The following is a 57019-nucleotide window of genomic DNA, read 5'->3' as shown; positions in this document are numbered from 1 at the left end:
TGGCAACCATAAATGCGCAGACAAGATGGAATGGTAGTATGTTTGCATGGGCATCGGTGCGAAGAGACCTAGTAGATTATTTTGACAACAGATTTTTAACCGATGACACACTTAATTGAACACTCCCGAAATATTGTAGATATATAATCCTTAATGCCCCACTCATCCATTTTAAAGTATACTGATGTTAAATCAATTTTTTCCTTTCCTCTAAAATCTTTTACTCCGTTAACTGGATAAGCTTGAGATTTTCCTTCAAATAAAAATGAAAATCCAGAATATTCATTGATTGTTTTATCCAATAAATCGCTTAATTGCTTATTCTCATTCATTGTAAAAGAATCAATTCGCGTGTTCTTAATTGCATTATAAGCCTTGACATCCGAGTTATCAATTTTGTAATAATCATAGGCAAAGAACAAAGGAAAGAAGGCAATAAAACTTGACAGCAATAAAGTTGATAAGCTTGTTTTGAGATTTTCAATTTTGAATTTACTTATTGAAGGTATGTTTGGAATTCTATGATGAAATTCAAGAAGTGCTTTTGTGTCAATATTTTCAACTTTGGAATTAATTTCTAGGATTCCTTCATACTCAATATATTCCTTATTCTTAAATAGATCGAAATTTATATTAGCTTTATTCTTAAAAACACTCTCCTTAATTTGCATGCCTTTGCTATTTGAAACTATCTTTAAATCCAACCATTTAGAATTATTAGGAATATATATTTCTACATAATTGTTATCATCAGAAATATCTTTATCACCCTGACAAACCAGAAATCCACTTACAAAAAAAACATTCTCCTGTATTTCAATTCCTTTATATTTAATAGAGAGTTGATTAAAATTTTTAAGCAAATCATCATTTAAATTTATGATGTGTTTTTCTAAATAAACAATTCTTGTTCGTCTTAAACGAAAAATCGTAATTATACTTGGAATTCCAAGAATTAATGTAAGTAAAATCGTAACTATTCCTTCTGTAGACATATATTTATAATTCATTTAATCATAAATGGAAAATAATATTCCAATTCTGTCACTCCACCCCCTCAATCAAAATCCCCAACATCTCAATAGCAGCATCGCTAATCCGAGTTCCGGGACCATAAACGGCAACTGCGCCTGCATCAAAAAGGTATTGGTAATCTTGGTGTGGTATTACGCCGCCCACGATAACCATAATATCTTCGCGGCCGTATTTTTTTAGGGCTTCAATAACCTGTGGCACGAGGGTTTTGTGGCCTGCGGCAAGGGAGGAAACGCCGAGGATATGTACGTCATTTTCTACTGCTTGTTTTGCGGCTTCTGCTGGCGTTTGAAAAAGGGGACCAATGTCCACATCAAAACCTACATCGGCATAGCCTGTTGCAACAACTTTGGCACCGCGGTCGTGACCGTCCTGCCCCATTTTGGCAATCATAATACGTGGACGACGGCCCTCAAGCTCAGCAAACTTGTCTGCCATTTCTCGAGCCTTTATAAAACTTTCGTCTTTCTTAATTTCTTTACTGTACACGCCGCTAAAAGATCTAATTTGTGCTTTATACCTGCCGAATTCTTTTTCCATTGCGGTAGAGATTTCGCCGAGGGTTGCCCTGTGGCGGGCAGCTTCTACGGCTAAAGCTAGTAAATTTCCTTGACCTGTCTTTGCACATTGGGTAATATCTGCAAGGGCTTTATCTACCTTTTTGGTATCGCGCGTGGCTTTTATATGGTTGAGACGTTCAATCTGTGAAGTACGGACTTTTTGATTGTCCACGTCCAGGATTTGTAGTGGGTCTTCTTTGTCAAGGCGGTATTTGTTTACTCCTACAATTATATCTTGTCCACTATCTATACGCGCTTGCTTTCTGGCTGAAGCTTCCTCTATGCGAAGTTTGGGAATGCCGGCCTCAATGGCTTTGGTCATTCCGCCAAGTTCTTCTACTTCTTCTATTAGCGCCCAGGCTTTGTTGGCGATTTCGTTGGTAAGATTTTCCACATAATAACTTCCTGCCCAAGGGTCAACGGTCTTGGTGATTTGGGTTTCGGTTTGAAGAAAAATCTGAGTATTTCTGGCAATACGTGCAGAGAAATCTGTTGGTAAAGCAATAGCTTCATCTAAAGCATTTGTGTGCAAGGATTGTGTACCACCAAAAACTGCTGCTGTGGCTTCAATAACCGTGCGAGCAACGTTGTTGAACGGATCTTGCTCGGTAAGGCTCCAACCGCTGGTTTGGCAGTGGGTTCTTAATGCTAAGGATTTTTCGCTTTTGGGGTTGAACTGTTTTACAATTTTCGCCCAAAGCATTCTGGCGGCGCGCATTTTTGCGATTTCCATAAAATGGTTCATCCCGATTCCCCAGAAAAAGGATAAGCGTGGCGCGAAAGTGTCTATGTCCATTCCCGCTTTTATACCTGTGCGAATATATTCTAGACCGTCTGCAAGGGTATAAGCAAGTTCAATATCTGACGTGGCTCCTGCTTCCTGCATATGGTAGCCAGAGATAGAGATGCTGTTGAACTTGGGCATATTTTTAGAAGCATATTCAAAAATATCGCTTACTATCTTCATCGATTCCTTGGGCGGATAGATGTAAGTGTTGCGCACCATGAATTCTTTAAGAATATCGTTTTGGATGGTTCCTTCCAAATCTTTTGGCAAAACGCCCTGCTCTTCAGCTGCAACAATATAGAACGCCATAATGGGAAGCACAGCGCCGTTCATCGTCATGGAAACGCTCATCTTGTCTAACGGAATCTGGTCGAATAGGATTTTCATATCCTCCACGCTGTCTATTGCTACGCCTGCTTTCCCTACATCGCCTTCTACCCTTTCGTGATCGCTGTCGTAACCGCGATGTGTGGCAAGATCGAAGGCTACCGAAAGCCCTTTTTGGCCTGCGGCTAGGTTTCTTCTATAAAATGCGTTGCTATCTTCTGCTGTTGAAAAACCTGCGTATTGGCGGATGGTCCACGGACGGCGGACGTACATTGTGGAGTATGGTCCGCGAAGGTTTGGTGCTATTCCGGCTACGAAGTTTAGGTGTTTTAAATTGGCTATATCTTCTTTGCTATATTCTTTTTTTAAATCAATATTTTCAGCAGTCGAATATGCTTCATCTTTCAATTCTGAATTCTGAATTCTGAATTCAGAATTTTTATCAGCTTCCGTATTCTGTCTTCCGTCATCCGTCCTTTTCAGGCTAATATTCTGTAAATCTTTTCTACTCATTGCTTATTCTTTCCTGTTCAACTTTTTCTGCCAAGCGTTTTTCAATGATGGGGACGATTAGGGTTTTGACTGGGTTACGTTTTACGAAAGGAAAAAGCTCCAAATTGTCTTTCATTCGGTCGCTTTTGTTGGGGTGATAATTGGTGCCCAAGAGTTTCATTTCGCCGCTGTCAAAAAGTTGTTGCTCCTTTTCGGCGCTATCATTAATTTTCTTCTGGATTGTTCCTTCTTTTAATTGCTGAAGAAAGCCTCCACCTTTTTCAATTTCTTTGAAAAGTTGAAGCGCTTTTTCGGCAAGTTCAACCGTTAAGCTTTCAATATAATAGGTGCCATCGGCAGGGTTGCTCACCGCATCAAAGTAGCTTTCGTGTTTTAATATCAACAATTGGTTGCGCGAAATGCGTTCTCCGAATTCGTTGCTTTTGTGATATAATTCATCATACGGCAAATTACAAACCGTATCGGCTCCGCCCAGCACGGCACTCATACATTCGGTGGTGCTACGCAGCATGTTTACATTGTAATCGTATAAGGTTTTGTTGCGTTTTGAAGGTGTGGCGATGATGTGGCAGGTTTCATTTACACCATATTCCTTTGCTAAAGTTGCATAAAGTTTACGTAGCGCGCGGATTTTTGCTATTTCGAAGAAGTAGTTTGGGCCAGTGGCTAAAGAAAATGTAAGACTTACAGATTGCTTCGCTTCGCTCGCAATGTGGTTTAAGTATTCATTGGCGTGTGCCAAAGCATACGCCAATTGCTGAACCATATTTGCGCCTGCGTTTTGATATAAAGTAGCATCAACCGATAGTAATTTTTCTGAATCGTGTTTCTGTAAAATACTATCTAGAATTTCGTGGTCTTTTTTCAAATTATGAAACCAGTTGCCCGTGCGGGCGAGGTTTCCTATTAAATCTATATTGTAATAAACGGTTGCATTTTTCTGTGAAAAGAATTTAACGAGCTTGCCGTAAAATGCTTCGGAGAGAAATGTAAGTTCAAAATAAATGGAAGTTGTTTCAAACGGAAAATCTTTAAATACGGTTCTTGGTTCAAAATCTTCTGCGGCGGTAAAAATTATAGCTTCTGCCCCTCGGTTTGCAGCATCTAAAGCTATGTTGTTTGCTATCTTTTCGTCATCAACAAAAATTTCTTGGGCAATTTTCCACGACTGTGGTTGCCCCGGAATGGGTTGAAATTCTTCTTTAAAATCGTCTTCGTGGTAAAAAGGTTTTACGCTGATGCCCTCGGGACTTTGCCAAACCAAGGTTTGGTTATAGTCTGCACCTTTTAGATCGTACTGTATTTGCTGCTTCCACTGTTTTGCGGAAACTTCATCAAAATCTTCAAATAAAAATTTGCTCATCGTTTCTCTTCTTTTTTGATGCTGTCTTCGTGTTCAATTATATAAATGTCTTCGTTTTCCTTTTTCAAATAATACTTTTCACGAGCAAATTTCTCCATCTCATTGCTATCTTCCATTTTCTTGATGAAGGTTTTATCGTTGTCTATTTCCTTTTGATAAAACTCTGCATTGTCTTCCAAAGCATTTATATCGCCATCTAATTCGTGGTGAATAAGGTATGAGTTTGCATCGAAAAAAAACATCCATGCAACGAATAGAATAAGGATAAGCACATACTTATTGCTTATAAAACGAACCCATTTTCTATTTTTAAATTCTTTGAAACTCACGCTTGGGTATAGTTTAGTTTTTGATGAATTATGCTGCGTATTACGTTAACGGCCACAGTATTGTATCTGTTTGTTGGAATTATAATATCTGCAAATTCCTTTGTAGGTTCAATGAATTGTTGGTGCATTGGTTTTAGCGTGGTTTGGTAACGGTTTAAAACTTCGTCTAAATCGCGGCCACGGGTGGCTATATCACGCTTTAATCTGCGTATTAATCGTTCGTCGCTGTCTGCGTGTACAAATATTTTTATGTCGAACATTTCACGAATATCTGGATGCGCCAAGATTAAAATTCCTTCAACAATAATAACCTTTTTTGGAAAGGTGGTTACTGTTTCACCGGTTCTATTATGCGCTACAAAAGAATAAACGGGTTGCTCGAAGGAATTTCCTTTGCGAAGTTCCCTTAAATGGGTAACCAACAAATCAAAATCGATTGCTTTTGGGTGGTCGAAATTTATTTTTTTGCGCTCTTCAAAAGATAAATCGCTGGTGTCGTGATAATAGGAATCCTGCGAAATAACGCAAACCTCATCCACAGGAAGTTCTTCCACAATTTGAGCTACCACAGTTGTTTTTCCACTTCCGGTACCGCCGGCAATGCCAATAATGAGCATATTTTTTTTATTTACACAAATGTAGGGAAAAGGAATCAAGTTAAACCCTTCGACTGCGCTCAGGGTGACAATTTCGATTTCGATTCCAATTTCGTTTTCGATTTCAATTTCTTTTCTATTTTTGAAGGCTTTAAAATTCGAAATGAAAACAATCCTTCTCCATCCCTCCTATTTTCCGTCCATTGAACAAATGGCTGCGGTTGCGCAGGCTGAAAAGGTTTTTTTTGAAGTTGAAGATAATTATCAAAAACAAACCTACCGAACCCGTATGTTTATTGCACACAGCAACGGGAAATTGCTTTTGAATATTCCCATAAAACACAACAAAACCGGAAAGCGACAAAAAACGAAGGAAGTAATGGTTGAAAATGATTTTCCATGGCAGGAACATCACTGGAAAAGCTTGCAGAGTGCTTACCGTACTTCGCCTTTTTTTGAATTTTACGAAGATGATTTGGAATATTTATTTACAGAACCGGTTGAAAATTTAATGGAACACAATCTAAAACTATTTGAAGTTTTGTGTGAATTAATAGGAATAGACGTTGAAATTTCAAAAACTACTTCTTTTGAAACCACGCCTGAAATTACAGACCTTCGGTTTCTAATTAACGCAAAAATAAAATCAGATTTTCAAGCGGAAGCCTACACCCAAGTACATGAGGCAAACCATCCATTTTTACCGAATCTTTCGGTTTTGGATTTACTTTTTAATGAAGGGCCGAATGCGTTGAGTTATTTGGAAAGACAATCTTTACAATTCTTAATTTAGAATTCAGAATTCAGAATTAATTTACCAACCCACGGTAGCCCGCACGGCAAAATGATCGCTAAAAGTTTTCTCCATAGTATCAAACGAAAGAAGATCTAAGCCTGGTGAAGCGAAAATGTAATCGATACGCATCGGGAATTTTTCAAATTTAAAGGTAGTTCCCAAACCATTACCGCGTTCGCGGAAGGCATCCTGCATATCATCCTTTAGCTTTCTATAGGTGTATGAAAATGGTGTATTGTTCAAATCGCCACAAATCATTACTGGGTGCGCAATTTTACTTTTGTGCTGTAGAATTGCCACAATTTGGCTTTGTTGCTTTTCAAACGCGCCTGAGATGCGCTTTCTAAGTTTTTCGTTATCGCTTTCCTGCAAAAACCGAACCCGCGGAATAATACCGAGAGACTGCAAATGAACGCTGTAGATGCGAATGGTATCCGTTCCTTTTAACACATCTGCATAGAGCGTATTGTTTGAAGTATCTTCAAAATCGAAACCGCCAGTATTAATTAGTGGATATTTTGAAAAGATTGCGTGCCCCAGTTTTGCCTTTATGGATTTAAAGTGAATATATTGATAGGGATAGGTTGAAAAATCTATTTTATTAGGTTTGTAATATTCTTGAACACAGACCACATCAGGATTCTGCTCTGTAAGTATTTCAGAAATTATTTGTGACGCGTCATTCTTCGGGTTTTTTTCATAAGCATTAAAGAGCCGTACGTTATAGGACAGCACGTTAAGTGTATTTTTGTACTGAGCGGCATCTACTTCTGAAGAAACTTCATAAAAAACATTGAAATAAAAATAGGAAATGAAAAGAACTGTAAAAGAAATAAAAAACCTGCGCCGAAGCTGTATTGCCCAGTAAATTGCAAAGAGAATATTCACAATTATCAGCAATGAAACTATCAAACTCAGCAGTGATAGCGTGGGAAATGTTTTTGGCGGTAAATAAGGCAGAATAAATGAAATCAACAAAAGAAATGCCGCGAGCAGATTGCCCCAATAAATAAGTTTGTTGAAAATTTTTCGCATCGGTTAATCTTCTTTTCCGGCTTTAAAAAGAAAGTCCTTTTCTTCCTTAGTAAGACTTTCATAGCCGCTTTTACCTATTTTGTCCAAAATACCATCCACCTTTTTTTGGTGAGCAGATTTTGCCTCTTTGGGTTTAGAACGTTGTGGCGTTTTTTGTGTTGTGCGATGCACTGTTTTGAAAGGCTTTTTTGTTCGTGGCTTGAAGAGGTTTGTGATCCAATCCATAAAGTTTTCAAACCATTTGCCTATATCGTTTCCTTTGGCAAGTTGAACCGCATAAATATAGCCGAAGACTGCTCCACCCACGTGCGCCATTAGGCCGCCAGCATTGCCGGAAGTTGGAATTCGCACCAAATCTAAAAGAAAAAGAAAAAGCGCAATATGCCAGAGTTTTATAATGAAAGTGAAAATACGCACCTCCGTATTGGGGGTGTATGTAGCTATAAAAATCATAATTGCAGTCACAGCTCCCGAAGCGCCGATTAAAAACCCGCGATTCTCTTCAAAAACTGGGAAAAGGTTATAAGCCAAAACAAATAACAGCCCTCCAAATAATGCGCCCAGTAAGTAAACTGTTAACAATCTTTTGCCGTCAAAGAGTGATAAAACAAATTGCCCAAACCAATACAACCAAATCATATTAAACAGAATATGAAAGAAGCCAAAATGCAGAAATCCGTAACTAATTAACGTCCACGGACGGAATAAAAGCGTGTCAAAATCATCGCTCAAAACAAACCAACGAGAGATGTACTGCGGGCTTACGCTCAAAATGAAGGATCCCAAATAGACCACTAAAAACACGGCTGCATTGATAACAATGAGCTTCACCAAAATATTGGCAGTTTTATATTTATATGAAAGGTTTGTAGCTGCCATAATTAATTCCAGCGATGGTTATCAAAACTATTTTTCTTCCAGTACCACGCCATAATAAAACCAAAGAGCGCCCCCCCAATGTGTGCCCAATGCGCAATACCTGTGGCTGTTCCGGTAATTCCAAAAATTAAATCTATTAGGATAATTCCGGGAATAAAATATTTCGCCTTTATTGGGATTGGGAGAAAAATAAGCATTAACTCAATATTCGGGAACATAATTCCAAAGGCGACCAAAATTCCATAAACTGCACCCGAAGCACCTAAGGCCATACCATTGTAAGATTGCGCCATAGATTGTATGCTATCCATAGAAACAGTGTCTAAAACCGCTTTGCTTCCGCCATTTCCGCCAGACAAATAACTCATAACTTCCCCCTCGCTCCATCCACCGGCTATCAAAGAGTCCATTACACTATGAATATGAAAGTAATTTACCAATGTATGTATTATGGCTGCACCCAAACCTGCGGAAAAGTAAAAGAAAAGAAACTTTTTCTGTCCCCAGCGCATTTCTAAAGGTGAACCAAAAGCCCATAGTGCATACATATTAAAAAGTATATGGAATATAGAGGAAGGATCATGCATAAACATATGCGTGACAGGCTGCCAATATTGAAAATTAGGATTTTCAAAATAATATAGGGCAAACAATTTGATTGATAAATCGCCGATTATAAATGATCCTATATAGAAGATCACATTCAGTATTAAAAGAAATTTTATAGTATCGGTTATTCTTCCCATTTACATAAATTTTTTATCCAGATCATTCACATCCAGCGTTGTAAAAACTGGTTTGTTGGTCGGGCTCACTGTTGGCTCTTTGCAGGCAAAGAGTTGATTTATTAGATGTTCGCGTTCTTCTCTATTTAATGAAACGCCAGTTTTTATCGCCATAGTCGCAGCCATAGATTTTGCAAGCATATCATTTTGGCTAAAATCGTTTTCGGGCACTTCTTCTTTAATGTCGTGCACTAATTGGCTAAGCAAATTTACAACATGACTTTCTACTATTAGCACAGGAATTCCGCTAATCTCAATCGTTTCATCTTTCAATTCTGAAAAAATAAAACCTGTGTGTTCAAGTTGTTCACGTATCATTTCAATTATTTCAACATCAGGTTTTGAAAAATGCAGTTGAAGCGGAAATAACAATTGCTGGCTAACTGCTTCTTTTACAGTGATATTTTTTAGCAATTCTTCATAAAGAATCCGCTGGTGCGCCAAGTTTTGATGAATTATCATCATCCCGCTTTTCAACGGACTTACAATGTATTTATTTTGAAGTTGAAACGTTATCTGTCCGGTTTCGGCTTCATTAGTTTCAAAAAGACTTCCGGTTACTTCTTCGCTTTCAAATTCCATTTCCATATCGGCTCCGCTCGATGACCGACCCGGTGGCCGAGCGGAGCCGAAGCCATCTTTTAAACCCACATACAATGATTCCCAAGACTGAGCTTGCTCCCTTTTAAAAGGAAAACTAATATTTCCCTGTTTCGGTTTCTCTCTAAATGGATTGAAATCCCTATCTACATCTATTGACGGTGCCGTGGGTGATTTTTTGCTATAATCATAAGGCATATCAAAACCTTTATCCCTTTCAAAATCGAGCACTGGAGCAATATTGAATTGTCCCAAACTATGCTTTACCGTTGCGCGAAGCATGGCATAAATAGAATGTTCATCGTCAAACTTTATTTCGGTTTTTGTGGGATGGATATTAATATCGATGGAATGAGTATCTACTTCCAAAAAAAGGAAATAGCCCGGATGCACATCATTCTTCATTAAACCTTCAAAAGCCGACGAAACTGCATGGTGCAAATACGGACTTTTTATAAAACGGTCATTCACAAAAAAGAACTGCTCTCCCCTACTTTTTTTTCCGAATTCAGGTTTTAAGACGAAGCCTTCAATTTTTAAAATTTCGGTTTCCTCGCTTACGGGAACTAGTTTTTCATTGGTTTTGCTTCCAAAGATATTTACGATGCGTTGTCGCGAATTTGAAGATGGAAGGTTAAAAACATCACTTCCATTATGGAGCATTTGAAAAGCTACACTGGGATGCGCCAAAGCCACACGGTGGAATTCATCAATAATGTGACGCGATTCAACGGGATTGCTTTTTAAAAAGTTTCTTCGTGCGGGAATATTATAAAAAAGGTTTTTTACTGAAATGGTCGTTCCCTTCGGGACAACAGCTGGATCCTGTGATATTACTTTGCTGCCCTCAATTGTGAGATGTGTTCCAATTTCTGAATCAGCTGTTTTGGTTTTCAACTCTACGTGCGCAATTGCTGCAATAGAGGCCAAAGCCTCACCTCGGAAACCTTTTGTGTGAAGGTTAAAAAGATCTTCAGCCGACTTTATTTTTGAAGTTGCGTGCCGCTCAAAACTGAGCCGAGCATCGGTAACGCTCATTCCTGATCCGTTGTCGGTGACCTGCACTAGGGTTTTTCCAGCATCTTTAATTACAAGTGTTATTGTTGTGGCATTAGCATCAATGGCATTCTCCAGCAACTCCTTTACTACCGATGCTGGTCGCTGTACAACTTCACCAGCTGCAATCTGGTTAGCAACGTGATCTGGTAATAACTGAATAATGTCTGCCATTAAAATTTATGCGTAGAAAATAGATAAATCGAATTCAATAATAAATAGAAAAAGAAGAACAAGTACTGCAATTATTACAATCAATCTACGGTTTGCATTTCTATCTGAAGACTGTCGTAAATCTGCCCAAGCGGTTTGAAATTTTCCCTTTAATCCTTTGTTATCGCCAACAGTGGTTCTGTACTGGTCAAATTTATGACCCATTGAAAAAGGGCTGCTTTCACCATCAGAATCAAAATGACGTGGTTTATAACTGTACTTTTTATTTTTTCGCTTACTTATTAGTCCCATAATTGTCGTGCTTCAAAGTTACTGAAAATAGTATGTTTTCTAAAGTAATTACGAAGCCATTTTAAACAATTACTGTACCGTTCTCAGTTGTCGGTTAACAGTTATCCGTTATCTGGATTGAAGACTTGAGATTTGGGATTCGGCACTTGGACTGCGCTCAGGGTGACAACGAAATATTTAAGATAAATCTACAATCGTAAATCTAAAATCGTGCGTCTTTCCGAAGTTGTGCCATTTTTATTGCAGCTATTGCTGCTTCTGTGCCTTTATTACCGTGTTTGCCGCCGCTGCGGTCAATGGCTTGCTGCATATTGTTATCGGTAAGAACGCAGAAAATAACGGGAATATTTCCGTGTACGTTTAAGTCTTTTATGCCTTGTGCAACAGCTTCGCAAACGTAGTCGAAGTGTTTTGTCTCGCCTTGAATAACACTTCCAATTGCAATTACGGCATCGAGCATATCATAACTTTGAGTTATCTGCTTACAGCCAAAAATAAGTTCAAAACTGCCTGGAACATTCCAACGAACTATGTTTTCATTAATGGCTCCACAGTCTTTCAAAGCATCAAACGCGCCTTGAAACATGCCTTCTGTTATATCGTGGTTCCATTCTGAAACAACAATCCCAAACCGAAAGTTCTTCGCGTTTGGGATTGTGTTTTTATCGTAAGCCGATAAATTTGTATTTGCTGTAGCCATTATTTATTCATTGCTTCCGCGCGGCCGGTATAGATTTCAGCTTTCGCAGCTTCGGTTGCATTTGGATATTCGTCAGCTATTTTTTTGAAATGTGCTAAAGCTTTATCATTTTGGTTTAAAGCCATTGCAGCGATACCAGCTTTCAAAAGAAAACGTGGTGTTGTAAAATCGTTGGTTCTCAATTTTGCAGCTTCCTCGTAATATTTTAGAGCATCTTCATTTTGTCCTAATTGCACAAAAGCGTCGCCAATAGCGCCTTTTGCCAAAGGTCCTAACATATCATCATCACTGCTGAATTTATCCAACTGTGCGATTGCTTCTTGATATTTATTGGTATTTAGGTAAGCCATTCCAGCGTAATAATGTGCTAGATTAGCAGCATTTGTTCCACCGTAGTTATCGATAATATCAATAAAGCCGTACTTTCCTTCACCACCTTGTAGTGAAAGATTGTAAAGTGAATCTTTTGCAGGAGCGGTCAAAGCTTGTTCCCAATAGTTCTGAGCTTGGAACATTTCGTTCATGGCTTCAGTTTCTTTAGGGCCTTTTATATACTGATCGTATGCAAAGTATCCCAATACACAAACTGCCACAACTATAATAAAGCCTAAGATAGGTTTTTGGTTTTTTTCTACCCAAGCTTCCGTTTTTGATGCGCCTTCGTCAAGCGTATTAAATACTTCTGCCGTAGTACTGTTTTCTTCTAGCTGTGCTTCTTTATCAGCCTTTGTAGTTGGTTTGCCTCCGCGTTTTTTGTACGTTGCCATAGTTATAGGTTATTGTGGCGCAAAAATAAAATTTTTAATGGAATTTAAAAGGATTAATATTTCTTATTTTTTAATAATTTGCAGAGCGGTTATTCATAGTCTTTAAGCCGTCATTGCTGAAAAGTTGTTGAAAATATTCCACATTTTTACAATTGACGTAAAACAAAAGGACTTAATACGTAGGATATAATCATAACAAACCTCTTATTTTTACAACTTTTAAAAATGCTTGATAAAATGGGTTTTTTAGCATTTGGCCTTATGTGCTAAGTCTAAAAATCTTACTTCAATTTTTATGATATTACAAAAACTGTCTTTACTCAACTATAAAAACTTTGAAGTGGAAAGCTTTGAATTTGACCCAAAAATAAATTGTTTTGTGGGAAATAACGGCGTAGGAAAGACCAATATACTGGATGCAATCTACCATCTTTCCTTCGGTAAAAGTTATTTTAACCCTATAACTAGTCAAAACATGAAGCACGGGGAGGAATTTTTTGTAATTGAAGGTTTTTATGAGAAAAAAGAAACCCCAGAAAAGATTGTTGTAAGCGCTAAAAAAGGACAGAAAAAAATTATAAAACGAAATGGGAAAGCTTATGACAAGTTTAGCGAGCACATTGGGTTTTTGCCTTTAGTAATAATTTCACCAGCAGATAGGGATTTAATTATCGAAGGGAGCGATACGCGCCGAAAGTTTGTTGATGGTGTTATTTCGCAACGCGATTCAGACTACCTCAACACACTCATTAAATACAATAAAGTATTGGCTCAGCGCAATTCACTTTTAAAATATTTTGTCGCCAATAATACCTTTAGCCAGGACACGATTGATATTTACAACGAGCAGCTTCACAATTTTGGCACCTCTATTTATGGAAAGCGGACTGCTTTTTTGGACGAATTTCTTCCTATTTTTTTGAACCGTTACAGATCCATTAGCAGTGGCGAAGAAAGTATAAACTTAGTTTACGAAAGTCAGTTGCAAGAAAATGATTTATTGACGTTGCTTCAGAAGAATATTATGAAAGACAGGGTTACGCAATATTCCAACTTTGGGATACACAAAGACGACTTGGTTTTTGAAATTGACGGACATCCAATTAAGAAATTTGGGTCGCAGGGACAGCAAAAATCGTATCTTATAGCTTTGAAGTTGGCGCAATTTGATTTTATAAAAAACCATTCAAAAACGAATCCAATCTTGCTATTGGATGATATTTTTGATAAATTGGACGAAACGCGAGTGGAGCATTTAATTAGTTTGGTAGATAATGAAAATTTCGGGCAGCTTTTTATTAGCGATACTCATGCGGAGCGTACAGAAGAAGTGATTAAAAAAGTGCATCAGACTTATAAAATGTTTCCGCTTTAAATAAAGTCAATATGTTAATTGTCAACACGAAAAAACTTGGCGACTTGGCGACTTTGCGTGTAATTTTCTCTCGCGAAGGCGCAAAGGCGCGAAGAAAACTTAGAAACTAAACAAATGAATTATAAAATTACATACCTATTATTCGCTCTTTTTATTATTTCCTGTAAAAAACCCAATCCCGAGGAACAAAAACAAAACCTAAGCGGCTATTGGGAAATAAAAACCGTGGAAATGGCCGATGGCGAAAAAAAGAAATTTAGTGTAAATACGATTGTAGATTATTTAGAAGTAAAAGGCGACAGCGGTTCAAGAACCAAAGTTTCACCAAAGTTTGATGGCACTTTTACAACTAATGGTGTTTCAGAAGATTTCATTTTAAAAATTGAGGAAGACAGTTTGCGGATGTATTACAAAAGCCCTTTTGATGAATGGAAAGAAACTGTGATTGAGGCGAAGGATAGTAGTTTGACAGTGAAAAATCGGGACAATAAAATTTACACCTATTCAAAATTTAAAAAGTTTGACTTTGAGTAGTAACGCTTCACTTCGACTGCGCTCAGTGTGACTTAAATTTATAAAAAAACCAACTCACAGATTCACAAACTCACAAATTCACAAATTCACATTAAAATGGCAAAAAGACACGCAGAAAACATATCAATTGGCGATGCTTTAAAAGAATTCATTGGCACAAACCGTTTGGAGAAAGGCTTGGACAAAGTGAATGCCAAAGAAGCGTGGGACTCGGTTATGGGCGTAGCTATTTCAAAATATACAACAGATATAAAATTGGATTGCGACACACTCTATGTACAGCTTTCCTCTTCCGTTCTGCGCGAGGAATTGAGTTATGGGAAAGAGAAAATCATTAAATTACTCAATGAGGAATTGGGGAAGGAATTGATTGAAAAATTGGTTTTGCGGTAAATTGTTATTCCATTAAACACTTAGGCGTGCGATTAATCACGCGCCTACTATAAAAAATAATTTATAAAAAAAACGCCTCCCGAATTGGAAGGCGTTTTTCAATTATAATAGATTGTAATTACTTAAAACATTTCGCGTCCAGCAAAATGAAAAGCACTTTCAATAGCTGCGTTTTCATCACTATCACTTCCGTGAACGGCGTTTTCGCCAATAGAAGCTGCGTATAATTTACGGATGGTACCTTCAGCAGCATCAGCTGGGTTGGTTGCACCAATTAAAGTGCGGAAATCATCAACAGCATTTTCTTTTTCAAGAATTGCAGCAACGATTGGTCCGCGAGTCATATATTCAACCAATTCGCCATAAAAAGGGCGCTCACTGTGCACTTCATAGAACGCTTTCGCATCTTGCGTTGTCATGTGGGTAAGCTTTAGCGCTACAATTCTAAAACCTGAAGCGTTTATTTTATCAAGAATGGCGCCTATGTGTCCTTTTTCAACCGCATCTGGCTTTAACATTGTGAATGTTCTGTCTGTTCTCATTTTGTTTTTAAAATTTTGGCAAAAATAACTATTTGAAAATGAAATGCAACTATTTACGGAATGTTTAATTACACGTTAATTCTAAAACTGTTTGTGCGCGCGCCTACAATTTTGATCTTTTGGGATTAAATGGCTTTATTGTATCTTCGCTTCCTATGAAAAAAGATATTACCGAAACTGTTATAAAACTACTTGCCTCACCACAAAAAGTAGTGATTGTTGGCCACAAAAACCCTGACGGCGATGCGGTTGGATCGTGTTTGGGACTTTCTTTCTTTTTAAAAAGTCTGGGACATAGTCCAAACGTAATTATGCCCAACGATTTTCCAGATTTCCTAAAATGGCTTCCGGGTTGTGAGGACATTGTTATTTATGAGAAGGAAGTTGAAAAAAGCAAGGAACTATTTGAAAAGGCCGATTTAATTTTCACCCTAGATTTTAATAGTTTAGACAGAGTTGGTGGCGAACTGCAAACAATTTTAGAAAACGCAACTGCAAAATTTGTTATGATTGATCATCATCAACAACCCGCAGAATATGCTGTAGCAACATACAGCGATGTAAAAATGAGTTCCACTTCTGAAATGGTTTATCATTTTATGGATGCTTTGGGCGAAACTAGTAAGCTTTCAAAAGAAATTGCCATTAACCTCTACACGGGAATTATGACCGATACCGGTTCTTTCCGTTTCGCTTCCTCTAGCCCAACCACTCATAGGGTTGCGGCAAAATTGATTGAGGCGGGTGCTGAGAGCGCTATCATCAACCAAAATGTTTATGACACAAACAGCCCTGACAGAATGAAACTTCTGGGCGTGGCTTTGAACAATCTGGTAATTCTGCCTGAATTGCACACGGCGTATATTACAATGACCCAAAAGGAACTAGACGACAACAACTTCAAAAAAGGCGATACGGAAGGATTTGTAAATTATGCACTTTCTGTAAAAGGCGTTGTTTTTGCAATTATTTTTATTGAAAACAAGCAAGAGAGTATTGTGAAAATTTCCTTGAGAAGTAAGGGAGATTTTTCTGTCAATGATTTTGCGAGAAATCATTATAGCGGCGGTGGCCATATTAACGCTGCCGGCGGAAAAAGTTCACAGGACCTTAACAAAACCATAAACGAATTTATTAGTATCTTGCCCCGTTATAAAAATGAACTTACAGATGCTTTATAAGCTGTTTTTTAGTATATTATTTTTTACCATAATTATTTCCTGTAAAAGCCCGGAAGCCAGACGCCCATTGCAAAGTGCGTCGGGAACTTTTATAAAGGAGTCTGTAGAGCGGAATAAAAAAATCTATACCGAAGAGAAAAGCTACATTCAAAAAATAATGGCTAATGACTCTACCACAGATTATATTTCTTCTGAAAATGGTTTTTGGTATTACTACAACAGCCGAGATACAACAAATACCGAAATGCCAGATTTGGGCGATGTGGTAAAATTTACGTATGATATTAAAGATTTAGACGGCAGCATAATTCTTTCAGAAAAAGAAAACGGACTGCAACAATATAAAGTTGACCAAAGCAACCAAGATCTTATCTCTGGGGTTCGCGAAGGCATAAAACTTATGAAGGAAGGCGAAACAGTAACCTTTCTTTTTCCTTCCTATAAAGCTTTTGGCTATTATGGGATTGAAGAAAAACTCGGCACCAATATTCCGGTGCAGAGCACTATTACCCTACATTCAATTGAACAATCAAACGAAAATTAAATTAACACCATGAAAAAATTAACATTTCTATTTTTATTTCTTACGCTTGCATTTGCGTCCTGTCAGGAAAAATATCCAGACCTTAAAGATGGCGTGTATGCTGAATTTATTACCAACAAAGGAACCTTTGTTGCAAAATTGAAAAACGAATCTGCCCCGCTTACAGTTTCAAACTTTGTGGCTTTGGCCGAAGGAACAAACGGTATGGTTGACTCTCTGTACAAAGGAAAACGTTTTTACGATAATCTTACCTTTCACCGCGTCATTAAAGATTTTATGATACAAGGTGGCGATCCAAAAGGCGATGGCACTGGAGGTCCTGGGTATGCATTTCCCGACGAAATTACAGACACCATCCGTTTCGACAAAAAAGGACTTTTGGCTATGGCAAATTCTGGCCCGGGCACAAACGGAAGTCAGTTTTTTATTACTTTGAAAGAAACTCCGTGGCTTGATGGACGCCACACCGTTTTTGGAGAAATAGTAATCGGACAAGAAGTTATTGACTCAATAGGAAATCTTGAAACTGAAAAACCTGGTGACAAACCGAAAGAGGCAATTACTATTCAATCAGTGAACATTATAAATAAAGGAGGTATAAAAGTTCCTTATTTCACTGAAGAAATGGGAAAACTTGAAAAAGAAAAGAAAGAGAAAGAGGAACGCGTAAATAAAGTAGCAGCGCAGCAAGTTGAAGAACTTAATGCTGTGAGAGCGAAGGCTGACTCACTTCCTTCAGGCGTTAAAATTTATTTTAATGAAAAAGGCGCAGGACCACAACCTAAAGAAGGCGATAAAATTATGATGAACTATGCTGGATACCTAAACGATGGGCATATGTTTGACTCCAATATTTTATCAAACGCTGAAAAGTTTGAAATGGTTGATGAAATGCGCAAAGCAGCAGAGCAATATGTTCCTGTGCCTACAGATTACAGCACAGAGGCAAAATTAATCCCGGGCTTCCGCGAAGGTTTATTAAATATGAAGGTTGGCGACAAGGCAACTGTGTTCATTCCTGCTCATTTAGCATATGGCAAAAGAGGAATTCCAGGAGTAATACCTCCAGATTCTGAATTGATTTTCAACCTTGAAATTGTTGAGATAGTAGAATAATTTCAGTTTATTCTAAATACAAAAAGAGGAACCAGTTTTTAATTGGTTCCTCTTTTTTTTGAAACAAACCGGTCTTGGCTCTTGTTTCTTGGCTCTTGCTTCTTGGCTCTTTGCTCTTGTCTCTATTTCTTCGGAATATTCTTTAAAATTTCCAATACAAAATCCCAATACTTTTGTGCTGAAGAAATGCTCGCGCGCTCATCGGGAGAATGTGCTCCTTTAATTGTTGGGCCAAAGGAAATCATATCCATCTCGGGATAATTCTGACCTAAAATACCACATTCCAAACCAGCGTGGCAAGCGGCTACATTTGCTTTTTCGCCGTTCATTTTTTGATAAAGGCTATCAAGAACCTTTAAAATGGCACTGTCCATATTTGGCGCCCAACCTGGATAATCGCCAGCTAGCTTCACATCTAAACCTGCAAGTTCAAAAACTGAAGTTAGGGCATTGGCTAAAACATCTTTTGAGGATTCCACGGAACTACGGGTTAAACATTCAATTTTTATTTTACCACTTGCAACTGAAACTTTCGCGATGTTATTGGACGTTTCCACCAAATCTTCAATATCTGGGCTCATTCTGTAAACACCATTATGAGCTGCATTCATTGCATTTAGAAATTTATTTTGATCTGCCTCAGCCATTGTTTTGGTGAAGGTTTCACTACTTTTTTCAGCGGTAATAGAAAGGTTGGATTCTAAAGATTTGTATTCCGCAATAATAGCTGTCTTCATCTTTTCGAAAGCAGCTGTAAATTCTTCTTCAGAAGTAACTACAACCTGTGCAACGCTTTCTCGTGGAATGGCATTGCGAAGACTTCCACCTTCCAATTTTACCAATTGCATAGTTTCTTTAGTAGCGAAAAGCAAACGGTTCATTAATTTATTAGAATTGCCTAAACCTTTAATAATTTCCATTCCGCTATGACCGCCATTCAGGCCTTTTACTTTAATGGTGACAGCACTCGCATTTTTTGGTGCGTCAACTTCACTATAAGGTCCAGTAGCAGTAACATCTACTCCACCGGCACAGCCTACTCCTATTTCGTCGTCTTCTTCGGTGTCTAGATTTAAAAGGATGTCACCTTTCAGCAAACCCCCTTTCAATCCTTTTGCGCCCGTCATTCCGGTTTCTTCATCTATTGTGAATAGCGCTTCAATTGCGGGATGCTCAATATCGTTGCTTTCAAGAATTGCCATAATGGTTGCAACCCCCAAACCGTTGTCGGCACCCAAAGTTGTTCCTCTGGCGCGAACCCAATCGCCATCTACGTACATTTCAATTCCCTGCGTGTCAAAATTAAAATCTGTGTCGTTGTTTTTTTGGTGAACCATATCAAGATGGCTTTGCAAAACCACAGCTTTGCGGTCTTCCATTCCCGCTGTAGCGGGCTTTCGGATTATAACGTTGCCCACTTCATCTTCCATAGTTTCAAGGCCCAGACTTTTTCCGAAGTCTTTCATAAAAGCAATAACACGTTCCTCCTTTTTTGAGGGGCGCGGTACGGCGTTCAGGTCGGCAAATTTGTTCCAAAGGGCTTTGGGGTCTAGATTTCTTATTTCTTCGTTCATAGTTTATATTTAATTATATCGTGAATAAAGGGTAACCACGAATACACGAATTATTGTGTTTTATTAATGATGCATTTCTGCGAAATGCTATTTTCAGAAACAGCGAATAAAAAAATATTCGTGCATTCGAGGCTATATTTAACCATATCACTTTTCAGAAAAAGTGGATAGATAAAACATTCTTGTATTCGTAGTCAACTTTCCACAAAATTACGGTTTTGTAGCCGCTATAAAAATTATGTGGAGAAAGAATTCCTTTGTAAGTTTGGATTATGCAAAAACGAACTTCGGCATTCCTCGCTATATTTTTGATTGTACAGATAATTGGCCTTCAGATTTTGAAGCATTTTCCCGAGTTTGTTGAAAACTATTACAGCCTCGGAATCTATCCGTGGATTTCAAAAATTTCCCGATCCCTTTTTGGATGGATCCCTTTCTCAGTGGGAGATTTGTTCTATTTGCTAATAACTATTGTTGCTATTCGCTGGCTTTATAAAAATGTAAAAAGACTTAGAAACAACCAAGTGGGTTTCTTTTTGGATATCATCGCCGCCGTTTCTGTTGTATATTTTATGTTTCACGTGCTTTGGGGTTTTAATTATTACAGGCTACCACTGCATAAATCTTTAGGGTTGAAGAGCGATTACACCACTGAGCAACTTCTAAATACAACCTATCGTTTTATAGAAAAAAGTAATGCTATGCACCGCGAACTGGGTTTTGCTGATAGTGTGAAAATTGATTTGCCCTACACACAAAAGGAAATTTTTGAAAACACATTAAACGGTTATAAAAATTTAGAAGAAGAATATCCGCAGCTCGCAATTTCACCACGGAGCATCAAAAAAAGTGGTTGGAGTTTAGGACTAACTTATATGGGCTATAGTGGTTATTTAAATCCTTTTTCTGGTGAAGCGCAGGTAAACAATCTGATTACAACCTATAAATTTCCCGTCGTGGCATGTCACGAAGAGGCTCACCAAATAGGTTATGCCGCAGAAAACGAAGCCAATTTTATAGCTACACTTTCTACGCTGCATAATGACGATCCGTACATTCAATATGCCGGATATATTTTCACACTGCGTTATTTAATCAATGAAATTGCCCGAAAGGATATGGCCAAATATGAAGAGCTTTTAACCACAATAAACCCGGGAATTTTAGCAAGCTATAAAGAAATGCGAGACTTTTGGGAAAGCTACCAAAACCCTTTTGAGGCTTTTTCTAAAATATTTTGGGACAACTTTTTAAAAGCAAACAACCAAAGCCGCGGAATCATGAGCTATGATTATATGGTGGCTTTGGTTGTAAACTATTTTGAGGAAAGACCTTTGTAGTTCGGGCTTCGGTGCATTTTTAATTTCCGTCTTTGGATGAAACAAAAAATACTTCACCACCGTAAGTATATGTTTTCAATAAAATTGAGTTACTAACGTTATTGAAAAACATGGCGCTTCGCACTAAATTCAACACATCACAAAACACTCAATACTCAATACTCAATACTCGATACTCGATACTCGATACTAATTACTAATTAACATACTCTGCTTCAGTAGGTTTTGAAAATACAGAAGCATCCATCATTGTTTCGCTGGCAGCTATTTTGTTAAATTTAATATCCATCTTTTCGCTTTTGGGCTTTCCATTTTCCACATTCCACCAAGTTAGTTTTTCAGGCAGCAAAAGACCATTTACTTCTTGCCATTGGTCATATTTTATATAGTGCCAATCGTTACTTTTCTTTTGGTCCTTGAAAGTTACGGTATATGCCAGCCACGCCATTTTATTGGTTGTTGGGTCGAAATATAAAATGTATTCATCATCGGACGAATCACCCACGCCATCGTTATATGAAACTTTAAAACCATTGTACATTTTTCCGTCTAATTCTGTTGCTTCAACGGCGGTATAATTGGTTCCCGGATCAGCAATTATGAAAGGCATTGCATAGAAATAAAACATCAAATTATGATAAAATACAGGATTGCCTTCATAACCCAAATCGTGTTTAAGAAGCCAAACACCTTTGCCATCGTAACCTATTGACCAATCTTTAGACTCTATCTTGGTTCTTCTATTTGGTAACGAAACGGTATGGGTTTCATTCCCATTTTTACCTTTCATTTCAAAGCACAGATTATTCATCTTTTTCCAATGGTGCAAACCGCCGTGTGCGGTAAACACACTTTGAAGTTGGGACGGATATGTTTTTTCGGGATTTGTCCTGGTACTTTTTGCTTCGCCATCTGGTGCCTCCATTCCGGTAGAGTCAAGCTCAGTTCCTTCCACTCGTGGATCTTCCCCAGTTGTTTTTTTATCATTCTTACAAGCGGCTAACGCTAGTAAAACGGTGAGCAATAAAATCAGTTTTTTCATAATGGTTGTTGTTAGTTCTTTTAAAAGTAAAAAAGCTTCTCGTGCTGGGGAAGCTTTTTAGAAAGGTTTGTGATTTCAAAGCTTTTGGCTGTAGGCTATATGCTTTAGGCCTAAATCTTCAAAAGTTTTCTTACAACTGAATTCCCTTCCGAAGAAATCTTCACGAAATAAACGCCGTTTTCCAATGAAGAAACTTCCAATGTCAACTTACCATTTTGCGGAAGCATCTTTTCAGAAAGCAACATTTTTCCTTGAATGTCATAAAGTGAAATAGTTGTTTCTGAAACCAATTGCGATGACTGAACGGTAAAGCTATCAGACGTTGGATTTGGATAAACGCTCAAATCTTGAAAAGTAAAAGAATTCACGGAAAGGAATACCTCATCATCCAGAAAATCCGGAATGCCGTTGGCGTTTGTGTCGTCATCTATTGGAGTTCCGTTGTTATTGTAATCTTCATTTATTGTTAAAGTACCATCGCCATCGTCGTCATTATCTAAATAATTTTCAATGTTGTCGCCATCTGTATCTATATAGATATATGATGATGGTGCTACTCCAGCGCCAATTCCTGCCGTTTCAACTATGGTTTGCACTGTGTCGCCATCGTCATCGCTATCCAGATAGTTTGGGATTCCATCGCCGTCGGTGTCGTCGTCGTTTAGGTTGCCGTTACCATTTATGTCTTCGTCCTCATTGGCAATTCCGTCGCCATCTGCATCGGGAGCCAGTTCATCTGTAGCAATTTCAAAGGAAGTTATTAAAAAACAAGCTGTGTTTACTTTTTCAACACGAACATAAATTGTCTGCGGGTTTACAATATTTGCATAAACTTCAGGATTTGTAAAAGGGTTTGTATTGTTCTGCGCATCTACTGCTGTTTGGAAATAAGAAATGTCATAATCCGCCGGATTTAATCCTGCCAACATTACGGCATTGTTTACCGTAAGATCAAAAATTGCAAAACCATCACCATCGCCTTCATTTATAAAAAGGTTATTGGGTTGGGTTATTGGGGGAATTTCGTTTACGATGAGTTCCAGTTCAACAATAGTATAACACTCAAGCATATTTGGAGGTACGCTATTGGTTACTCTTGCAAATACTGTTTGGACAAATGGCACTGAATTCGTAAACGGCATAATAATCTCTGTTCCAGGAACTCCAGCTTGTGCTTCTGCTTCTGATACATAATAATAAATCGATACGTCAAATTCTCCATTTAAGATTTCAATATCTCTAAGTGTTAAATCCCAACCACCATAAATACCATCATTGTTATCATCACAGGCAATAATGGGAGAAGGATTTTGATTGGGACTTGGGTTTGGCAATACAGAGAGCGTTAAGAACCCAAGCGTTTTACAACCCTCTTGATTCTCAACTCTATAAATTACTGTTTGTGGCGTCGTTAAATTTTGATAAGAACTAGGTATTAAAATTGGGGCTCCATTTTGTTCATCTGCAAGCGTTTGATACCAAGTTACAATTAGTGTGGGATCGCCACCTGTAATCATTAGATTATTTACGGTAAGATCAAACGTGCTAACTCCATCATTTGGAGAACTGCCACCTAAATCATCATCGCATAACATCATTTCAAAAGGACCGTTATCTGGGGGTGTTGGATTAACAATAATTGGTAGCGAAACAATATCGTAACAACCTTCGGCACTATTAGGGTTTGGCGGAATGGTTCCATTAGCATTACTTACAAGCAAAATATAAATATCCTGTGCGTAAGCTTGAATATTGAAGTAAGATTGTGGATTGGAGACTGCCTGTGAAAAATCAGGATTCGTAATCGCTAAATCTCCAGCGGTAGTTGCATCTGCTAAATTTTCGTAATAATAAAGGTCAAAACCCAACGGATTTAAACTTCCAAGAACCTCTATGGCTGCAACTGTAAGGTCAAAAAATGTAAAACCATCAGCAACTGCATCATCACATTTACGCAATGGTGCGGGAGTGTTTGCTATGGGAGAGGAACGCACTTGCAAATCCATATCGAACACTGCAAAATTTTCAGCTCTTACATAAACCACATCATTATAGGCGATGTCGTTGATGTAAGGATCCACAATTTCATTTACCGCATTCTCTGCATCTAAAAGTGTACGATGATAAGTTACACTAACACTTGGGTTTCCGTTTTGGATCTCCTCATCCTTATCATGTAGAGTGAACTGTTCAAAACCATCATTATTATTATCACAAACCGCTAAAGGGGTTGGATTTTCATTAACAATTATTTGAGCATTCACTGAAAGGGATATAGTTAAAAAAGTAAAAAAAAGTAAGAATAGTTTCATAGGTAATATTTTTCCCGCAATATATAAAAAATAGTTTACAACGTATCCGTTGTGTAAATAATCTTAATAAAACCTGCTCTTTGTTATCTGCAATGGAGATAGACAAAGACATAGAACTCATTAATCTTGGCAAAAGGGTTAAAGAAATAAGGCTGTCCAAAAACCTTACCCAATTTGACTTGGCAGTCCGAGTAAACAAAGACCAACAATCCATCCATCGGCTTGAAGCTGGAAAAATAAACCCTTCATATATTTACCTGCTCGAGGTTTGCCAAGGATTGGATATTCCTGTGACCGAAATCTTTAATAATAAGGAATTATAGTTTCAAGGTTGGGGCAAATTGTATTCAAGTCGAAAATGCTTAACCTCAGCAAATTAACCTTAGTCGCAAAAAGTTTGTGATTTTTAAAGCTTTAAGCTAATTCTTCAAAAGCTTTTTTACAACTGTATTTCCTTCCGAAGAAATCTTCACGAAATAAACGCCATTTTCCAAAGAAGAAACCTCTATCGTCAACGTTCCGTTTTGTGGGAGCATTTTTTCAGAAGACAATAGTTTTCCTTGAATGTCATAAAGTGTAATAGTTGTTTCTGAAACCAAGTGTAATGATTGCACCGTAAAGCTTTCAGAAGTTGGGTTTGGATAAACGCTCAAATCTTCAAAACCGAAAGAATTCACAGAAAGAAACACTTCATCATCCAGAAAATCTGGAATACCGTTGGCGTTTGTATCATCGTCAATTGGCGTGCCGTTGTTGTTGTAATCTTCATCTATGGTTAAAGTGCCGTCGCCGTCATCGTCGTTGTCTAGATAGTTTTCAATACCGTCGCTATCAGTGTCTATATAAATATATGTTGGTGCAACGCCTGCGCCAATTCCGGTTGTTTCGTCTAATGTAAGTACTGAATCGCCATCGTCATCGCTATCTAAATAATTTGGAATTCCGTCTCCGTCTGTGTCGTCGTCATTTAAGTTTCCGTTGTTGTTTAGATCTTCGTCTTCATTTGCTATTCCGTCTCCGTCTGCATCTGGAGCGGTTTCATCGGTAAGAATTTCAAAGGAAGTTACCACATAGCAGCCTGTATTTACATTTTCAACCCGAACGTAAATTGTTTGTGGGTTTGATGTGTTTAAAAAAGTTGTAGTATTTAAAAGTCTATTAGTATCGTTTTGAGCATCAATTTCAGTAACATAAAATGAAACTTCATAATCTGAAGGATTTAAACCAGCCAACATCACGGGAATATTAACGGTAAGATCAAAAATCGCAAAACCATCACCATCGCCTTCGTTTATAAAGAGGTTGTTGGGCTGGGTTATTGGGGGGATTTCATTTACGATGAGTTCTAGTGGAACAATTGCATAACACGGAAGTATTGAAGGTGGAACACTTTTGGTTACTCTTGCATATACTGTTTGATTGAAAGGAACTGTGTTTGTATACAGTCCAGCAATCTCTGTCCCTGGTATTCCATTTTGTGCGTTTTGAAGAGTTTCATAGTATCTAATATTAACATCAGGTTCGGCTTGGATAATATCAACATCTGCTAATGTTAAATCCCAGCCACCAACTATACCATCATCGTCATCGTCACAAAGTTCTAAAGGCGTTGGACTATAATTAGGATTTGGTTTTGGAAATACTTGTAATGTAAGTTCAACAATATCATAACAACCTTCAGCACTATTTGGGTTTGGCGGAATAGATCCATTAGCATTACTTACAAGAAGGATATAAATAGTCTGCGGAGTTGTATTATTTAGAAAGTTTGTAGGATTGGGAATTGCCTGTGAGAAGTCGGGGTTTGTAATTGCTAAATCTCCCGCCATAACGGCATCAGCAAGATTTTCATAATAATAAAGATCAAAACCCAACGGATTTAAACTTCCAAGAACTTCTGTAGCTACAGTTGTAAGGTCAAAAAATGCAAAGCCATCATTATTATCATCACAAACACGCAGTGGCGCTGGCACGTTTCCAACGGGAGAAAAACGTACTTCCAAAGCAAAAGGAACAATATTAATTTCATTACTGGTATTGCTTTCCACTCTTGCCCATACTCCCCCTGTTCCATAACGGGGATCTATTGGATCGGTAATTGGAAAATCTAAATATGCACTATCGTTCTCATATAGATTAGGCAATGTCAATACTGCGTTCTGGGCATTCACAAGAGTTCCATGGTAAGTTACTGTCAAGTTTGGCTCCCCTTGGGTGATTACTGGAGTCTGAAACGAAAGATCAAACCAAGCAAAACCATCATTATCATCATCACAAACAACAAGATTGGCAACGGGTGGATTGACTATAATCTGTGCATTTGCCGAAACAGAGAACACTATAAATAATAAAAGTATAAATCTTTTCATAAATAATATTTTTCCCGCAATATATATATATATATATATATACAAAAAAGAAAGAATTTTTTTAGCATTTTAAACTTGACAGCTTTTTCTTAAGATTTATGAATACTGACGTCCCGAAAGAACTGGAAGGTACTTTATAAAGTGTGAACTTTTTAACCATAAATTTCGGACTTCGCATCAATTTGGGCTCTGGTTATAACAATCTGGAGCGTATCTTTGCGGAATGCACAAAACCATTACAAGTTTTCATAATTCGTTAATAAAGCAGATAGTTTTATTACAGGAAAAAGCGCGCGAACGCCGCAAGACAAACCTATTTGTAATTGAAGGGCAACGCGAAATTTCACTGGCACTAAAAGGTGGCTATCAATTAAAAACCCTGCTTTTCTGTCCCGAAATCATTTCCGAAGAAGAAATTATTACGTTGAAAAAATCCGTTAATAGCGAAATAGAATCTATAGAAATCAATTCAGAAATCTATCAAAAGCTCGCTTATCGCGGTTCTACGGAAGGCGTTTTGGCGATTGCGAAGACGAAGGACTTAAATATTTCAAACCTGCCCTTCAGCTCCGCTCAGGGACCGAGCCCAAAGAATCCATTAATCTTAGTTATCGAAGCACCCGAAAAACCAGGAAACATTGGCGCTCTTCTTCGTACCGCAGATGCCGCAAATGTAGATGCGGTAATTATCGCCAACCCAAAGACCGATTTGTACAATCCAAACATTATCCGCAGCAGTGTGGGGTGTTTGTTTACGAATACTATCGCTACGGGAAGCACTTCAGAAATTATTTCTTTCCTAAAACAACGCAATATTAACATTTACTGCGCCGCACTGCAAGCTTCCGTTCAGTATGATACAGTAGATTTTAAAAAGCCAACCGCAATAGTTGTAGGCACAGAAGCCACAGGCCTTTCCGAAGAATGGCTATTGAACAGCACCCAAAACATTATCATCCCAATGGAAGGCGAAATAGACAGCATGAACGTTTCCGTGGCAGCGGGAATCCTTATATTTGAGGCGAAACGGCAACGAATAGCCCTCTAACCCGCCGCGGCGGGGACCTGACTCTTGAAATTTTGAATATTGAATCTCGGTTATTGAGCGAAGCCGAAGTATAAACCTTGAATTTTTCCCTTTGAAACCAGAAACTCTTTTTTACATAATTATTGCAATCCTAGTTGTCAGTTTTATTATTGATCAACTGCTGGATTATTTAAATGCAAAACATTTTAGTGACTCGCTTCCCGAGGAATTACAGGATGTTTTTGCGGAAGACGAATACAAAAAATCGCAGCGCTACAAAAAGGAACGCTATAAATTCGGGATTCTTACCTCAGCAATTTCACTTATCGCTACCCTCCTATTTTTCTTTTTTGATGGGTTTGCGTTTGTAGATACATTGGCTCGTTCCATTTCAAACAATGAAATAATTATCGCTTTGGTTTTCTTCGGAATTATTATGATTGCCAGTGATATTTTAAGTACGCCTTTTAGTTATTACAGCACGTTTGTAATTGAAGAAAAATACGGTTTTAATAAGACCACCCGTAAAACTTTTTTCCTCGATAAATTGAAGGGTTGGTTTATGGGCGCTGTTATCGGCGGTATTATTTTGGGTGCCATTATTTGGTTTTACCAAACTACGGGCAAAAACTTTTGGCTGTACGCTTGGGGAATCGTCACTGTTTTCACTGTTTTAATGAATTTATTTTACGCGCGTTTCATCGTGCCTTTATTCAACAAACAAACTGCTTTGGAAGAAGGTTCGCTACGTTCGCAAATAGAAACTTACGCCTCAAAAGTAGGTTTTACGCTCGATAAAATATTCGTAATAGACGGCAGCAAACGCAGCACCAAAGCAAACGCCTATTTTTCTGGCTTCGGAAGTGAAAAGCGGGTTACCCTTTACGACACCCTAATAAAAGATTTAAACGAAGAAGAAATAGTAGCCGTTCTAGCGCACGAAGTTGGCCACTACAAAAAGAACCACATCATCATCAACCTCTTCGCCGCTATCATAACCACAGGTTTTACCCTTTGGCTGCTTTCATTGTTTATTGGCAATCCTCTATTTTCCGAAGCATTGAATGTTTCCCAACCCTCATTCCATATAGGGCTAATAGCTTTCGGCGTACTTTACAGTCCAATTTCTGGCCTTACAGGTTTAGTGATGAATTATTTAAGCCGAAAGTTTGAATATCAAGCAGACAATTATGCCAAGAATACATACGCAGGTCCACCATTGATTTCGGGTTTAAAAAAATTATCCAAAAACAGCCTAAGCAACCTCACCCCACATCCGCTTTATGTTTTTGCGCATTATTCGCATCCGACACTTTTGCAGCGGTTTCAGAATTTGAAGAAGAATTAGAACAATAAAAAGGTTTGTAAAAACTATGAAATATCCACCTACATCAGACCTTTTTTTTTACACCATATTTGCCATTTTTTTCAGTCTTTTTGCAGCATTTTTAGCCTTCTATGGTGGTCCGCAAATAAGCCATAGCATCAATTGTGTTGCTTTATTAATAATGATAATTGTGATAATCAAATTTTTTAAAACGTTTAAACATTACAGAAAACAGTTACTAAATAAAATCTTACACTTTATTTTGTTGAATATTTTAATTTTAGTCGAATTATTATTTGCTATATTCCTTATAATTATTCGTTACGGATATTCCAATTGGAATTATAGTTATATTTTCATAATAAACCCACCCTATTAATTAGTAATTACAAATCAATAATTTCAACTCTTGAAAACCATCACCCGCACCGTTTGGATTCTCTCGCTAGTAAGTCTATTTACAGACATGGCCAGCGAAATGCTCTACCCAATAATGCCCATTTATTTAAAGAGCATCGGCTTTTCAATCCTTTTAATAGGCATTTTGGAAGGACTGGTGGAAGCCGTGGCCGGAATAAGCAAAGGTTATTTCGGGCAATTGAGCGACAGCAAGGCAAAGCGTGCTCCCTTTATCCAACTGGGCTATTCGCTCAGTGCCATTTCAAAACCGATGATGGCGTTTTTTGTATACCCGCTCTGGATTTTCTTTGCGCGAACCACAGATAGGCTGGGAAAAGGAATACGTACCGGCGCCCGAGACGCGATGCTTTCCGGAGAAACCACAAAGGCGAACAAAGGAAAAGTCTTCGGCTTTCATCGTTCTATGGATACCTTTGGCGCTGTCCTCGGTCCTGCCCTTGCTCTAATCTACTTATATTTTTATCCCGAAGATTATATAAACCTATTCTATATTGCCTTTATTCCAGGCGTATTGGCGGTAATTGCCTCTTTTCTTCTGAAAGACAAAAAAGTTGAAATCATTGCCGAAAAGAAAAAAATCAGTTTCTTCTCCTTTATTAACTATTGGAAAAAGAGTCCTGCAGAATATCGGAAAGTAGTTCTTGGCCTTTTGTTCTTCGCCCTCTTCAACAGCAGCGATGTTTTTCTTCTTTTAAAAGCAAAAGATGCGGGACTGGATGACACTTGGGTTATCGGAATCTATATATTTTATAATTTAATCTACGCTCTAACTGCTTTTCCATTGGGAAGTTTCGCAGATAAAATTGGATTAAAAAAAATGTTTGTATTCGGTTTAATCATCTTCAGCATAGTTTACTTTGGAATGGGGCTAACAACAAACCTATACGCCATCATCGCCCTATTTTTCGGCTACGGAATCTACGCCGCCGCTACCGAAGGAATTTCCAAAGCGTGGATTACTAACATTTCCAAAGACGAAAACACCGCCACCGCCGTGGGAACATATTCCGCATTCCAAAGCATCGTGTCAATGGTTGCAAGTGTTATGGCGGGTCTATTGTGGTTTTATTTTGGGGCGAGTGTCACGTTTTTTGTTTCGGCAATAGCTACACTTTTGGTTATTTTATATTTCGTGGGAAACGCATCGTCCACTAAAATCTTCTCACAAAGTCGCTAAGTGAATCACAACAACTTGCTACCGTCACCCGTATTCCAGCATCCATCATTTCCAAAAACAATAAACAATAAACAATAACCAATAACCAATAGAATATTATCTTTGCCCTCTGTTAAGAATTTTACAATTATGACGATTTCATACAACTGGTTAAAACAATTCATCAATCTGCCTTGGGGCGCCGAAGAAACTGGCGAACTATTAACCGATCTCGGCCTTGAAGTAGAAGGAATAGAAGATTTTTCTTCCGTAAAAGGTGGTTTGGAAGGCATTGTGGTAGGCCATGTTTTAGAATGTGAACAACACACCAACGCAGATAGACTGAAAGTAACAAAAGTGGACATTGGCACAGGCGTACCACTACAAATAGTCTGTGGCGCACCCAATGTTGCGGTAGGTCAAAAAGTTCCTGTAGCAACCGTTGGCACTACTCTTTATGACGCTGAAGGAAAGCCTTGGCAAATAAATAAAGGCAAAATAAGAGGTGAAGTAAGCGAAGGGATGATCTGCGCCGAAGATGAACTAGGCCTCGGAGAATCGCATGACGGTATTATGGTTCTCGGCGCCAAATTAAAACCGGGAACCGCCCTAGCCAAAGTTTTAGAAATTGAAAACGACAAAATTTTCGAAATAGGTTTAACCCCAAACCGTGCCGATGCCATGAGCCATTGGGGCGTTGCACGCGATTTAAAAGCTGGCTTGCTGCACAAAGGCATTTCTGCAAAACTAAACACCCCATCAACCAGCAGTTTCAGAGTAGACAACCGAACTCTGAAAATCGGGGTAAAAGTTGACGATTCATCACTCGCACCGCGCTATTGCGGTATCACCATAAGCAATATAAAAGTTGGAGCTTCCCCTGCTTGGCTTCAAAATAGACTGAAATCCATCGGCCTTTCGCCTGTAAATAATATTGTGGATGTTACCAATTTTGTGCTTCACGAGTTTGGACAACCCTTGCACGCTTTTGATGCTGCAAAAATTGCAGGTAATACGGTTAATGTGAAAACACTTACTGCGGGAACTAAATTTATAACTCTAGATGGTATTGAGCGCGAACTGCACGAAGAGGATTTAATGATCTGCGACGGTGAAAAACCGATGTGCATCGCCGGCGTTTTTGGTGGAATAAGCAGTGGAGTGACAGAAAACACTTCAAGCATTTTTTTAGAAAGTGCTTATTTTAATCCCGTAAACATACGCAAAACTGCAAAACGCCATGGTTTAAGCACAGATGCTTCATTTCGTTTTGAAAGAGGAATTGATCCAAATATAGCAGATTATGCGCTTCGTTACGCAGCAATTCTAATTTTGCAAGTAGCCGGAGGAGAAATAACCAGCGATCTAATAGATATTTACCCGAAGAAAATAGAAGACCATCAGGTTTTCCTAAACTTTGAAAAGGCGAATAAATTAATTGGGGAAGATATTCCGAAGGAAACTATAAAAGAAATTCTTACTTCGCTTGAAATGAAGATTACGAACATTACCGAAACAGGGCTCGGGATGACAATTCCCGCTTACCGAAACGACGTAACGCGCGATGTGGACGTTATAGAAGAAATATTAAGGGTTTATGGTTACAACAATATAAAATTCACCCAAAAGCTAAACGCGTCCATTTCTACAATTTTGCCCGGTGAAGATTATGCTGTTCAGAATAAAATAGCTTCGCAGCTTACAGCTATTGGATTCCACGAAATGATGAACAACTCACTTACTTCGCCAAAATATTCCACGATGAGTGACACGATTAAAGAAAACTACAACGTTTCAATGCTCAATCCGCTAAGCCAGGATTTATCAGTGATGCGCCAATCCATGCTTTTTTCTGGTTTGGAAGCTATTGAATACAATAGCAATAGAAAAAATAGTGATTTAAAGTTTTTTGAATTCGGAAAAACATATCATAACTTCCCTGGAAGTCGGGCTGAAACCAAGCATTTATCACTCTTCATAACAGGATTAAAAGCGGAAGGAAACTGGGCTACACCAGATACAAAAAGTAATTTTTTCTTCGGAAAAGGAACTGTTTTGGCAGTTGTGGAGCGTTTGGGTCTTAAAGGTTATACTGAAGAAACTACTAAAAATGATGTGTTTTCAGAAGGAATCGCCTTTAAAAGAAACAAAGAAATTATTGTTGAATTTGGAATTGTAAAGAAGAAAATCACAAATGAGCTTGGCGTAGATGCCGAAGTTTTTTACGCAGATTTTAATTGGGATCTGGTATTGAAACAAATTCAGGTAAACGACTTTAAATTAAAACCGATTGCAAAGTTCCAAGCTGCACAGCGCGATTTTGCTTTGCTTCTGGACAATTCGGTAAGTTTTGGAGATTTGCAACAAGCAGCGCTTGAAACTGAAAAAAAATTCCTAAAAGCTGTTACCCTTTTTGACGTTTATATGGGCAAAAATCTTCCCGATGGTAAAAAAAGTTATGCTTTAAGTTTTACCATTCTGGACGAAGAAAAAACGTTGACCGATAAACAGATTGATAAAATAATGGGCAAGCTTCAGCAGAAATTCGAAAATGAATTTGGGGCTGTACTTCGCTAAAGAATCTTACTACAATAAAAAAACAGCGACCTTTTGAGTCGCTGTTTTCATTTTATTTAATTGGGAATTGAAACAAAATTATTTAGGCAAAACAACGCTGTCGATAACGTGAATCACTCCGTTTGATTGGTTAACGTCTGCAATTGTTACAGTCGCCATTCCGCCATTTTCATCCATAAGCATTACTTTTTTGCCTTTCATCATTACGGTTAACGTTCCGCCACTTACTGTTTTATAAGTCGCCTTTCCGTTTCCTTTTTTAATGTCCTTCATAATATCCGCAGCGTTGTGTTTTCCTGAAACAACGTGATACGTTAAGATGGTTTGCAATGTCTTTTTGTTTTCTGGTTCCAGCAAAGATTCAACTGTTCCTTTAGGGAGTTTTTCAAAAGCAGCATTGGTTGGTGCAAAAACTGTAAAAGGACCTTCGCTTTGAAGTGTTTCAACCAAACCTGCGGCTTTAACTGCTGCTACAAGTGTGGTGTGGTCTTTTGAGTTTACTGCGTTTTCAACAATGTTTTTGGAAGGGTACATTTCGGCACCACCTACCATTACTGTTTTTTCATCTTTCATCATTTTGCTTTGTGCAAAACTTGAAGTTGTTCCGGCCACAAGGGCGATAGCGAATACTGCTGCTGTAAAAAATTTAGTTTTCATAATGTGTTTTAGTTTTATGTTTATGTGCATATAAACGAAAGTCTGGAAACTGCGGTTTTGCAATTTCCAGATTTTATGGTTTATTTAACTTTTATAAAACTACTGTTCTGAAGGTGGAAATACCAAACCGTTTATTATATGAAAGAAACCATTTTTATGATAGAAATCTGGTGCTATAATCGTCGCAGTCCTATTTTCGGAATCAACCAACTGCAACTGTCCATTTATTTCCCTAACGCCCAAGTTTTGGCCTGCCAGGGTTTTCAAGTAAGCCGTTCCCCCATTTTTTTCAATAGCGCTTTTTAATGTATAGGTATCAACCCGCCCTGGAACTGCCAAAAAATTCATCATCGTTTTCAGCAATCTATCATTTCCCAAAATTGAATCCCTGCTTTTTTTAGGCAAATTCAAGAAAGCCTCATCAGCCACAGCAAAAATTGTCACCATTTCTTGGCTTTCCAGTGTTTTACGAAAGGATTCATTTTTTAATATTTTGGCTAAAATGATAAAATCTGGAGCTTCCTCAATATTTTCATAAAAAGATTTACTTGATGTAAAATTACTTTCCCCCAAGATTTTGGAAACTTCAGGGGTTTTAGTCGATTTGTATTTTTGTGCCGAAATAGTGGCTCCAAAACAAACAATAAATAATAGCAGAATTGCATTCTTCAGTTTCATAAAAAAGATTTTAGATTGTAAATATAACAAAGCCAACTTTTGAATGGATGAAAAAGCGGTGGCATTATTTAAAATTTCAAGTAAACTGTGTTAAATAGTTGCTTTGCTGAAATGTACTATGTAAATTTAGTTTCCGAAAAAATGACGCTTATGTTTTCACGTACCAACATTGAAAAACAGTTGCTAAAATACCGTTCAAAACGTGTTGAAGAGCAAGTAATTATGAATGAAGTACAACGCATATTTTCTGAAAACGAAAAACAGCGGGGAGAGATTCTTTCAACATTAAATGAAAAAGCTGACGAAATTGAAAACCGTTTCGACTTCGATTTATTGGAAGGCTCCCATATTTTTCACATTAATGATATTGAAAATCTCTGCGTAAACTACCGTTTGCGCTTTTTAGATTCCCACTATTTTAAAGGTGATATCCCCGAAGAAGCGATTTCCGAAATAAGAATGCTTGAAAATAAACATAATATTACCCTGAAAAATTTCAAAATAGTTGCTCCGGCAAAACTTCTGAAGCTTGAAAATGCCGATGACCCGTTGCTTTTTGCGCCTATGGGCAATGATTATTTTTATCTAATCCACAAATGGGGCAACGATCTGCATCCATTCAGAAAATTACTGATGTGGCCTTATAAAAATTTTGAAAACCTGGTTTTTACCGTTGCCGTACTTAGCCTTCTAATTACCGCAATTATGCCGATGCACTGGTTTACGCCAAATGCAAACTTTCAGGAATATTTATTTCTATTCTTAGTTATTTTTAAAGGCGTGGGTGGGGTAGTTATTTTTTATGGTTTTTCAAAGGGGAAAAATTTCAATGGCGCTATTTGGAAAAGTAAATATTACAATGCTTGAATTCAGTAAGCAGTAAGCAGTAAGCAGTAAGCAGTAAGCAGTAAGCAGTAAGCAGTAAGCAGTAAGCAGTAAAATATAATTTTAAAATTTATAACTCAATAATTTAAAATAGAAATGTCAGAAAATAAAGAAGAAACAGTTAGAATATATACCGGATCAGATATTATGGCCGAAGCCCTTGTGGGAAGATTAGAGGATGCAAATATTACCCCAATACTTCGGGACGACCAGCAGAGTGGGGTTATGTTCGGCTCTGGAAATAAATTTGACGATCAAGTTCGTGTATTTGTACGCAAGGACGAATTGGCAGCGGCACAACCAATACTGGATGTGTTTTTGAAAGACATAGAGGAATAAAATTTATGTCTGAAACAAAAAGAATCTACACAGGACCTACTTTAATCGCGAAAGGCTTGGTTGCCCGTTTGAATGAATTAGGCATCAGCCCGATTGAAAGAAACGATCACGATAGCAGCCTGAGAGCAGGTTTTACAATGAGCATCGCAAACCAAACGATGGTTTTTATAAGAAAAGACGAATACGAAAAGGCGCAGAGCACCATCGATGAGTATTTGGAAGAAATTCAGGAATGAGACTGAGTGTTCAGTATTCAGTAAGCAGTAAGCAGTAAGCAGTAAGCAGTAAGCAGTAAGCAGTAAGCAGTAAGCAGTAAGCAGTAAGCAGTAAGCAGTAAGCAGTAATTTAAAATATAACCTTTAAATTACGAGTCAGACTAATAAACTTTTAAACTGATAAACCTATAAACTTATAACCTAAGCTTCTACCGCGTACATTTTATCGCGCAGTTCCTTTAATTTTTTATCGCCCATATACTCGTCAAAAGTCATATAGCGGTCTAGTGCGCCGTTCGGAGTGAGCTCTATAACCCGTGTTCCAACAGTCTGCGCAAACTCGTGATCATGAGTTGTAAGCAACACAGTTCCCTTAAAATTTTTCAAGGAATTATTGAATGCCGTAATCGATTCCAAATCTAAGTGATTGGTAGGCTCATCAAGCATTAGTACGTTTGCACGGAGCATCATCATTCGGCTAAGCATGCATCTCACTTTTTCACCTCCAGAAAGTACGTTACTTTTCTTTAGAGCCTCTTCACCACTGAAAAGCATTTTTCCCAAGAAACCTCGAATAAAAACTTCTTCGCGTTCCTCTTCCGTTTTAGCATATTGGCGCAACCAATCTACCAACGAAAGATTATTCTTAAAAAATTCTTCATTATCAAGTGGCAAATAACTTTGGTTTGTGGTAATTCCCCATTGAAATGAACCCGTATCAGGCTTTGCGTGGCCATTCAATATTTCATAAAAAGCGGTTGCCGCACGAGAATCTCGTGAATAAATAACCACTTTATCACCTTTAGCTAAATTAATATCTACGTTTTTGAAAATCGTTTCGCCATCAATGGAAGCTGAAAGGTTCTCAATATTCAGAATTTGATCTCCCGCTTCGCGCTCACGTTCAAAGATAATTGCGGGATAGCGACGGCTGGAAGGTTTTATTTCTTCAACATTAAGTTTTTCTAGCATCTTTTTACGCGAAGTTGCTTGCTTACTTTTTGCAACGTTTGCGCTAAAACGCATTATGAATTCCTGCAGTTCCTTTCTTTTTTCATCAGCCTTTTTATTTTGCTGTGCACGCTGGCGTACCGCAAGCTGACTACTTTCGTACCAAAACGTATAGTTGCCACTGTAATGGTTTATTTTTCCAAAGTCAATATCGCTAATGTGTGTACAAACGGAATCTAAAAAATGACGGTCGTGAGAAACTACAATCACGCAGTTATCATAATTCGCCAAAAAGTTTTCTAACCAATTTATCGTTTCGTAATCCAGATCGTTAGTAGGCTCATCCATAATCAAAACATCTGGATTGCCGAAAAGCGCCTGTGCCAAAAGAACACGTACCTTTTGTTTTCCATCCAAATCTTTCATCAGTGTGCTATGAAGGCCCGCTTCAATACCAAGATTTGAAAGCATGGCGGCAGCATCGCTATCTGCGTTCCAACCGTTCATTTCTTCAAAAGCTACTTGGAGTTCACCAATTTTTTCGGCATTATCATCTGTATAGTCTTCGTAAAGTTTGTCTATCTGGGTTTTTATAGAAAATAATTCTTTGTTGCCTCGAACCACTGTTTCTAGCACCATAAAGTCATCGTACTCGTTGTGGTTTTGCTCAAGAACGGACATGCGCTTGCCTTTTTCCAAATGAACTTGGCCAGACGTAGGATCCTGTTTGCCAGAAATAATTTTCAACAAGGTGGATTTTCCGGCACCATTAGCACCAATAATTCCGTAAATATTGCCTGTGGTGAACTGTGTGCTCACTTCGTCAAACAATACTCTTTTGCCAAATTGCACCGAAAGATTTGAAACTGAAAGCATAAATTTTGAATTTTGCGCAAAAGTAGCTATTTAAGCGACACGCCGAAAATATTAACGTTTTAAAAATCCTTTTAACTACCATTTAACAAATTGCAGTTATGGGGTCGGCTACATTTGTTTATTAATCTTGAACCGAGTGCGATTGTTTAAAAAATTACTTCCTCTCTTACTTTTTGCGTTATTGCTGTCTTGTAAAGACAAGCAGGAAAATGTTATAAAAACAACCTGGATAAGTGGCCAAATAGTAAATCCGAAAATGGATTACATTATCTTTTCAAAAGGAAACGAAATTCTGGATACCGTAAAACTGGACTCTAACAACTTCTTTTTATATAAAACCGATAAAATTTCGCCCGGACTTTATAACTTCAAGCATAGCGAATCACAAGTTTTTTATGCTGAGCCCGGCGACAGTTTATTGATACACATAAACACATTGGATTTTGATGAATCCTTGGCATATTCTGGAAGAGGTGGTGAACAGAACAACCTTTTAATGTACCTCTATTTAAAAAATGAGGCTGAAAACCAAAACCTTCCAAATTGGTATGGATTGTCTTCGGAAGATTTCACAAAAAAGATTGATTCTTTAAAGGAATTGAAAATTAAGGAGTTTGAGAATTTTGTCAATAAAAATGAGGCTGCAGAAAACTTCAAAAAAGCAGCGTTGGCCAATATTACTTATGATTATTTTTCAAAAAAGGAGAAGTACGCTGCTGCCAATCGTAACACTGCTGAAAAATTTGATGCGAATTATTTCGACTACAGGAAAGATATAGATTTTGGTTTGGATGAATTAAAATTTTATTATCCGTATTATCGTTTTATGAATCGATATTTCGATAATCTGGTTTTTTCAGAATATGATGAAAAATCCAAGATTGATCGTAATTCTTATGATTTCAATTATCGAAAGATTCTATTAATAGATAGTATTGTAACCTCAGATACACTCAAGAATAATCTATTGCGCAACAACGCTATGTTCTATCTGTTGAATGCTAAAGATGCTAGCGAAGAAAGGAAGTTTTTTGAAGAATTTTCAAAGTTGAATACCGATAAAAAGCACGTTGATGAAGTGGGAAAAATGTTTGAAGCAACTGTTAAACTTACGAAAGGCAATACCGTTCCAAATGTTGCATTAGTGAATGCAGATAATGTAGTGAAGGATCTTTTGAGTATTCTTAAGGCTCCAACAGTTATATACTTTTGGTCTGCACAATCTTCATCATACTATAAAAATATTCACAATCGCGCCGCTGAACTTAAATCGAAATTCCCAGAGTACGACTTTCTGGGAGTAAATACCGATACGCATTTTAAAAAATGGCGCCAAACCTTAGGTAAATCTGACTACAACCCACAGTTGGAATTTCAGTTAGAAAACCTAAAAGATGCTGAAAAAAAGCTCTTGGTAAAGTATATGAACAGCGCAATTATATTGGACGAAAATGGAGTGATCCTTGAAGGAAAGACCAATATGTTCAATATGAATTTTGAGGAACTACTTCTCGGTTTTTTGAATAAGTAGCCTTTCAGTTATTGAGCCTATACTTAAAATGACAAAAGGTAGTCGGAGTCGGAAACTCTTAACCTCTCGACTGCACTGGAGGAGAAGTCAAATTCAATTTCCTTTTTTATAATCTTCTAAAAATTGCTTTAATCCACTATCGGTAAGCGGATGTTTCAGCAAACCTTCAATTGATGAAAGTGGTCCGGTCATAACGTCTGCTCCAATTTTTGCACAGTTTATAACGTGCATGGTGTGGCGAATGGAGGCTGCAAGAATCTTTGTTTCGAAACCGTAGTTATCATAAATTAAACGAATATCTGCAATCAATTCAAGGCCGTCGGTTGAAATATCGTCCAATCTTCCAATAAACGGTGAAACATAAGTTGCACCCGCTTTTGCAGCCAACAAAGCTTGTCCTGCGGAGAACACTAACGTGCAATTGGTGCGAATTCCGTGATCTGTAAAATATTTAATGGCTTTTACGCCTTCTTTTATCATCGGCACCTTTACCACAATTTGCGGATGAAGTTCGGCTAGCTCCTCGCCTTCTTTTACCATTCCTTCAAAATCGGTAGCAATAACCTCTGCGGAAACGTCGCCATCCACAATGTTGCAGATGTCCACATAATGTTTCAAAATATTGTTTTTGCCTTTTATGCCTTCCTTCGCCATCAACGATGGATTGGTAGTAACGCCATCAAGCACGCCCAGGTCTTGGGCTTCACGGATTTGATCAAGGTTTGCGGTATCGATAAAGAATTTCATAGGTGTGATTTCAGATTATGTTTTGCAAAAATAGGCAAGAAAGAGTTGATTGAATTGGGTTGTTTATAAAGATTGATAAGTTTGAAATCACTTCAATCCATAATGCTTCAAAAGCATCCGTTCATAAACCCTATCTGGCAAAACACGCTTTAAAACAATCGAGAATTTTTGCAACGAAGAGCCTACTTTATAATGAATGCGCGGGTTTGCAGTTTCAATAATTTTATGTACCACTTTCGCCATTTCCATAGGATTGCCACCATTGTCAACGTGCTCGTTCATCATTTTCAGCGTACTGCCGTAGTCTTTTTTATAGGGGGAATCTTCCAAAACTGGTGTGTGATAACGACCAGCGGCAATGTTGGTTGCAAAATCGCCTGGGGCAATATTGGTCATTTTTATTCCAAATTGCAAGGTTTCCATTCGCATTGCTTCAATGGTTATTTCGAGAGCGGCTTTACTGGCAGAATAGATTCCACGGTAAGGAAGTCCCATATATCCAGCGATGGAGGTGATATTCAAAATATGCCCAAAACCCTGTATGCGCATTTGGGGCAAAACGGCTTTAATCACATTTATGGGGCCGTGAAAATTGGTTTCAAAAGCTTTCTTAATTTCACTTTCAGGAGTCTCTTCTATTGGGCCCGTAATGCCTACGCCTGCATTGTTAATAACGACGTCTATCTTTTCAGCTTTGTTGATTATTTCAGAAATAACACTCTGAATAGAACCCGTATCGTTCACATCCATTTTCAGAAGTGGGAACTGCGAATTCGTTATTTTTTCGGGATTTCGGCTGGTTCCAAAAACTTGATAGCCTTTATGGATAAGATATTCGCCTATGGCTTTACCAATTCCCGAGGAACCGCCAGTAATGAGTACTGTTTTTGGCATAAATGATTATTGAAAAGCAAAGGTGCGGTTATGGAGCGGGTTTTCCAAATAGTTTTTTGAAAAAAAGCGACGAGTCAAGAGCGATGAGTTGTGAGGGAAAAGTGAATAGAAAAAAATAGAAAAAATTTTAGTCTTTCAGCGAAGCGGTCTCTATTCTTTCAGCAAAGCGGTCTTGGCTCTTTTTGCAGACGAAAGTTTAGCGCACAAAAAATGGCAAGCTACCTACATCACACCGCTACGACCATTTACCTTTGCTGCGTTCCCGCCCTGGAGGATTCAACAGGAGCTGGTTGTGTAGGACTTGCCGCTGCAAAGATAAGGCTTTTTGAAGTTTTTGCAAGTATTTTTACATTTCAATTTTAATAAATACCTTGCAGCAAATTAATAGCTTGTTATGAAAATCTATAACGTTTTAGTCCCTACACTTTTACTGCTTTTTTTGGGTAGCTGCGGAAATAATTCCGAAGAAAAAAAAGATGCGTTTTCGCTAGAAATTAAAGATTCTAAGAAGACGTACACCACCGAAGATGTGCTGACAATTTCCTTAACCAACAAAAAGAATATTGAAACTGATTCAATAATTTACTTTTTAAACAAGGATAGGGTTGAAGTTTCTGGAAACACTCTTTCCCTATCGGGAAAAAAACTAGGTGAGAAAATATTGACAGCCAAAATCTATAGTGATAACGAAGAATATGAAGCTTCTCAAAAAGTCACTATTCTTTCTTCCATAAAACCAAAGCTCTACACTTATAAAGTTTTGGAAACCTATCCACACGATATAAATGCCTACACACAAGGCTTGGAGTTTGAAAATGATACTTTATACGAAAGCACTGGCCAATACAAAGAATCAAGCCTGCGTAAAACAGATTACAAAACAGGTGAAGTGCTTCAAAAAGTAACTCTTGCAGATCAATACTTTGCTGAAGGACTTACCATTCTCAATAATAAAATCTATCAACTTACATGGCGCGAAAACATGGGTTTTATCTATAATTTGAAAACTATGGAACAAACCGGAACCTTTGTTTATGGGCAAAGTAAAGAAGGTTGGGGATTGTGCCATGATGCCGAAAACAACATTTATAAAAGTGATGGCACCGATAAAATTTGGACGTTAAATTCAAATACACTTGCCGAAAAGGATTACATCGAGATTTTCACCAATACAAGCAAAATAAATAGTGTAAACGAGCTGGAGTGGGTTGAAGGAAAAATATATGCCAACGTTTATCAACAAGGTTCCATAGCTATTATTAATCCTTCAAATGGCGCTGTGGAAGGCGTGATAGATTTAACCGATTTAAAAGATAAAGTTACCCAACACCCAAAGTTGGATGTGCTAAATGGCATAGCATACAACGGCGAGCCAAACATTCTTTACATAACAGGGAAAAACTGGGACAAGCTTTTTAAGGTTGAAATAATTCAGAAATAATTATTCGGCTCCGTTCAGCAAGGCGGGAAAATTCTACCACGAATACACGAATATTTTTACACTTTAGTATGTGTATTCGCGGTCTTTTTTTTAGGCATTTCGTTTCTATAGTTGAACTGCAACTGCCCACTAGAAACTTCTTCGTGCATTACAATAATTAGCTTCATAAAAAGTTATATTTTTACCAAAATTATAATAGAATGCGATATTTATACGGTTTGGCAATTTTGTGTTGCCTAGTATTATGGAGTTCGTGCCGCAACGATTTTGAAACCGTGGCCAGCACCGGAAACCTTGAGTTTTCAAAAGATACGGTTTATCTGGATACCGTTTTTTCAAACATTGGTTCCAGCACGTACAATCTTAAGGTTTATAACCGAAGTGATGAGGATATAAATATTCCCACCGTGCGTTTGTCTCAAGGAGAATCTTCCAACTATCGTTTAAACGTAGATGGAATTCCTGGGAAAGTATTTGAAAATGTACAGATTTTAGCTAAAGACAGCATTTTTATATTTGTTGAAACAACTTTAGATATAAATAATTTACCAACCAACGCACTAGATTTTCTTTATACCGACCAACTTCTTTTTGATACTGGCGGTAATGAGCAAAAGGTAGAATTGGTAACACTTGTAAAAGATGCCGTTTTTCTTTTCCCCGAAAAGTATGCAGATGGAACTACAGAAACAATTAACATTGGCGACGAGCAAAATCCCTTTTTTATAAAAGGCTTTTATCTTGATGATGATGAACTCACTTTTACAAATGAAAAGCCTTACGTAATTTATGGTTTTGCCGCAGTACCAAGCGATAAAACACTTACTATTGAAAAAGGCGCAAGAATTCATTTTCACAACTTTAGTGGAATAATTGTGGAAGAAAATGGAACATTGAAAGCAAAGGGTGAAAAAAGCAACGACCTTGAAGCTTTGGAGAACGAAGTAATTTTTGAAGGCGATAGATTGGAACCTGGATTTTCAGAAATTCCAGGGCAATGGTTCGGTATATGGTTTTTAGATGGTAGTGTTGGCAATTCTTTCAATTTTACCACAATTAAAAATAGCACTTATGGCATTCGCACACAAAATAGTGTAATTGAATTGAAAAATATTCAGATATACAATTGTACTAATAATGGTTTATTTGCCATAAATAGTGCTATTGACGGCGAGAATATGGTTATTAATAACTGTGGTCAATCCTCATTAGCTATAAGTTTAGGAGGAATTTATAATTTTAGACATTGTACATTTGCTAATTATTGGACCGAAAGTTTTCGTTCATTCCCGGCGGTTTCAATCGAAAATGTACTTAAAGTCGGTGAAGAGATTCTAGTTTTTGATTTGGTAGCGGCTAACTTTACAAATTGCATTATCTACGGAAATGAACGCCGAGAGTTTTCACTATTTAAAAACGATGCGGGTGCTTTCAACTTCAAATTTGAAAACTCTTTGGTGCGTTTTGAAGACCCCACGGGTGAATTTGGAAACATTCCGTTATACGATTTTACAAATTCTGCCCTATACCCTGAAACAAAATTTAACTTAGACCCATTTTTTCAAAATACCGAAATGAACAATTTCAATATTGAAGAAGGAACTTCTGGAGCTGAAGGTATTGGTAAAAATGGTATTGGGCCGTTAAAAGATTTAAATGGAAAAGACCGAGGCACTCCACCAGATGCTGGAGCTTATGAAGCAACCATTTTTCCGAAAGGCTAAACAATAAATTAAACATATAGAAAAACCCGTCCATTGCGACGGGTTTTTTATTGCTAAAATTTTTAATATAAAGTTTATTCTGCCTTTAACCACTTCAGTTTTAATTTTGAATTTTTCCGTTCCACGGGCTGCATCACCAAAGTATCACCCCTGAAATAAAATCTTCTTTCCGCCGTCAATCCAAATTCAGAGGGGTTTGAATGTGAAAGTTTATAATGGGAAACAATACTATCCTTTTCCGAAACTTTATAATTACCCATATAATAATAGGATTTCGTAATATGTCTTAAAGCTTCCAAAGGAATAGAATCATTGAAATTCGGAAACTCGATTCCAGCTTTTTCGTAGCCCTTTTCATATAAATGAAGCGCAACATGGCCGTTGCCATCGTATAGCAAATACCCGTCCATTCCGCCGCGATAATGGCTCCAAGTGTTTGTTGCGGTATCGCGTACTTTCATACTTTCAAGTTTCCAAAGTCCTGTTATTGTTGGGTTCGTTGGTTTTTTGTTTTGGCAGGAAAATGAAAATGCTAAAATCCCAACGAAAAAAACATATTTTAAAATAATCATTATACGCATTGTGTTTTTATTAATAATCAACTCTTCCCTCCTTCGCTTCCCACTTTTTGAAAACTTTTCTGCCTTCTTCCCTATCGAGATTTATAAATTTTATGTTTCTGTTTTCAATATCCTTATCAATTTCATCGTAAATAAAATGATCGTCAAAACCTATTTCTGCTGCATCCTCCTTTGTGCAGGCATAATAAACTGCTTTGAATCGCGCCCAATAAATGGCGCCCAAACACATTGGGCAAGGCTCGCAGGAAGTATAGATAATACAATCATCCAATTGAAACGAACCAAGCTTTTCACAAGCTTTGCGGATTGCCACAACCTCAGCGTGAGCAGTTGGATCATTGTTTGATGTTACTTCGTTAAAACCTTCGGCGATGATTTCGCCATTTTTTACAATTACTGCACCGAACGGACCACCTGCATTGGAGTTCATTCCTTTTTCGGATAGTTCAATAGCACGTTTTATAAATTGTTTGTCTTTTTCTGTATTCATTTTTAAAATATTTATTTAGTGCCGGTTGATTTCTCAATGGAACTTGCGTGATCTTTAATGACATACCATTTACCCTCTATCTTTTTCAGGTCATAGCTTACAATCATTCTATTGAAGTAGGGTTTCCCATCGCGCAGGGGTTCACGGTAAATAATTTCGATAATTGCCATTCCCACGTCCTGCCCTATTTCAGTATTTAAAATTTTTGTTTCAAAAGTCCAGTCAGGTGCCGCAAACCATTCTTTATGGTAATCCATAAAGCCATCCACCCCTTTAATTATTTCGGTTTTTGGCAATATAAGTTGCATTTGGCCATTTGGAGCCATTGTTTCTTTCAGTGAAACCAAATCTCGGTTTGAAACAGCATCTAAGTGTTTCTGCATTACTTATACAAATTCCTTTGTATTATTTATCGTAGATTTTTCAGTAGAATCCATTTCAACTATTTCTTCTTCTTTCTCTGAAGATGACTTGTTGTTGCACGATATAACAAGCATTCCTAAAAATAATAATACCGTGAATCCACTGATTTTGTAAAATGAATTTTTAAATTTTTTCATAATAGCTGTATTTAATGTTAATAGCTCAATTCGAAAAGAGCAACAGCTCTTCCCCATCTTCATATTTATGAGTGCCAACTTCTGAAAGACCGAGTTTTTTTAAAAGTTTTATGGAAGCTTCATTATTTGGTAATGTAAAACCCACTATTTTATTAATCGCTAGTTCTTGTGAAGCAAATTTCATTACTGCATTTGAGGCTTCAAAAGCGTAGCCCTTATTGAAGAATTCAGGTAAAAAAGCAAAACCAATATCTGGATGGTCAAGATTCTCGCGTTTGTAGAGTCCTGCAGAGCCTATAAAGGTCCCGTCTTTTAGTGAAACGAAATAAGGACCGAACCCATTTTTTTCGTAACTACTAAAATAATTTTTCTGTAAATAGGCTTCAGCATCCTCAATGGTTTTTATATTCCTATCGCCAATGTTTTTTAGCCAACCTTCGCTATTCATCAACTCAAAAATGAAAGGAGCATCGTTAAGCCTGTATTCGCGGATTTTAAGTCTTTCGGTTTCTATATTCATATCTTCCTTTCGATATTTTATAGAATCAAAGATAAATAAATGCTGGTTTGCTGTCTGCTTCAAATAAAAAAACCTTCAGCAATTTACTGAAGGTTTTCTCTAGTTTGGATAATTAATTCTTAACTTTTAAACAACGGCAAACCAGCCATCATTTCATTCACCTTTTCGGCAATACTTTCAAGTTTGGCTTCGTCTTCGTGATTTGAGATTACTTCATCAATCAAATCTACAATTTTTCCCATATCCTTTTCAACCAAACCGCGTGTGGTTACTGCAGCAGTCCCAATACGGATTCCGCTGGTAACGAAAGGTGATTTATCATCAAAAGGAACCATATTTTTGTTCACGGTAATATCTGCCTTGCCCAATGCTTCTTCAGCTTCTTTACCTGAAATATTCTTGTTGCGAAGGTCAATAAGCATCATATGATTATCGGTTCCACCGGAAATGATATCGTATCCTTTTTCAACAAACTTCTGCGCCATCACAGCAGCATTTTTCTTCACTTGTACCATATAGTGAAGAAAATCATCTGTCAGCGCTTCACCAAAAGCTATTGCTTTTGCTGCAATGATGTGCTCCAAAGGACCTCCTTGATTTCCGGGAAAAATAGCGCTATCCAGCAAACTACTCATCTTTTTAAGATTTCCATTTTTTAATTTTTGACCGAAAGGATTTTCAAAATCCTTACCCATCAAAATCATTCCGCCACGAGGACCGCGAAGGGTTTTGTGAGTGGTGGTGGTAACAACGTGACAATGTGGAAGCGGATCGCCTATAATTCCCTTGGCAATTAAGCCTGCAGGATGGGCTATATCTGCAAATAGCAGCGCTCCAATTTTATCTGCAATCTCACGGAAGCGCTTGTAATCGATCTCACGTGAATATGCAGAAGCTCCGGCAATAATCATTTTTGGCTTTTCTTTGATGGCTATTTCTTCCACTTTATCATAATCAATGAGGCCAGTTTCTTTATCAACACCATAGAATACGGGATTGTAAAGTCTTCCCGAAAAATTCACGGGCGAGCCGTGAGTTAAATGCCCACCGTGCGAAAGATCAAAGCCCAAAAACTTATCCCCGGGTTTTAAACAGGCTGCAAAAACTGCTGTATTCGCCTGCGAACCACTGTGTGGCTGCACGTTTGCATACTCTGCTCCAAAAAGTGCCTTTGCCCTGTCTATGGCTATCTGCTCTACTTCGTCTACCACTTCACAGCCCCCATAATAGCGTTTTCCGGGATAGCCTTCGGCGTATTTATTTGTTAGCACGGAACCTGCGGCTTCCAACACTTGGTCGCTTACAAAATTCTCTGAAGCAATTAGCTCCAGACCGTTCAATTGGCGTTGTTTTTCTTCTTTTATCAGTTCAAAAATTTGTTCGTCGCGTTGCATAATATCTGTAAAAGTTAATTAAATCCAAAAATACTAATTACATTCGGTAACTATAATGAAATCTATATATTTGATGAAGATTTTTACTAACAAAACACTGCTTGGAAATAAAAGACAATTATAATTAATCCTCTGATTTTAAACAATCTGAATTTTTTTACTTAGTTTTATTTTCAACAAAAAAAATAATTTTTGACATGCCTATAACTGCCAACGACCCCAAACGTAAAACCTGGCTCGATACAACGCCAGATACAGATTTTCCCATTCAAAATATACCTTTTGGTGTTTTCTTGACGCGAGATGATATTATTACCATTGGAACACGTATTGGTGATTATGCCATTGACCTTGGCGCCCTGCATCAATTGGGTTATTTTAAAGGAATTGAGCTTACAGATGATATTTTCCTTCAAGATACATTGAACGATTTTATTAGCGACGGAAGAAAAACCTGGCGCTTGGTACGAAACCGAATTGCCGATATTTTCGATAAAGAAAATCCTAAACTTCGCGAAAACGAAGATCATAGAAAGCACATCCTTTTCACAATGGACGAAGTGGAAATGCAGCTTCCCGTACAAGTGGGAGATTATACCGATTTCTATTCCAGTAAGGAACACGCTACAAATGTGGGAACGATGTTCCGTGGAAAAGAGAATGCTTTAATGCCAAACTGGCTTCACATTCCGGTAGGTTACCACGGAAGAAGTTCTTCAATAATCCCGAGCGGAATCAATGCACGCAGACCTTGGGGACAAACTATGCCCGATGGTGCTACAGAACCTGTTTTTGGTCCTTCTAATTTGGTAGATTTTGAATTAGAAATGGCTTTTATCACCACAGATGCGAACGTTTTGGGCGAACCAATTCCAGTAAACGAAGCTGAAGAATACATCTTCGGTTTGGTGCTTTTCAACGATTGGAGCGCACGCGATATCCAAAAGTGGGAATATGTACCTCTTGGACCATTTTTAGCGAAGAATTTTGCATCGTCTATTTCTCCATGGATTGTAACATTGGATGCCCTGCAACCTTTTAAAGTGGAGAGCCCAAAACCTGAAATGGAGCAACTGCCCTATCTTCAATATAAAGGAAAGAAAAGTTACGATATAAACTTAGAAGTTTACATTGCCCCTGAAAACGGAGCTGAATCTAAAGTATCCACTTCAAACTTTAAGTATATGTACTGGAATATGAGCCAGCAGTTGGCACACCACACTATTAACGGTTGCAACGTAAATAGCGGCGACATGATGGGTAGTGGCACCATTTCTGGATCAACGCCAGACTCTTATGGCTCTATGCTAGAACTTACCTGGCGCGGTGAAAAGCCCATCAAGCTTTCCGACGGTTCTCAAAGAAAATTTATAAACGATAACGATACTGTAATTTTAAAGGGTTACTGCAAAACTGAAGACGTACGGATTGGTTTTGGAGAATGCAGAACTAAATTACTTCCTGCGATCAAGCAATAATTTTATCCGCGAATTCACGAATTATTATTAAAAAAAAATATTCGTGAATTCGTGGTTTATTTTTTTACTCAAATTATTTCAAAAACATATTTGAATAAAAATTGGCATTACTATTGTATTTTAGCCTTCATAACCAAATCAATTTCGTTATGAAGGCTTTTTACTTATTACTATTCGCAGCACTTTTAAGCATTTCTTGCAATAGCGTAAAACGCACCCAAAAGTTCGTTGCTCAAGGCGATTACAACCAAGCTATCGAGCTAGCCGTTAAAAAACTTCAGAAAGATAAAGGAGCGAAAGAATACGATGCCCACATTCGTGTTTTGGAAGAAGCATTTTTAAAAGCAAAGGATAAAGATACGCGCCACCTTAGTTTTCTGAAGAAAGAAAATAATCTAGCTAACGCCAAAGAAATCTATTATACTTATTTAGATCTTCAATCGCGGCAAAATTTAATCCGTCCACTACTTCCGTTATACAGTCTTTCAATGGGCAGAAAAGCAAATTTTGTTTTTTCTGATTATAGCGATGATTTATTGAATACAAAGGAAGATTATGTGAAATCTCTATATCAAGAAGCCATTGTATATATGCAGCGAAATACCAAACAGGATTACCGCAGTGCGTTTAATGTTTTATGCGAATTGGATGAGGTGAAACCAAACTACAAAGATGTTCATCAGTTAAAAGAAGACACTCGCTTTCGGGGAACTGAATTTGTATTTGTTGCTATTAATAATCAAACTGGCCAGTTTATTCCGTTCAGGCTGGAGAAGGATTTGCTTGATTTTAACACCTATGGTTTAAATGATTTCTGGACAGAATACCACAGCCAACGAGAAAACGGAATCAATTATGATTTAGGTATCGATTTAAATTTCCAAACCATTCAAATTTCTCTGGAACGCATTGCAGACAGACAATACACTAAAAAACAACGTGTAAAAGATGGGTATGATTATAGACGTGATCGCGCAGGTAATATTGTGCGCGACAGCTTGGGCAACCCTATTAAAGTTGAAAAATTTATAGACGTTTCTGCTACGGTTTATATTACTACTCAAGAAAAAGCTGTGCTCGTAGGCGGAACTGTAATATATAAAGACTTGAACAAAAGACGAAATCTTAACAGTTTTCCACTGTCTTCAGAATTTGTGTTTGAAAATGCCTATGCAAGCTTTCGCGGTGACGAAAGAGCTTTGACTGGTGATGACCGCAGAATTTTGAACAATCGGTTTATACCTTTTCCAAACAACGAACAAATGGTTTTTGATGCTGGGCAGAATATAAAAGAAAGGTTTAAGGAGATATTGCGGGATAACTCCCTTTAATTCCTAAATAAATTTCGCCAAATGCGAGGCCTCAATAGAATTATGCGAATCGTGATGCACCACTACTCCATTTTTAATAACAATCATTTGAGGGCTTTCGTGCTGCACTTTAAATCGGGAAGCTATTTCTGCTGAAATATCCCGGTTTTGCAATAAATCGAGATAATACAATTTTAGCTGATCATCAGTAAGATTGTAATTCTTCTCCAATAACTTCAAAACCCCTCGGCTAATTCCGCAGCGGGTTGAATGTTTAAAAATTGCAACTGGCTTTGTTTTGGACTGTTCAATTATTTCATCCAATTGCTCCATTTTGCCCAACACGTGCCAAGGCACTTCTACTATTTCTTCTTTTGCGATGTCTCTTGTAGACTTAAATTTGTCAAAAAATCCCATAAATATATCTTTTATTCAAAACTACAAGTTTCAATGGAGTTTTGTTCTAAAAGAAATGATAAAGTAATGATTTTTGAAGCAGTCATAATGTCTGTTAAACCAAGGGGTTAAGCCGACATTTTGTCGTAATTTTAAAGTGGCTTTGTATTTGAAATTAACTTACCACAAACAACGAATAATAAACTTCTTCATATATGAATTTTAACAACTTTACAATTAAAAGTCAGGAGGCTATACAGCAAGCGCAACAAATAGCGCAAGGATTTGGCCATCAGCAGATTGAAAACGAACATATACTCAAAGGAATTTTTGAGGTAGATGAAAATGTAACCCCGTTCATCTTAAAGAAACTTAACGTCAACTTGGTTACCCTAAAACAGATTTTAGACAAGCAACTGGAAAGCTTTCCAAAGGTTTCGGGCGGAGATATTATGCTTTCGCGCGAAGCCAATAAAACGGTAATTGAAGCCAGCAACATTGCCAAAAAGATGGGCGATGAATACGCCTCAATTGAACATCTTCTGTTAGCGATTCTGGGCTCAAAGAGCAGCATTGCGCAAAGCTTGAAAGACCAAGGTGTAACCGAAAAAGGAATGAAAGCCGCAATTCAAGAACTGCGAGGAGGTGAAAGTGTTACTTCCCAAAGTGCTGAGGAAACCTATAATTCTTTGAACAAATACGCCAAAAACCTCAACCAACTTGCCCGTGATGGTAAGTTGGATCCAGTGATTGGCCGTGACGAAGAGATTAGACGAATCCTTCAAATCCTTTCGCGAAGAACAAAAAACAACCCTATGCTGGTTGGCGAACCCGGTACTGGTAAAACTGCAATTGCCGAAGGTTTGGCGCACAGAATTGTAGATGGCGATGTTCCTGAAAACTTAAAGACCAAAGAAATTTATTCTTTGGATATGGGCGCGCTAATAGCCGGGGCAAAGTATAAAGGAGAATTCGAGGAACGCTTGAAAGCCGTCATCAAAGAAGTAACTTCCAGTGAAGGCGATATCGTACTATTTATTGACGAAATACACACCCTTGTTGGTGCTGGAGGCGGACAAGGCGCAATGGATGCCGCAAACATCTTGAAGCCCGCACTTGCTCGAGGTGAATTGCGTGCAATTGGTGCTACTACCTTGGACGAATACCAGAAATATTTCGAAAAAGACAAAGCCTTAGAGCGTCGTTTCCAAAGAGTTGTTGTAGACGAGCCCGATACCGAAAGTGCTATTTCAATACTTCGTGGTATAAAGGAAAAATATGAAACTCACCACAAGGTGCGTATTAAAGACGAAGCAATTATTGCTGCCGTGGAGCTTTCTGAACGTTATATTACAAACCGTTTCCTTCCCGATAAAGCTATTGATTTGATGGATGAGGCTGCTTCAAAACTTAGAATGGAAATCAATTCCAAGCCAGAGGAACTTGATGTCTTGGACAGAAAGATTATGCAGATTGAGATTGAAATAGAGGCCATAAAACGTGAAAAAGACGAAACGAAGTTGAAATCACTTCACGCAGATTTGGCTAATTTAAAAGAAGAACGCAACGAACTTAACGCAAGATGGCAAAGTGAAAAAGAGGTTGTAGACAATGTTCAAAATCTAAAAACCCAGATTGAGGAATTCAAACTAGAAGCCGAACGTGCTGAACGTGATGGCGATTTTGGAAAAGTTGCAGAGCTTCGTTATGGAAAAATCAAAGATGCACAGGCAGCTTTAAATGAATTGGAAACCCAACTTGCCGAAAACGACGAAGGTACTTCAATGATTAAAGAAGAAGTAACTCGCGAAGATATTGCAGAAGTGGTTGCAAAATGGACCGGAATCCCTGTTACAAAAATGCTACAAAGCGACCGTGAAAAATTGTTGACTTTGGAAGACCACCTCCACAAACGTGTGGTTGGGCAAAATGAAGCAATTATTGCGGTTAGTGATGCCATTCGCCGTAGTCGTGCAGGATTGCAGGACGAAAAGAAACCGATTGGTAGTTTCCTTTTCCTTGGAACAACGGGTGTTGGCAAAACCGAGCTTGCAAAAGCCTTAGCAGAATACATGTTTGACGATGAAAACTCAATGACACGTATAGATATGAGTGAGTACCAAGAACGCCACAGCGTGAGCCGTTTAGTGGGTGCGCCTCCCGGATATGTGGGTTATGAAGAAGGTGGTCAGCTTACTGAAGCCGTTCGCCGCAAACCATATAGCGTTGTATTGCTGGACGAAATTGAAAAAGCACACCCAGATACATTCAATATTTTATTGCAGGTTTTGGATGAAGGCCGATTGACGGACAACAAAGGTCGTCTTGCAGATTTCAAAAACACGATCATTATTATGACCAGTAATATGGGCAGCCAGATAATCCAGGAGCGTTTTGAAGCCGTAAAGGACCCAGAAACCGCAATGGAAGGCGCCAAAGTGGAAGTGCTTGCACTATTGAAACAAACTGTACGCCCAGAGTTTTTAAACCGTATAGACGACATAATAATGTTTACACCGCTTTCAAAAACTGACATTCACAGAATAGTGGAGCTGCAACTGAAAGGCGTTTCCAAAATGTTGATGAAACAAAATATTGTACTAGATGCAACACCGGAGGCCATTACTTACCTTTCAGAAAAAGGATACGACCCACAGTTTGGTGCAAGACCCGTGAAGAGAGTAATACAGCGCGAAGTGCTAAACGAATTAAGTAAAGAGATACTTTCCGGAAAAATAACAACGGATAGTATCATTCTATTGGACAGTTTTGACGATGCGCTTGTGTTTAGGAATCAAGAAGATTTAGTTGAGTAGTTGTGGCTTTTATGCTTTAGGCCTTAAGCTATTAGCTATTAGCTATTAGCTATTAGCGGAAATTTTAAAAACCCCAAGCTTTTGCTTTGGGTTTTTAAGTTTTATTTGGATGGCTACGGGATGCAATTGACTGATAGCACGGAGCAATGACTTTTAAATGACGTTACGATGGTTTTTATTTAATACTCCTTAGGCCTTCGTATACCACAATACTTACAGCGTTGGCTAAGTTCAGGCTTCTAACATGATTACTGTAAATTGGAATTTTATAAAGTTTATCTGCATTTACAGCGGTTATACTTTTTGGCAAACCAACAGACTCTTTTCCAAAAATAAGAAACATATCGTCCTTAAAGTCTATAGACCAATAATCCTTCTCTGCTGAACTTGAGAGAAATATCATGTTTTTGTCCTTATTTATTGAGAAAAATTCATCCGAGCTTTCATAAATATGTAGCGAAATGTGTTTCCAATAATCTAGTCCAGCTCTTTTTAATCTTGAATCATTTAATTCAAACCCAAATGGTTTTACTAAATGCAATACTGATCCTGATGCCAAACTAAGACGACCAATATTACCAGTGTTCATTGGTATTTCTGGTTCTATAAGCACGATATTATATCCCATATGTTTTAAAGTTTTTAAGAATTTACAGAGTTACGGTTATGATTATTCAGGATTAAAAAGTACTAAACTTTCACTTATCCACTGAACCAAAACTCTTTATTTTGTTTTAATTTTTCTCTTTATACATCGTCCTCTGGGCTCATCACCCTCGTAGAGCACAATTTCGGAATGTAGGAACTGTGCGGCCGCTGCTGAATCTTTCACTTTGGAAGCACTGCGTTCCAGCATTTCTGATTCAAACTCAGTTAATACACTTTTTCTCACTCCAATTTCTCTCCATTGCGATAAGGGTCTACATCCTCTTGAGATCCCCCGAGCCAGCGCCAGCGCATCCAGCAGTGCTTGATTCGCCCCCTGTCCTTTGAATGGACTCATAGGGTGAGCGGCATCTCCTATCAAGGTAAGAGGTCCTGCTTTCTCCAATAATTCTGACTCGAGTAATTCTCGATCATACACTGGATAGCCAGAAACTTGAGCTTCCAAGGTCGCCGTTAAAATCTGAGGAATGGGGTCGTGCCACTGCGCTCTTTCACACGCTTCTGTCTTGAGTGCTTGAGATCCTTGAGCACTCAACGCCTTAGCCTCTTTTTCTGACATTGGGAAGCTAAGTTGCCACATCACCGAGTTTGACGCATACGGCATCACGTAGATCCGCTCATTGCCATTGGCGGTTTGAAATACCGTGGCTGAGTCCAGCAAAGAATTATCGTAATCTTCCAGAGCTTCCAGAGAACAAATACCCAATATAACCATACACCCTAGGTAACGTAAAGGAGTAACATCCTCACCAATCAGCAAGCTTCGCACCGAACTACGAATACCATCGGCTCCAACCACAAGATCTGCCTTGGCGCGCTTCAGCTCCCCATTTACTTGAAAGCTCAGCGCAACACCTTCACCCTCACATTCCTTAAAATCTACTAACTGATGCCCCCACTGCACTGCATTATGACCACCTAGTTGCTCAAGCAGGGCTAAGCGCAAAGACTGCCGTGCTATATGCACATTTGTGCGCTTCACAGACTTTTTCGCATCTTGCTGCATCCACTTTCGCATACCCCATTCACCAATTACTTTTCCTTCTGTAGTATGAACCAGATGTCTTGTTGAAATTACTCCTTCTTCTAACAAGAAAAGACCCAATCCCTCAATCACTTTGCTAGCTTGTTGCAAAGTGAGGCCATAGCCTTGGGATCGCACATCGAAGTTACTATCGCGTTCATAAAGAGTAAAAGGAATTCCACGGTGCAAACAAGCCACAGCCAGTGCCACACCTCCTATACCGCCACCTATAATTGCTAGGTGTGGGTAGTTTTCCTTATCTGCTTTAGGAGGACTAGCAGCGGGAACCAACCCAGAGCCAGAGCAGTTCAAGCAGGAATATAGGTGGCCTTTAGGACGAACTGGTGCCGTCCCTTCGGCGTTCGATTTTTCAAATTGATCTAATTCCCTCTGGTATTGGAGTCGTACTTTCTTACGGATCCTCCGGCTTTTTTTACCACGCCCCATACATTCTTTACAGATAGTCCAGCTAGCTGCTATATTTTCAACTTTTTTCACTTCGTTTTTATTTAATCTGCTCCAGTCTGTTTGAAAAAACTTTTTGCTTGGGGATTCTTGTGTTTATCTGGCTGGCCAATCGTCGCAAGCGCGATATAGCGGGGCGGGAACCCTTGTTTATTCTGTATTCGAAAAAATGGTGATATCTGGCTTGAAAACATTGCATCTAACACACTCAAATTATCAAATACATTCCGCCATTTAAAAAATAAACCGCTCTTAAATCAGCTTATCTAAGGTCGGCTTTATGAAAATTATAGGGTTGTGCAACGGTTACCGTTGTTGCCTACAGTTATTTCTGCGCAACCTTTTTACCATTCCGATATTCGATTTCCAATTCTTTTCCGTCATCATCGTAACAAAATTCCGTTCCGTGTTTTTTGTTTTCCAAATATTCGCAACGATAAGTTAGCTTGTCATCTTCGTATTGTTCAATCAAGGTTTTCTTTCCGTTTTGGTCGTAATATTTGAATTCGACCGTTGGTTTAGATAATCCGTAAGTGGTTACTTTTTTCTTGTCGAACGTTTTTTCATAAAATTCCGTCAGTTCTACTGGTTTTGGTTTTTCAGTTCCGTTATAGTAGAGTATCGATTTAACCGGAATTCCTTTTTCATAATACTCTTCGTAAACTAAATGTCCGTTTCTGCGAACTTTTTGCGCTTGTCCAGAGAATAATTGTTCGTTCGCCACTTTATACGCCAAATTATTTTCCACATAAATTTCTTTCAGTCCGACTTTTTCTTGAGCGAAAAGTCCGCTGAATGAACAAAATATTATGATTAGCAAAATGTTTTTCATAATGTTCGTTAAGGCACATAGTTTACAAAGTTAAAGTCACATGCTTTACACTAGATTTTGACTTAGTCTAATTGATACTTGTTTTTCTCTTATTTTATTTTCATTAAAGTAGCCTAAAAATACGTCT

Annotated in this window: 54 protein-coding genes and 1 other RNA gene; 22 read left to right on the top strand and 33 right to left on the bottom strand. The window is 38.0% G+C overall.

The annotated features are described in order from the left end of the window. Positions 1-95 precede the first annotated feature (95 nt). The 5 genes from ESV24_RS13965 to udk are packed head-to-tail and all read right to left on the bottom strand — an operon-like array spanning position 96 to position 5531. Positions 96-995 (bottom strand): hypothetical protein, encoded by a 900-nt coding sequence (locus ESV24_RS13965; protein WP_111816993.1) that lies wholly within the window; start codon positions 993-995, stop codon positions 96-98. A gap of 49 nt (positions 996-1044) precedes the next feature. Next, a complete protein-coding gene (scpA, locus tag ESV24_RS13960; protein ID WP_111816992.1) occupies positions 1045-3222 on the bottom strand; it encodes a methylmalonyl-CoA mutase in 2178 nt (725 codons plus the stop codon). Continuing rightward, positions 3215-4585 (bottom strand): methylmalonyl-CoA mutase subunit beta, encoded by a 1371-nt coding sequence (locus ESV24_RS13955; RefSeq protein ID WP_111816991.1) that lies wholly within the window; start codon positions 4583-4585, stop codon positions 3215-3217. Before ESV24_RS13955 ends, scpA begins: the two co-directional genes overlap by 8 nt. Then, positions 4582-4914 (bottom strand): FtsB family cell division protein, encoded by a 333-nt coding sequence (locus ESV24_RS13950; protein WP_111816990.1) that lies wholly within the window; start codon positions 4912-4914, stop codon positions 4582-4584. Before ESV24_RS13950 ends, ESV24_RS13955 begins: the two co-directional genes overlap by 4 nt. After that, complete coding sequence (gene udk / locus ESV24_RS13945; RefSeq protein ID WP_111816989.1) at positions 4911-5531, bottom strand: uridine kinase; 621 nt, start codon at positions 5529-5531, stop codon at positions 4911-4913. Before udk ends, ESV24_RS13950 begins: the two co-directional genes overlap by 4 nt. 142 nt (positions 5532-5673) lie before the next feature. Here udk and ESV24_RS13940 point away from each other — a divergent pair, with 142 nt between their 5' ends. Next, complete coding sequence (locus tag ESV24_RS13940) at positions 5674-6303, top strand: WbqC family protein (protein ID WP_111816999.1); 630 nt, start codon at positions 5674-5676, stop codon at positions 6301-6303. A 21-nt stretch (positions 6304-6324) separates the two neighbouring features. Here ESV24_RS13940 and ESV24_RS13935 read toward each other — a convergent pair whose 3' ends face one another. The 7 genes from ESV24_RS13935 to ESV24_RS13905 all read right to left on the bottom strand — a co-directional run bounded on the left by ESV24_RS13935 (position 6325) and on the right by ESV24_RS13905 (position 12593). Beyond that, positions 6325-7341, bottom strand: coding sequence for an endonuclease/exonuclease/phosphatase family protein (locus ESV24_RS13935; RefSeq protein WP_111816988.1), 1017 nt, complete (start codon positions 7339-7341; stop codon positions 6325-6327). Between the two features lie 3 nt (positions 7342-7344). Further along, positions 7345-8220 carry a rhomboid family intramembrane serine protease gene (locus tag ESV24_RS13930; protein ID WP_111816987.1) on the bottom strand — a complete coding sequence of 292 codons (876 nt, stop codon included), beginning with the start codon at positions 8218-8220 and terminating at the stop codon, positions 7345-7347. 2 nt (positions 8221-8222) lie between these two features. Continuing rightward, complete coding sequence (locus ESV24_RS13925; RefSeq protein ID WP_111816986.1) at positions 8223-8966, bottom strand: rhomboid family intramembrane serine protease; 744 nt, start codon at positions 8964-8966, stop codon at positions 8223-8225. Beyond that, positions 8967-10835, bottom strand: coding sequence for a DNA mismatch repair endonuclease MutL (gene mutL / locus ESV24_RS13920; protein ID WP_111816985.1), 1869 nt, complete (start codon positions 10833-10835; stop codon positions 8967-8969). Between the two features lie 6 nt (positions 10836-10841). Next, the gene (locus tag ESV24_RS13915) at positions 10842-11126 is read right to left on the bottom strand and encodes a riboflavin synthase subunit beta (protein ID WP_111816984.1); all 285 of its coding nucleotides are present in this window, start codon (positions 11124-11126) and stop codon (positions 10842-10844) included. Positions 11127-11328: 202 nt separating this feature from the next. After that, complete coding sequence (gene ribH, locus ESV24_RS13910) at positions 11329-11826, bottom strand: 6,7-dimethyl-8-ribityllumazine synthase (protein ID WP_111816983.1); 498 nt, start codon at positions 11824-11826, stop codon at positions 11329-11331. Then, a complete protein-coding gene (locus tag ESV24_RS13905; RefSeq protein ID WP_111816982.1) occupies positions 11826-12593 on the bottom strand; it encodes a tetratricopeptide repeat protein in 768 nt (255 codons plus the stop codon). The genes ribH and ESV24_RS13905 overlap by 1 nt, the downstream gene beginning before the upstream one ends. Before the next feature lie 295 nt (positions 12594-12888). Here ESV24_RS13905 and recF point away from each other — a divergent pair, with 295 nt between their 5' ends. The 3 genes from recF (at position 12889) to ESV24_RS13890 (ending at position 14895) form a co-directional block, all read left to right on the top strand. Then, a complete protein-coding gene (recF, locus tag ESV24_RS13900) occupies positions 12889-13968 on the top strand; it encodes a DNA replication/repair protein RecF (protein ID WP_111816998.1) in 1080 nt (359 codons plus the stop codon). 114 nt (positions 13969-14082) lie between these two features. Continuing rightward, positions 14083-14502: a lipocalin family protein gene (locus ESV24_RS13895; protein WP_111816981.1), complete on the top strand. Its 420-nt coding sequence runs from the start codon at positions 14083-14085 to the stop codon at positions 14500-14502. Positions 14503-14598: 96 nt separating this feature from the next. Next, complete coding sequence (locus ESV24_RS13890) at positions 14599-14895, top strand: DciA family protein (protein WP_111816980.1); 297 nt, start codon at positions 14599-14601, stop codon at positions 14893-14895. 122 nt (positions 14896-15017) lie between these two features. Here ESV24_RS13890 and ESV24_RS13885 read toward each other — a convergent pair whose 3' ends face one another. Further along, positions 15018-15437 (bottom strand): nucleoside-diphosphate kinase, encoded by a 420-nt coding sequence (locus ESV24_RS13885; RefSeq protein WP_111816979.1) that lies wholly within the window; start codon positions 15435-15437, stop codon positions 15018-15020. A gap of 155 nt (positions 15438-15592) precedes the next feature. On the opposite strand from ESV24_RS13885, the gene ESV24_RS13880 reads away from it, so the two are divergent. From ESV24_RS13880 to ESV24_RS13870, 3 genes are read left to right on the top strand one after another with little or no spacing between them, the layout of a single operon-like run. After that, a complete protein-coding gene (locus tag ESV24_RS13880) occupies positions 15593-16618 on the top strand; it encodes a DHH family phosphoesterase (protein ID WP_111816997.1) in 1026 nt (341 codons plus the stop codon). Then, complete coding sequence (gldI, locus tag ESV24_RS13875; protein ID WP_111816978.1) at positions 16608-17162, top strand: gliding motility-associated peptidyl-prolyl isomerase GldI; 555 nt, start codon at positions 16608-16610, stop codon at positions 17160-17162. Before ESV24_RS13880 ends, gldI begins: the two co-directional genes overlap by 11 nt. 9 nt (positions 17163-17171) lie before the next feature. Beyond that, positions 17172-18278: a peptidylprolyl isomerase gene (locus tag ESV24_RS13870; RefSeq protein WP_111816977.1), complete on the top strand. Its 1107-nt coding sequence runs from the start codon at positions 17172-17174 to the stop codon at positions 18276-18278. 122 nt (positions 18279-18400) lie between these two features. Here ESV24_RS13870 and ESV24_RS13865 read toward each other — a convergent pair whose 3' ends face one another. Beyond that, entirely contained in the window at positions 18401-19852 is a 1452-nt protein-coding gene (locus ESV24_RS13865; RefSeq protein ID WP_111816976.1) for an aminoacyl-histidine dipeptidase, read from the bottom strand. Positions 19853-20124: 272 nt separating this feature from the next. Between ESV24_RS13865 and ESV24_RS13860 the strand changes: the two genes are divergently transcribed. Beyond that, positions 20125-21192, top strand: coding sequence for a DUF3810 domain-containing protein (locus tag ESV24_RS13860; RefSeq protein ID WP_111816975.1), 1068 nt, complete (start codon positions 20125-20127; stop codon positions 21190-21192). Positions 21193-21388: 196 nt separating this feature from the next. Here the strand turns inward: ESV24_RS13860 and ESV24_RS13855 are convergent, their stop codons facing one another. Together ESV24_RS13855 and ESV24_RS13850 are read right to left on the bottom strand one after the other, a co-directional pair. Further along, a complete protein-coding gene (locus ESV24_RS13855; RefSeq protein WP_111816974.1) occupies positions 21389-22234 on the bottom strand; it encodes a DUF6503 family protein in 846 nt (281 codons plus the stop codon). 110 nt (positions 22235-22344) lie between these two features. Continuing rightward, on the bottom strand, positions 22345-24546 hold the full coding sequence (locus tag ESV24_RS13850; RefSeq protein WP_111816973.1) for a T9SS type A sorting domain-containing protein: 2202 nt from the start codon (positions 24544-24546) through the stop codon (positions 22345-22347). 80 nt (positions 24547-24626) lie between these two features. On the opposite strand from ESV24_RS13850, the gene ESV24_RS13845 reads away from it, so the two are divergent. Next, complete coding sequence (locus tag ESV24_RS13845) at positions 24627-24869, top strand: helix-turn-helix transcriptional regulator (protein WP_111816972.1); 243 nt, start codon at positions 24627-24629, stop codon at positions 24867-24869. A gap of 96 nt (positions 24870-24965) precedes the next feature. Here the strand turns inward: ESV24_RS13845 and ESV24_RS13840 are convergent, their stop codons facing one another. After that, positions 24966-26915, bottom strand: coding sequence for a T9SS type A sorting domain-containing protein (locus ESV24_RS13840; protein ID WP_111816971.1), 1950 nt, complete (start codon positions 26913-26915; stop codon positions 24966-24968). A 223-nt stretch (positions 26916-27138) separates the two neighbouring features. Here ESV24_RS13840 and ESV24_RS13835 point away from each other — a divergent pair, with 223 nt between their 5' ends. The 4 genes from ESV24_RS13835 (at position 27139) to pheT (ending at position 33422) form a co-directional block, all read left to right on the top strand. Next, the gene (locus tag ESV24_RS13835) at positions 27139-27963 is read left to right on the top strand and encodes a TrmH family RNA methyltransferase (RefSeq protein ID WP_111816970.1); all 825 of its coding nucleotides are present in this window, start codon (positions 27139-27141) and stop codon (positions 27961-27963) included. A gap of 91 nt (positions 27964-28054) precedes the next feature. Beyond that, positions 28055-29290 carry a M48 family metallopeptidase gene (locus tag ESV24_RS13830; protein ID WP_111816969.1) on the top strand — a complete coding sequence of 412 codons (1236 nt, stop codon included), beginning with the start codon at positions 28055-28057 and terminating at the stop codon, positions 29288-29290. A gap of 388 nt (positions 29291-29678) precedes the next feature. Beyond that, positions 29679-30866: an MFS transporter gene (locus ESV24_RS13825; RefSeq protein ID WP_111816967.1), complete on the top strand. Its 1188-nt coding sequence runs from the start codon at positions 29679-29681 to the stop codon at positions 30864-30866. Between the two features lie 129 nt (positions 30867-30995). Further along, complete coding sequence (gene pheT / locus ESV24_RS13820) at positions 30996-33422, top strand: phenylalanine--tRNA ligase subunit beta (protein ID WP_111816966.1); 2427 nt, start codon at positions 30996-30998, stop codon at positions 33420-33422. A 78-nt stretch (positions 33423-33500) separates the two neighbouring features. Here pheT and ESV24_RS13815 read toward each other — a convergent pair whose 3' ends face one another. Continuing rightward, positions 33501-34079 (bottom strand): fasciclin domain-containing protein, encoded by a 579-nt coding sequence (locus ESV24_RS13815; protein WP_111816996.1) that lies wholly within the window; start codon positions 34077-34079, stop codon positions 33501-33503. Positions 34080-34178: 99 nt separating this feature from the next. Then, a complete protein-coding gene (locus tag ESV24_RS13810) occupies positions 34179-34757 on the bottom strand; it encodes a fasciclin domain-containing protein (protein ID WP_111816965.1) in 579 nt (192 codons plus the stop codon). Between the two features lie 111 nt (positions 34758-34868). Here ESV24_RS13810 and ESV24_RS13805 point away from each other — a divergent pair, with 111 nt between their 5' ends. From ESV24_RS13805 to ESV24_RS13795, 3 genes are all read left to right on the top strand, one after another. After that, entirely contained in the window at positions 34869-35624 is a 756-nt protein-coding gene (locus ESV24_RS13805) for a hypothetical protein (RefSeq protein ID WP_249041588.1), read from the top strand. A gap of 114 nt (positions 35625-35738) precedes the next feature. Further along, positions 35739-35981, top strand: a complete 243-nt coding sequence (locus ESV24_RS13800) for a putative signal transducing protein (RefSeq protein ID WP_111816964.1) — start codon at positions 35739-35741, stop codon at positions 35979-35981. Positions 35982-35986: 5 nt separating this feature from the next. Then, positions 35987-36217 carry a DUF2007 domain-containing protein gene (locus ESV24_RS13795; RefSeq protein WP_111816963.1) on the top strand — a complete coding sequence of 77 codons (231 nt, stop codon included), beginning with the start codon at positions 35987-35989 and terminating at the stop codon, positions 36215-36217. Between the two features lie 180 nt (positions 36218-36397). Here the strand turns inward: ESV24_RS13795 and ESV24_RS13790 are convergent, their stop codons facing one another. Then, positions 36398-38023, bottom strand: a complete 1626-nt coding sequence (locus ESV24_RS13790; RefSeq protein ID WP_111816962.1) for an ABC-F family ATP-binding cassette domain-containing protein — start codon at positions 38021-38023, stop codon at positions 36398-36400. A gap of 142 nt (positions 38024-38165) precedes the next feature. Here ESV24_RS13790 and ESV24_RS13785 point away from each other — a divergent pair, with 142 nt between their 5' ends. Further along, a complete protein-coding gene (locus ESV24_RS13785; RefSeq protein ID WP_146743186.1) occupies positions 38166-39554 on the top strand; it encodes a TlpA family protein disulfide reductase in 1389 nt (462 codons plus the stop codon). Between the two features lie 93 nt (positions 39555-39647). Here the strand turns inward: ESV24_RS13785 and fsa are convergent, their stop codons facing one another. The 3 genes from fsa to ffs form a co-directional block, all read right to left on the bottom strand. Then, a complete protein-coding gene (gene fsa / locus ESV24_RS13780) occupies positions 39648-40301 on the bottom strand; it encodes a fructose-6-phosphate aldolase (protein WP_111816960.1) in 654 nt (217 codons plus the stop codon). Between the two features lie 87 nt (positions 40302-40388). Beyond that, positions 40389-41195: an SDR family oxidoreductase gene (locus tag ESV24_RS13775; protein ID WP_111816959.1), complete on the bottom strand. Its 807-nt coding sequence runs from the start codon at positions 41193-41195 to the stop codon at positions 40389-40391. Positions 41196-41403: 208 nt separating this feature from the next. Beyond that, positions 41404-41502: signal recognition particle sRNA small type (ffs, locus tag ESV24_RS13770), an RNA gene on the bottom strand. 87 nt (positions 41503-41589) lie between these two features. Here ffs and ESV24_RS13765 point away from each other — a divergent pair. Continuing rightward, the gene (locus tag ESV24_RS13765; protein WP_111816958.1) at positions 41590-42636 is read left to right on the top strand and encodes a glutaminyl-peptide cyclotransferase; all 1047 of its coding nucleotides are present in this window, start codon (positions 41590-41592) and stop codon (positions 42634-42636) included. Between the two features lie 200 nt (positions 42637-42836). Beyond that, positions 42837-44360, top strand: coding sequence for a hypothetical protein (locus tag ESV24_RS13760; protein WP_111816957.1), 1524 nt, complete (start codon positions 42837-42839; stop codon positions 44358-44360). Positions 44361-44434: 74 nt separating this feature from the next. Here ESV24_RS13760 and ESV24_RS13755 read toward each other — a convergent pair whose 3' ends face one another. From ESV24_RS13755 to glyA, 6 genes are all read right to left on the bottom strand, one after another. Continuing rightward, the gene (locus ESV24_RS13755) at positions 44435-44932 is read right to left on the bottom strand and encodes a lipocalin-like domain-containing protein (RefSeq protein WP_160110634.1); all 498 of its coding nucleotides are present in this window, start codon (positions 44930-44932) and stop codon (positions 44435-44437) included. A gap of 19 nt (positions 44933-44951) precedes the next feature. Further along, complete coding sequence (locus ESV24_RS13750; RefSeq protein ID WP_111816955.1) at positions 44952-45431, bottom strand: nucleoside deaminase; 480 nt, start codon at positions 45429-45431, stop codon at positions 44952-44954. 11 nt (positions 45432-45442) lie between these two features. Further along, positions 45443-45814: a YybH family protein gene (locus ESV24_RS13745; RefSeq protein ID WP_111816954.1), complete on the bottom strand. Its 372-nt coding sequence runs from the start codon at positions 45812-45814 to the stop codon at positions 45443-45445. 3 nt (positions 45815-45817) lie between these two features. Then, positions 45818-45991 (bottom strand): hypothetical protein, encoded by a 174-nt coding sequence (locus ESV24_RS15395; protein ID WP_160110633.1) that lies wholly within the window; start codon positions 45989-45991, stop codon positions 45818-45820. A gap of 25 nt (positions 45992-46016) precedes the next feature. Further along, positions 46017-46511: a GNAT family N-acetyltransferase gene (locus tag ESV24_RS13740; RefSeq protein WP_111816994.1), complete on the bottom strand. Its 495-nt coding sequence runs from the start codon at positions 46509-46511 to the stop codon at positions 46017-46019. A gap of 119 nt (positions 46512-46630) precedes the next feature. After that, positions 46631-47905 (bottom strand): serine hydroxymethyltransferase, encoded by a 1275-nt coding sequence (gene glyA, locus ESV24_RS13735; RefSeq protein ID WP_111816953.1) that lies wholly within the window; start codon positions 47903-47905, stop codon positions 46631-46633. A 197-nt stretch (positions 47906-48102) separates the two neighbouring features. Between glyA and fahA the strand changes: the two genes are divergently transcribed. Together fahA and ESV24_RS13725 are read left to right on the top strand one after the other, a co-directional pair. Then, positions 48103-49383 (top strand): fumarylacetoacetase, encoded by a 1281-nt coding sequence (gene fahA / locus ESV24_RS13730; protein ID WP_111816952.1) that lies wholly within the window; start codon positions 48103-48105, stop codon positions 49381-49383. Between the two features lie 149 nt (positions 49384-49532). After that, a complete protein-coding gene (locus ESV24_RS13725; protein WP_111816951.1) occupies positions 49533-50714 on the top strand; it encodes a hypothetical protein in 1182 nt (393 codons plus the stop codon). A 3-nt stretch (positions 50715-50717) separates the two neighbouring features. Here the strand turns inward: ESV24_RS13725 and ytxJ are convergent, their stop codons facing one another. Next, entirely contained in the window at positions 50718-51110 is a 393-nt protein-coding gene (gene ytxJ / locus ESV24_RS13720; RefSeq protein WP_111816950.1) for a bacillithiol system redox-active protein YtxJ, read from the bottom strand. A 194-nt stretch (positions 51111-51304) separates the two neighbouring features. Between ytxJ and clpB the strand changes: the two genes are divergently transcribed. Continuing rightward, positions 51305-53905, top strand: coding sequence for an ATP-dependent chaperone ClpB (gene clpB, locus ESV24_RS13715; RefSeq protein ID WP_111816949.1), 2601 nt, complete (start codon positions 51305-51307; stop codon positions 53903-53905). A 175-nt stretch (positions 53906-54080) separates the two neighbouring features. Here the strand turns inward: clpB and ESV24_RS13710 are convergent, their stop codons facing one another. The 3 genes from ESV24_RS13710 to ESV24_RS13700 all read right to left on the bottom strand — a co-directional run bounded on the left by ESV24_RS13710 (position 54081) and on the right by ESV24_RS13700 (position 56892). Further along, the gene (locus ESV24_RS13710) at positions 54081-54533 is read right to left on the bottom strand and encodes a tRNA (cytidine(34)-2'-O)-methyltransferase (RefSeq protein ID WP_111816948.1); all 453 of its coding nucleotides are present in this window, start codon (positions 54531-54533) and stop codon (positions 54081-54083) included. 96 nt (positions 54534-54629) lie between these two features. Then, the gene (locus ESV24_RS13705; protein ID WP_394364094.1) at positions 54630-56042 is read right to left on the bottom strand and encodes an FAD-dependent oxidoreductase; all 1413 of its coding nucleotides are present in this window, start codon (positions 56040-56042) and stop codon (positions 54630-54632) included. Positions 56043-56385: 343 nt separating this feature from the next. After that, entirely contained in the window at positions 56386-56892 is a 507-nt protein-coding gene (locus ESV24_RS13700) for a toxin-antitoxin system YwqK family antitoxin (protein ID WP_111816946.1), read from the bottom strand. Positions 56893-57019: the final 127 nt, after the last annotated feature.

The organism is Aequorivita lipolytica (assembly GCF_007997135.1).
Taxonomy (GTDB): Bacteria; Bacteroidota; Bacteroidia; order Flavobacteriales; family Flavobacteriaceae; genus Aequorivita; species Aequorivita lipolytica.
The sequence above is the reverse complement of the archived record's forward strand: the minus strand, read 5'-3'. Positions and strand labels throughout refer to the sequence as shown.

Coding starts and splice junctions, on each gene's coding strand:
- ESV24_RS13965 (WP_111816993.1), bottom strand. CDS start 995: ATGTCTACAGAAGGAATAGTTACGATTTTACTTACATTAATTCTTGGA.
- scpA (WP_111816992.1), bottom strand. CDS start 3,222: ATGAGTAGAAAAGATTTACAGAATATTAGCCTGAAAAGGACGGATGAC.
- ESV24_RS13955 (WP_111816991.1), bottom strand. CDS start 4,585: ATGAGCAAATTTTTATTTGAAGATTTTGATGAAGTTTCCGCAAAACAG.
- udk (WP_111816989.1), bottom strand. CDS start 5,531: ATGCTCATTATTGGCATTGCCGGCGGTACCGGAAGTGGAAAAACAACT.
- ESV24_RS13940 (WP_111816999.1), top strand. CDS start 5,674: ATGAAAACAATCCTTCTCCATCCCTCCTATTTTCCGTCCATTGAACAA.
- ESV24_RS13935 (WP_111816988.1), bottom strand. CDS start 7,341: ATGCGAAAAATTTTCAACAAACTTATTTATTGGGGCAATCTGCTCGCG.
- ESV24_RS13930 (WP_111816987.1), bottom strand. CDS start 8,220: ATGGCAGCTACAAACCTTTCATATAAATATAAAACTGCCAATATTTTG.
- ESV24_RS13925 (WP_111816986.1), bottom strand. CDS start 8,966: ATGGGAAGAATAACCGATACTATAAAATTTCTTTTAATACTGAATGTG.
- mutL (WP_111816985.1), bottom strand. CDS start 10,835: ATGGCAGACATTATTCAGTTATTACCAGATCACGTTGCTAACCAGATT.
- ESV24_RS13915 (WP_111816984.1), bottom strand. CDS start 11,126: ATGGGACTAATAAGTAAGCGAAAAAATAAAAAGTACAGTTATAAACCA.
- ribH (WP_111816983.1), bottom strand. CDS start 11,826: ATGGCTACAGCAAATACAAATTTATCGGCTTACGATAAAAACACAATC.
- ESV24_RS13905 (WP_111816982.1), bottom strand. CDS start 12,593: ATGGCAACGTACAAAAAACGCGGAGGCAAACCAACTACAAAGGCTGAT.
- recF (WP_111816998.1), top strand. CDS start 12,889: ATGATATTACAAAAACTGTCTTTACTCAACTATAAAAACTTTGAAGTG.
- ESV24_RS13895 (WP_111816981.1), top strand. CDS start 14,083: ATGAATTATAAAATTACATACCTATTATTCGCTCTTTTTATTATTTCC.
- ESV24_RS13890 (WP_111816980.1), top strand. CDS start 14,599: ATGGCAAAAAGACACGCAGAAAACATATCAATTGGCGATGCTTTAAAA.
- ESV24_RS13885 (WP_111816979.1), bottom strand. CDS start 15,437: ATGAGAACAGACAGAACATTCACAATGTTAAAGCCAGATGCGGTTGAA.
- ESV24_RS13880 (WP_111816997.1), top strand. CDS start 15,593: ATGAAAAAAGATATTACCGAAACTGTTATAAAACTACTTGCCTCACCA.
- gldI (WP_111816978.1), top strand. CDS start 16,608: ATGCTTTATAAGCTGTTTTTTAGTATATTATTTTTTACCATAATTATT.
- ESV24_RS13870 (WP_111816977.1), top strand. CDS start 17,172: ATGAAAAAATTAACATTTCTATTTTTATTTCTTACGCTTGCATTTGCG.
- ESV24_RS13865 (WP_111816976.1), bottom strand. CDS start 19,852: ATGAACGAAGAAATAAGAAATCTAGACCCCAAAGCCCTTTGGAACAAA.
- ESV24_RS13860 (WP_111816975.1), top strand. CDS start 20,125: ATGCAAAAACGAACTTCGGCATTCCTCGCTATATTTTTGATTGTACAG.
- ESV24_RS13855 (WP_111816974.1), bottom strand. CDS start 22,234: ATGAAAAAACTGATTTTATTGCTCACCGTTTTACTAGCGTTAGCCGCT.
- ESV24_RS13850 (WP_111816973.1), bottom strand. CDS start 24,546: ATGAAACTATTCTTACTTTTTTTTACTTTTTTAACTATATCCCTTTCA.
- ESV24_RS13840 (WP_111816971.1), bottom strand. CDS start 26,915: ATGAAAAGATTTATACTTTTATTATTTATAGTGTTCTCTGTTTCGGCA.
- ESV24_RS13835 (WP_111816970.1), top strand. CDS start 27,139: ATGCACAAAACCATTACAAGTTTTCATAATTCGTTAATAAAGCAGATA.
- pheT (WP_111816966.1), top strand. CDS start 30,996: ATGACGATTTCATACAACTGGTTAAAACAATTCATCAATCTGCCTTGG.
- ESV24_RS13815 (WP_111816996.1), bottom strand. CDS start 34,079: ATGAAAACTAAATTTTTTACAGCAGCAGTATTCGCTATCGCCCTTGTG.
- ESV24_RS13810 (WP_111816965.1), bottom strand. CDS start 34,757: ATGAAACTGAAGAATGCAATTCTGCTATTATTTATTGTTTGTTTTGGA.
- ESV24_RS13805 (WP_249041588.1), top strand. CDS start 34,869: ATGTACTATGTAAATTTAGTTTCCGAAAAAATGACGCTTATGTTTTCA.
- ESV24_RS13800 (WP_111816964.1), top strand. CDS start 35,739: ATGTCAGAAAATAAAGAAGAAACAGTTAGAATATATACCGGATCAGAT.
- ESV24_RS13795 (WP_111816963.1), top strand. CDS start 35,987: ATGTCTGAAACAAAAAGAATCTACACAGGACCTACTTTAATCGCGAAA.
- ESV24_RS13790 (WP_111816962.1), bottom strand. CDS start 38,023: ATGCTTTCAGTTTCAAATCTTTCGGTGCAATTTGGCAAAAGAGTATTG.
- fsa (WP_111816960.1), bottom strand. CDS start 40,301: ATGAAATTCTTTATCGATACCGCAAACCTTGATCAAATCCGTGAAGCC.
- ESV24_RS13775 (WP_111816959.1), bottom strand. CDS start 41,195: ATGCCAAAAACAGTACTCATTACTGGCGGTTCCTCGGGAATTGGTAAA.
- ESV24_RS13765 (WP_111816958.1), top strand. CDS start 41,590: ATGAAAATCTATAACGTTTTAGTCCCTACACTTTTACTGCTTTTTTTG.
- ESV24_RS13760 (WP_111816957.1), top strand. CDS start 42,837: ATGCGATATTTATACGGTTTGGCAATTTTGTGTTGCCTAGTATTATGG.
- ESV24_RS13755 (WP_160110634.1), bottom strand. CDS start 44,932: ATGATTATTTTAAAATATGTTTTTTTCGTTGGGATTTTAGCATTTTCA.
- ESV24_RS13750 (WP_111816955.1), bottom strand. CDS start 45,431: ATGAATACAGAAAAAGACAAACAATTTATAAAACGTGCTATTGAACTA.
- ESV24_RS13745 (WP_111816954.1), bottom strand. CDS start 45,814: ATGCAGAAACACTTAGATGCTGTTTCAAACCGAGATTTGGTTTCACTG.
- ESV24_RS15395 (WP_160110633.1), bottom strand. CDS start 45,991: ATGAAAAAATTTAAAAATTCATTTTACAAAATCAGTGGATTCACGGTA.
- ESV24_RS13740 (WP_111816994.1), bottom strand. CDS start 46,511: ATGAATATAGAAACCGAAAGACTTAAAATCCGCGAATACAGGCTTAAC.
- glyA (WP_111816953.1), bottom strand. CDS start 47,905: ATGCAACGCGACGAACAAATTTTTGAACTGATAAAAGAAGAAAAACAA.
- fahA (WP_111816952.1), top strand. CDS start 48,103: ATGCCTATAACTGCCAACGACCCCAAACGTAAAACCTGGCTCGATACA.
- ESV24_RS13725 (WP_111816951.1), top strand. CDS start 49,533: ATGAAGGCTTTTTACTTATTACTATTCGCAGCACTTTTAAGCATTTCT.
- ytxJ (WP_111816950.1), bottom strand. CDS start 51,110: ATGGGATTTTTTGACAAATTTAAGTCTACAAGAGACATCGCAAAAGAA.
- clpB (WP_111816949.1), top strand. CDS start 51,305: ATGAATTTTAACAACTTTACAATTAAAAGTCAGGAGGCTATACAGCAA.
- ESV24_RS13710 (WP_111816948.1), bottom strand. CDS start 54,533: ATGGGATATAATATCGTGCTTATAGAACCAGAAATACCAATGAACACT.
- ESV24_RS13705 (WP_394364094.1), bottom strand. CDS start 56,042: ATGGGGCGTGGTAAAAAAAGCCGGAGGATCCGTAAGAAAGTACGACTC.
- ESV24_RS13700 (WP_111816946.1), bottom strand. CDS start 56,892: ATGAAAAACATTTTGCTAATCATAATATTTTGTTCATTCAGCGGACTT.